The following is a 55426-nucleotide window of genomic DNA, read 5'->3' as shown; positions in this document are numbered from 1 at the left end:
CGGCGAGTGGCCGCCGGGGGGCTCCCCCCGGCGGCCACTCGCCGTTCCAGCAGGTTCGGGTCAGGCCTTGTCGGCCGAGGCCGCGGCGGACCCGGCCGACTTGTCGGGGTCCGGCCCGGCGGCCGGCTTCGCCTCCGCGTCCGCGCCCTCGTCGGAGGCGTCCGCGCTCTCTCCGTCGGTACCGTCAGCTCCGTCAGCTCCGTCGGAGCCCGGCTGTCCGGGCTCCACGATCTCCTCGCGGCCCGGCCGCAGCCGCGCCGAGACGACGATGTACACCACGGCGAGCACGAACACCACGATCGAGGTCCACACATTGAGCCGCAGCCCGAGGATCTCGTGGGCCTCGTCGACGCGCATGTACTCGATCCAGCCGCGGCCCGCGCAGTACCCGGCGACATACAGGGCGAAGGCCCGGCCGTGGCCCATCCGGAAGCGGCGGTCGGCCCAGATCACCAGCAGCGCGACGCCGACACACCAGAGGGACTCGTAGAGGAAGGTGGGGTGGTAGAGCCCCGCCTCCCGGTTCGGCCCCTCACTGATCTCCAGCGCCCAGGGCAGATCCGTCGGCCTGCCGTACAGCTCCTGGTTGAACCAGTTGCCCCAGCGGCCGATCGCCTGGGCGAAGGCGATGGCGGGCGCGAGGGCGTCCGCCCAGGCCGGGAGCGGGATGCCCCGGCGGCGGCAGCCGATCCAGGCGCCGACCGCGCCGAAGGAGATCGCCCCCCAGATACCGAGGCCGCCCTCCCAGATCTTGAAGGCGTCCACCCAGTCCTGACCCTCGCTGAAGTACAGCTGATAGTCAGTGATCACGTGGTAGAGCCGGCCGCCGATCAGGCCGAAGGGCACGGCCCAGACGGCGATGTCGGCCACCGTGCCGGCCTTGCCGCCCCGGGCGATCCATCGCTTGTTGCCGTACCAGACGGCCACGAAGACGCCGATGATGATGCAGAGCGCGTAGCCGCGCAGCGGAAGCGGTCCGAGTTGGATCGCGCCGCTCGACGGGCTGGGAATGTAGGCAAGTTCCATGGCAGGTCCGACGCTACCCTGCCCGGCGCCGGACACGGCAACCCACCCGGGCAACGTCTGGATAACGGGCCGGGGCGGCACGCGGCCGGGAGCGGCGCGCCGACCGCCCCCGGCCCCGTCGTCCGGGCCCCTTCGATCAGGGAGTCGTCGCGGCCGGTGTCGCCGACGGAGAGCCCGTGGAAGGAGTGGCGGACGCGGACGGCGTCGGGGTCAGGGTCCCGGGCCGCTTGCCCTTGTTCGCCTCGGCGACCCACTTCTCCAGATTGGCCGCAGAGATCTGGAGCCCGGCCTTGTCCGGGAAGATCGACTCCCCGTTCAGCAGCACCGTCGGGGTGCCCCGGAAGCCGCCCTCGGCGAAGGCCTTGTTCGATTTGGCGACCCAGGAGTCGTGCGCGCCGTCCTGCACACAGCTGCGGAAGGCGGGGGTGTCCAGGCCCTCGACCTTGCCCGCCAGCTCGATCAGCCTGCTGTTCTTGCCGAAGGCGTCGTCGGCCTCCTGCGGCTGGTTCCGGAAGAGCACGTCGTGGTACTCGGAGAACTTGCCGGCGTCCTGGGCGCAGGCCGCCGCGTTGGCGGCGCGCAGGGAGCCGGTGCCGCCCATGTTGCCGTCGATGATGGTGGCGAGGTTGTACTCGACCTTCAGCTGGCCGGACTTCTCCAGCTCCTGGATGGAGTCCCTCATGACGTTCTCGAACTGCGCGCAGACCGGGCAGCGGAAGTCCTCCCACACCGTGAGCGTGGACGGGGCGTCGCTCGCGCCGGCCGGGAAGGACAGCTGGTCCTTGCCCTCCACGCCCGAGGGCGCCAGCAGCGGACCGGCCTGGGACCCGCCGTCCTTGCCGGAGCCCGCGGTCGCCGCGATCACCCCGACCACGGCGGCCAGTCCGAGGACCGCCACCACCGCCGCGGAGACGATCAGTGTCCGCCGCCGCTTCTCCCGGGCCTTCTCCCGCTCGCGTTCCCTCTGGAGGCGCTCTCGCGCGGTCCCCTGCCGTTCCTGATTGTTGTCGCTCACACCCCGCAAACGAACCGGGGAGGCGCCTGCGCGCCTCCCCGGTTACACAACCACCCGTACGAGCGATCATGTACGAGCGGCGCGTCCTACGCTTCGGCGCGCCCCCGTCGTACGCCCTCGGCCAGCTCGCCCGCCAGCTCGCGCACGGCGAGCAGGCCCGAGGGGCCGTCCGGGGCGTCCAGCAGCCGCTTGACGAAGGCCGATCCGACGATCACTCCGTCGGCGAAGGCGGCGACCTCGGTGGCCTGCTCGGCGTTGGAGACTCCGAGGCCCACACAGACGGGAAGGTCGGTGGTGGCGCGGGTGCGCTCCACCAGGTCCTGGGCCTGGGCGCCCACCGAGGCGCGGGTGCCCGTGACGCCCATCAGCGACGCCGCGTAGACGAAACCCGAACCGGCCTCGACGATCCGGGCGATCCGGGCGTCCTTGCTGCTCGGCGCGACGACGAAGACGGTGGCCAGGGAGTGCTTCTCGGCGTGCTCGCGCCACACCCCCGCCTCCTCGACCGGCAGGTCGGGCAGGATGCAGCCCGCGCCGCCCGCCTCGGCCAGCTCGGCGGTGAACCGCTCCACGCCGTAGCGGTCGATCGGATTCCAGTACGTCATCACCAGCACCGGCTTCCCCGAGGCGGCGTGCGCCTCGCGGACCGTGCGCAGCACATCGGCGATCTTGACGCCGCCGCGCAGGGCGATGTCGTCGGCGGTCTGGATGACCGGGCCGTCCAGGACGGGGTCGCTGTGCGGCAGCCCCACCTCCACCACGTCCGCGCCGGCGTCCAGGACGGCCTTGACCGCCTCGATGCCGCCGTCGACGGTCGGGAATCCGGCCGGGAGATAGGCGATGAGCGCCGCCCGGTTCTCCGCCTTCGCCGCCGCGAGCGTGTCGTTCAGCAGCCGTACCTGTCCGGTCACTTCGCTTCCTCCCCGTCGTACAGCCCGAAGTAGCGGGCGGCGGTGTCCATGTCCTTGTCGCCGCGCCCGGAGAGGTTGACGACCATCAGCCCCTCCTCGCCCAGCTCGCGGCCGACCTCCAGCGCTCCGGCGAGCGCGTGGGCGGACTCGATGGCCGGGATGATGCCCTCGGTGCGGGAGAGCAGGCGCAGCGCCTGCATCGCCTGGTCGTCGGTGACCGCGCGGTACTCGGCGCGGCCCGCGTCCTTGAGGTAGGAGTGCTCGGGGCCGATGCCCGGGTAGTCCAGTCCGGCGGAGATCGAGTAGGGCTCGGTGATCTGGCCCTCCTCGTCCTGGAGGACGTACGAGCGGGAGCCGTGCAGGATGCCCGGCTCGCCCGCGGTCAGGGTGGCCGCGTGCTCGCCGCTCTCGATGCCGTGGCCCGCGGGCTCGCAGCCGACGAGCCGGACGCCGGAGTCCGGGAGGAAGGCGTGGAAGAGCCCGATGGCGTTGGAACCGCCGCCGACGCAGGCGACGGCCGCGTCGGGGAGGCGTCCGGCGCGCTCCAGGATCTGGCGGCGGGCCTCGACGCCGATCACCCGGTGGAAGTCGCGGACCATGGCCGGGAAGGGGTGCGGTCCGGCGACCGTGCCGAAGAGGTAGTGGGTGTGGTCCACATTGGCGACCCAGTCGCGGAAGGCCTCGTTGATGGCGTCCTTGAGGGTCCTGCTGCCGGACTTCACTGGGATGACCTCGGTGCCGAGCATCCGCATCCGGGCGACGTTGAGCGCCTGGCGCTCGGTGTCGATCTCGCCCATGTAGATGGTGCATTCCAGGCCGAAGAGGGCGCAGGCGGTCGCGGTGGCGACGCCGTGCTGGCCCGCTCCGGTCTCGGCGATGACTCTGGTCTTGCCCATGCGCCGGGTGAGCAGCGCCTGGCCCAGAACGTTGTTGATCTTGTGGGAGCCGGTGTGGTTGAGGTCCTCCCGCTTGAGGAAGACCCGGCCGCCGCCCGCGTGCTCGGCGAACCGGGGCACCTCGGTGAGGGGGCTCGGTCGGCCCGCGTAGTTGACCATGAGGTCGTTCAGCTCGGCGGCGAAGGCGGGGTCGGCCTTGGCCTTCTCGTACTCGACGGCGACCTCGTCGACGGCGGCGACGAGGGCCTCGGGGATGAACTTGCCCCCGAAGTCGCCGAAGTAGCCGGCGGGGGTGGGGACCTGACCGTCAGGGTCCGGAATGAAGAAGTCAGAAGACATCCGACGTACTCCTCGGGCGGGGCGCGAAGCCCCTGAAGTCTGAAAGGTGCAAGGGACACGGTGTGCGCACGAATGACATGGTCCCGCCGGACGGCCGGATGTCCGGGAACGACCGGAGGGGCCGGCCGGGTGTCGCCCTCGCGAAGGCTCCGGCGCGCGCGGGCGTGCCGCGTGCGGGCCGGAAGCGGGGAGGGCTCCCCGGGTGGAATCGGTGTCAGTGGTGCGCGGTGGCCGCGTGTCGCCATCGCATGCCGTTGACCTGGCCGGGCTCCGAGCCGATCACATAGCGGACCCGGCGGCCGTGCACCCGCCTGGCCGGCGCGCGGCAGCCCCGGGGGCGGCAGCCGCGCGCGAGGCGCGCGTACCCCTCACCCGGGACGGGTCGCGGACGGCTCAGGACGGCGGGCACGGCGGCGGCTCAGCTCCGGCCGTGGCGCAGGGCCGGGTGGGCTCCGGCGGCGACCAGGTCGGCGACGGCCCCCTTGGGGTCACGCCCGGTGACCAGGGACTCGCCGACGAGTACGGCGTCGGCTCCGGCGTTGGCGTAGGCGATCAGGTCGTGCGGACCGCGCACCCCGGACTCGGCCACCTTGACGATGTGGGCCGGGATGTCCTCGGCGACGCGCTCAAAGGTCGAGCGGTCGACCTTGAGGGTCTTCAGATCGCGCGCGTTGACGCCGATGATCTTCGCTCCGGCGGCGACCGCCCGCTCGATCTCGTCCTCGTCGTGGACCTCGACCAGCGGGGTCAGCCCGATCGACTCGGCGCGCTCGATCAGCGAGACCAGGGCCTCCTGCTCCAGCGCGGCCACGATCAGCAGCACCAGATCGGCCCCGTAGGCGCGGGCCTCCCAGAGCTGGTAGGCGGTGACGATGAAGTCCTTGCGCAGCACGGGGATGTCCACCCGGGCGCGCACGGCCTCCAGGTCGGCGAGGGAGCCGCCGAAGCGGCGCTCCTCGGTCAGCACGGAGATGACGGCCGCGCCGCCCGCCTCGTAGTCGGCGGCGAGTGCGGCCGGGTCGGCGATCGCGGCGAGCGCGCCCTTGGAGGGGCTGGAGCGCTTCACCTCGCAGATGACCTGGACGCCTTCGCCGCGCAGCGCGGCGACGCCGTCCCGGGCCTCGGGAGCCTGGGACGCGCGCTCCTTGAGCTCGTCGAGGCTCACGCGCGCCTGCCGTTCCGCGAGGTCGGCGCGTACGCCTTCGATGATCTCGTCGAGCACACTCACCCGAGCGGCCCCCTTCCGGAACGATTGATGGTTAAGGATCAGCCATGTCGATGGTATCCGCAGCGGGGCCCCGGCCTCGCATCCGGTTGACGGCTGTCCCACTGGGTGGGACCGGAGGCGGTTCACCCCTTGAGACGTCAGGGGGCCAGGGCAGAGCCGAAGGGGAGGTTCCGCACCACGCTGAACAGCAGTGCGGCCACGCCGAGCGACCACCACCAGGCCGGTGCGAGGGAGAGCCGCAGGGGGCGGGCCCGTACGGCGTGAATCAGCCAGATCACCCAGACAACGGCGAAGACGAGATAACCGGCGACGGCGACCGCGTTGGCTCCCAGGGCCGCGGCCCAGTCGCCGGTGACGAAGGCGTGGGCGCTGCGCAGCCCGCCGCACCCGGGGCAGTAGAGACCGGTGAGGCTGAGCAGCGGGCAGACCGGGTAGTGGCCGGGCTCATTGGGGTCGACCGCGCCGACGTAGGCGAAGGCCGCGACGACCGGGGCCAGCACGGCCAGCGGCGGGGCGAGCCTGCGGGCGAGCGGGGCGGGGCCGGGCGGCGGCCCGGGGGCGACGGATGAGGTCATGGCTTTCACCCCGTGATTGTCTCCGCGACCGCGGCCGGCGGCCCGTGCGGCGCGAACGGGCAAACGGGGACGCGGACCGGCCGGGCCGGTCCGCGTCTCCGCTCCCCGGGGGCTCAGACGGAGGCGCGCCCGTGGGCGCGGGCCGCCAGGGTGGCCTGCTCGCGGGCTTCGAGCTGCTCGGCGGACTTCTTGGGCATGCCGAGGCCGGTGCGGCTCATCGCCAGGCCGACGACGCCGCCGACGAGAACGATCACGATGCCGCCCCAGAAGCCGAGGGGGTTGGCGGCGACCATGAAGACACCGGAGACGCAGAAGCCGATGAACGAGATGATGACGCCGGTCCAGGCGGCCGGGGTGTGTCCGTGGGCGGTGGCCGACATGAATTGCTCCTCGTGTGAAGTCCGTGGCGGCGCGGTGCCGGTGCTCCCCTGGGGGGGCCGGTTCCGTGCCGTTGAGCCGCTGCCCGGGACGCTCCGGGCTCGCGGCCTCATTCTCCCGCACGCCGTGCGTCGGCACGCGCCCGGGGGCGGGTGCGGCGGGGCGCGGGGATCACCGTACGGCGGCGGGGCGGCGCGCCGGTCAGCCGGTGGGGTCCTCGCCCCGGTCCAGCGCCTTCCACAGGTCCTCGGGGCGGTCGGGGTCGACGGCGGCCGGGGCGGCGGCGGCGCGGGGCGATCCGTCGCGCTCGTACCGGCCCGACATGGCGGGCCAGCGGGCGCCGTAGCGGAGCGCGAGAAGGCCCGCGAGGAGGATCAGCACGGCTCCGACGGCGGTCGCGTAGGGCCAGGCCGTATGGGTGAGGGCCTCCACCGTGGCGGAGGAGTGGCCGACGGTCTTCGCCGCCTCCAGCTCCAGGGTCTCGCGGTCGAAGGCCCCGGCGTACGCGGCGGCCGCCGCGCCCGCGCCGCTCAGCGCGAGCAGGGCCGACACCAGGAGGCGGCTTCTGCCGCGCACGGCGAAGACGGCGACGAGGGCGGCCAGGCCGACGATCGCGAGGGCGGTGGGCACACCGGTGACCTCGCTGCCGCTGGCGTCCAGCGGCAGGGCTCCGCCTGCCACGGCGGCCCGGCCCTCGGCCCAGATCTGACCGGAGGCGAGAAGGACGACGGTCGCGCCGACGGCTCCGAGGAGCAGCGCCGCGGCGAGGCTTCGGCGGTCGCCGTTCGCGGCGGCCGATGCGGCGGCGGCGCGGGGCTGGGGTACGGGAACAGCACTCACCCGCCCCACTATCCCTTATGGCCCCGGGCGTTCGTCGGCCGGTTGGGGCTACCGGCCGGTATGGCTCTGGAGGCGGTTGGCGGTGTGGACGGCACGGAGTACGGCCGCCGCCTTGTTGCGGCATTCGGTGTCCTCGCCGACCGGGTCGGAGTCGGCCACCACACCGGCTCCGGCCTGCACGAACGCGGTTCCGTCGCGCAGTAGGGCGGTACGGATGGCGATCGCGGTGTCGGAGTCCCCGGCGAAGTCCAGATAGCCGACGCAGCCGCCGTACAGTCCGCGTCTGGCCGGTTCCAGCTCGTCGATGATCTGCATGGCGCGGGGCTTGGGAGCGCCGGAGAGGGTGCCCGCCGGGAAGCAGGCGGTGAGTACGTCGAAGGCGGTGCGGCCCTCGGCGACCTTTCCGGTGACGGTGGAGACGATGTGCATCACATGGGAGTAGCGCTCGATGGACATGAAGTCGACCACCTCGACGCTGCCCGGCGCGCAGACCCGGCCCAGGTCGTTGCGGCCGAGGTCGACGAGCATCAGATGCTCGGCGCGCTCCTTGGGGTCGGCCATCAGCTCGTCGGCGAGGGCCTGGTCCTCCTGCGGGGTCGCGCCCCGGGGGCGGGTGCCCGCGATGGGGTGGACCATGGCGTGCCCGTCCTCGACCTTGACCAGGGCCTCGGGGCTGGAGCCGACGACGTCGAAGCCGTCGAAGCGGAAGAGGTACATGTACGGGCTGGGGTTGGTGGCCCGCAGCACCCGGTAGACGTCCAGCGCGCTCGCGGTGCACTCGGTCTCGAACCGCTGGGAGGGCACCACCTGGAACGCCTCGCCGGCCCGGATGCGCTCCTTGATGTCCTCGACGGCGTCCTGGTACTGCTCGCCGCCCCACTTCGCGGAGAACTCGGGGAGTTCGGAGGGGGGCAGTACGGCCGGTACGGAGACCAGCGGACGGGCGAGGTCGCGCTCCATGGCGTCCAGCCGGGCGACGGCGTCCGCGTGGGCCTCGTCGAGTCCGGTGTCGAGATCGTTGTGGTTGATCGCGTTGGCGATCAGCAGGACCGTGCCGTCCCAGTGGTCGAGTACGGCGAGATCGGAGGTGAGCAGCATGGTCAGCTCGGGGAGCCGGAGGTCGTCGTGCTCGCCGGGGCCGATCTTCTCCAGCCTGCGGACGATGTCGTAGCCGAGGTAGCCGACCATGCCGCCGGTGAAGGGCGGCATGCCGGAGGCCAGGTCACGGGGGGTGTGCAGGGCCTCGACGGTGGCGCGCAGGGCGGCCAGCGGGTCGCCGTCCAGCGGGACGCCGACGGGCGGGGTGCCCAGCCAGTGGGCCTGACCGTCACGCTCGGTGAGCGTGCCGGCGCTGCGGACGCCCACGAAGGAGTACCGGGACCAGGACCTGCCGTTCTCGGCGGATTCCAGGAGGAAGGTGCCGGGGCGCTCGGCCGCGAGCTTGCGGTAGAGCCCCACCGGGGTGTCTCCGTCCGCGAGCAGTCGGCGGCTGACGGGGATGACACGCCGGTCGACGGCGAGCTTGCGGAAGGTCTCCAGGTCCATGGCGGTTGACCCTACTAGCCCAGCGGGATCGGGCCCGCGTCGAAGCAGGTGCGGTCCCCGGTGTGGCAGGCCGCGCCGACCTGGTCGACCTTGACGAGGAGGGTGTCGCCGTCGCAGTCGAGGGCGACGGACTTGACGTGCTGGACATGGCCGGAGGTGTCGCCCTTGACCCAGTACTCCTGGCGGCTGCGGGACCAGTAGGTGCAGCGGCCGGTGGTGAGGGTGCGGTGGAGGGCCTCGTCGTCCATCCAGCCGAGCATGAGCACCTCGCCGGTGTCGTACTGCTGGGCGATCGCGGGGACGAGACCGCCGGTGTCGCGCTTGAGGCGGGCGGCGACGGCGGGGTCCAGGGAGCTGGCGGGGACACTGCTGGTCATGGCATCCATTGTGCCGCGCCCCGGCGGCCGGGCGGGCCCGGCGTCCACAAGGCGGACGGGGCCGGGCGGGGCCGGACGAGGCCGTACGGCACTGGGCGGGGTCCGGGAGGTCCGGCCCGGGGGTGAACAGGACGTATCCGCTGGGCGGAGCGGTGGCGGTCGCCGTACGCTGGCTGTATGTCGACCCATGCCAAACGTGAACGGCTTCTGCTCGCCGATCTGTTGGAAGCGGCGGGCCCAGACGCCCCGACCCTGTGCGAGGGCTGGACGACCCGGGATCTCGCGGCCCATGTGGTGGTCCGCGAGCGCCGCGCCGACGCCGCGGCCGGACTCCTGCTCTCCGCGCTGCGCGACCGTCTCGAACGGGTGCAGGCGGAGTTCGCCGCCAAGCCGTACGAGGAGCTGATCCAGCTGATCCGCACCGGGCCGCCGAGGCTCTCCCCGTACGCCCTCAAGCAGGTGGACGAGGCGGCGAACACGGTGGAGTTCTTCGTCCACGCGGAGGATGTGCGCCGGGCGCAGCCGGACTGGACGGCGCGGCCGCTGGACAAGGTGTTCCAGGACGCGCTGTGGGCGCGGCTGGAGAAGGCGGCGCGGCTGCTGGGCCGGAAGTCGCCGGTGGGGCTGGTGCTGCGCCGTCCGGACGGTCAGACGGCAGTGTCGCACCGGGGGACGCCGGTGGTGACGGTGACCGGTGAGCCGGGTGAGCTGACGGTCTTCGCCTTCGGGCGGCAGGACGCGGCCCAGGTGGATCTGGCGGGCGAGGCGGAGGCGGTGGAGCGGGTCGTCAAGGCCCCGCTGGGCATGCCGCTCTGACCGGGCGGCTCCCCCGGGTGGTGCCCGCCCGGCGGGACCGGGCGGGCACCATGGGCGCTCACCAGCGGACGGGCAGCTCCCGCACGCCTCGTATCAGCATCCCCGGCAGCCAGGAGAGGGCCGCCTCGTCGGTGTCCGGGGCGAGGTCGGGGAAGCGGTCCAGCAGGCCCCGGATCGCGATGCGGCCCTCCAGCCGGGCCAGTGGCGCGCCCAGACAGTGGTGCAGTCCGTGGCCGAAGGCGAGATGCCCCCGGGCGTCCCGGTGGATGTCGAACCGGTCGGGGTCCTTGAAGCGCGCCGGGTCCCGGTTTCCGTCGGCGATGCCGATGAGCACGGTGGCGCCGGCCGGGATGGTCTCGCCGCCGATCTCCACGTCCTCCAGGGCGAGGCGCATGGTGCTGTTCTCCAGCGGGCCGTCGTAGCGGAGCATCTCCTCGACGGCCCCTTCGAGGAGTCCCGGGTCGGCCCGCAGCTCGGCGAATTGTCCGGGGTGGGCGAAGAGCGCGCGGACGCCGTTGCCGATCAGATTGACCGTGGTCTCGTGCCCGGCGACCAGGATCAGGAAGGCCATCCCGATCAGCTCGTCGGGGGAGAGCCGGTCGCCGCCTTCGTCGACGGTGTGGATCAGGCTGCTCAGCAGGTCCTCGGCGGGGCTGGCGCGTTTGGCGACGACCAGCTCCCGGAGGTACGCCGCCATCTCGCGGAACGCGTTCGCCTGGATCTCGGGGTCGGTGGGCGCGACAACCTCGTTGGACCAGGCGCGGAAGGCGACGCGGTCGAGCTCGGGCACGCCGAGCAGTTCGCAGATGACCGTCATCGGCAGCGGGAAGGCGAAGGACATGACCAGATCCGCCCGGCGCTCCGGCTGCGCCGCCATCGCGTCGAGCAGCTCGTCGGCTATTCGCTGGACCCGCTCGGTCATCTCCTCGACCCGGCGCGGGGTGAACCCCCTGGCGACCAGCCGGCGCAGCCGGGTGTGGTCGGGCGGGTCGGACATCAGCATGTTGGCGAGGGCGGGCAGATCGTCTCCGACGCCCATGGCCTCATTGACGGCTCCCGGTCTGAGCCAGTCCCGGCTGAGCCGGGGGTCGGTGAACGCGGTGCGGCAGGCCTCGTGTCCGACGACGAGCCACATCTCCAGATCGGCCGGGGTGCGTACGTGGTGGACGGGGCCGCGCGCGCGGAGCGCGGCGTAGACGGGGTAGGGGTCGCGGAAGAAGTCCGGACTGAGTTCCAAGAGATCGGCGATGGGCCGGGCCGCCATGCTGCTCCTCGCTGTTCACGCGCGCTGACTGCGCACGTGGGATCCAGCAGCACGCTAGTCCGGGCCCGGAGCTCGAAGAACATCACTTTCGGCCTTGTGGCCACGGCGTTCGGACAGTTCGGACGGTTCGGTGGCTCGATGCGGGCGTCCGGCCCGCGCGGGCTCCCCGGGCCGGGCTGAGCCGGGCCCGGGGAGTCTTCGGGAGTCAGCGGACCGGGTGTCCGGCCTCGCGGAGCGCGTCCTTGACCTGACCGATCCGGAGGTCGCCGAAGTGGAACACGGAGGCGGCCAGCACCGCGTCCGCGCCCGCCGCGACCGCGGGGGCGAAGTCGGCCAGCCGGCCCGCGCCGCCGCTGGCGATCACGGGGACGGTGACGTGCCGGCGGACCGCGGCGATCATCTCGGTGTCGTAGCCGTCCTTGGTGCCGTCGGCGTCCATCGAGTTGAGCAGGATCTCGCCCGCGCCCAGTTCGGCGGCGCGGTGCGCCCATTCGACGGCGTCGATCCCGGTGCCCCGGCGACCGCCGTGGGTGGTGACCTCGAAGGTGCCCTCCGGGGTGCGCCGGGCGTCGACGGAGAGCACCAGCACCTGGCGGCCGAAGCGCTCGGCGATCTCCTGGATCAGCTCGGGGCGGACGATGGCCGCCGTGTTGACGCCGACCTTGTCCGCGCCCGCCCTCAGCAGCCGGTCGACATCGTCGGCGGAGCGGACCCCGCCGCCGACGGTGAGCGGGATGAAGACCTGCTCGGCGGTGCGGCGCACCACGTCGTAGGTGGTCTCGCGGTTGCCGGAGGAGGCGGTGATGTCGAGGAAGGTCAGCTCGTCCGCGCCCTCGGCGTCGTAGAGCTTGGCCATCTCGACGGGGTCGCCGGCGTCGCGCAGATTCTGGAAGTTGACGCCCTTGACGACCCGGCCCGCGTCGACGTCGAGACAGGGGATGACCCTGACGGCGAGCGTCATACGGAATCACCCCGGTGGGCCTCGACCTCGACCTCGACCACGAGCCGGGGGTCGACGAAGCCGGAGACAATGATCATGGAGGCGACGGGGCGCACCTCGTCGAACAGCTCCTTGTGGGCGCGGCCGACCTCGTCCACGTCCCGGGCGTGGGTGAGGTACATCCGGGTCCGTACGACGTGGGAGGCGTCGAGGCCCAGCTCCTTCAGTGCGGCGATCGCCACATTGAAGGAGTTCACGGCCTGTTCGTAGGGGGTGCCGTCGGCGATCTCGCCGTCGATGACCGAGGTGCAGCCGGAGACCAGTACGAGGCCGCCGGGGAGTTCGACGGCCCGGGAGTAGCCGAACAGCTCCTCCCAGGGGGCGCCGGTGGAGACGCGTCGTACAGCGCTCACTCCGACACCGCCGCGAGTGCTTCCTCCAGGGTGAAGGCCTTCGCGTAGAGCGCCTTGCCGACGATCGCGCCCTCGACGCCGACGGCGACGAGGGAGGAGATGGCGCGGAGGTCGTCCAGGGAGGAGACGCCGCCGGAGGCGACGACGGGCTTGTCGGTGACGGCGCAGACGTTCTTCAGCAGCTCCAGGTTGGGGCCCTGGAGGGTGCCGTCCTTGGCGATGTCGGTGACGACGTAGCGGGCGCAGCCCTCGGAGTCGAGGCGGGCGAGGGTCTCGTAGAGGTCGCCGCCGTCGCGGGTCCAGCCCCGGCCGCGCAGGGTGGTGCCGCGTACGTCGAGGCCGACGGCGATCTTGTCGCCGTGTTCGGCGATGACCTTGGCGACCCACTCGGGGGTCTCCAGGGCCGCGGTGCCGAGGTTGACCCGGGTGCAGCCGGTGGCGAGGGCGGCGGCGAGCGAGGCGTCGTCGCGGATGCCGCCGGAGAGTTCGACCTTGATGTCCATCGCGCCGGCGACCTCGGCGATCAGCGCGCGGTTGTCGCCGGTGCCGAAGGCGGCGTCGAGGTCGACCAGGTGGAGCCACTCGGCGCCCGCGCGCTGCCAGGCGAGGGCGGCGTCGAGGGGGGAGCCGTAGGAGGTCTCCGTACCGGACTCCCCGTGCACGAGACGGACGGCCTGGCCGTCGCGGACATCGACGGCGGGGAGGAGTTCGAGCTTGGTCACAGTGTTCCGATCCAGTTGGTCAGCAGCTGGGCGCCGGCGTCGCCGGACTTCTCGGGGTGGAACTGCGTCGCCGTCAGCGCGCTGTTCTCCACGGCGGCGACGAAGCGCTCGCCGTGGGTGGCCCAGGTGACCCGGGGCGCGCGGATGGCGGGGTTGGTGACTTCCAGGTCCCAGTCGTGCGCCGCGTAGGAGTGCACGAAGTAGAAGCGGGAGTCGGGGTCGATCCCGGCGAAGAGGGTGCTGTCGGCGGGGGCGTCCACAGTGTTCCAGCCCATGTGGGGGACTACCGGGGCCTTCAGCGGGCCGACCGTGCCGGGCCACTCGTCGAGTCCCTCGGTCTCCACGCCGTGTTCGATGCCCCGGGAGAAGAGGATCTGCATGCCGACGCAGATGCCCATCACCGGCCGGCCGCCGGAGAGCCTGCGGCCGATGATCCATTCGCCGCGGGCGCGGCGCAGTCCGTCCATGCAGGCGGAGAACGCGCCGACGCCGGGGACGAGGAGTCCTTCGGCGTTCATGGCGGCGTCGAAGTCGCGGGTTATCTCGACGTCCGCGCCGACCCGGGCCAGGGCCCGCTCGGCGGAGCGGACATTGCCGAATCCGTAGTCGAGGACGACGACTTTCTTGGCCGCGCTCATGACCACACGCTCAATCGGAGGACTCCGGCGACCAGACACATCGACGCGCCGATGGAGAGCAGCACGATGACACCCCTGGGCAGCCCCTGCTTGACGAAGGAGTAGACGCCGCCGAGGAGGAAGAGTCCGAGGACGATCAGGATGGTGGAGAGGCCGCCGCTCACAGCGCACCCTTCGTGGAGGGGAGGATTCCGGCGGCGCGGGGGTCGCGCTCGGCGGCGTACCGCAGGGCCCGGGCGAGCGCCTTGAACTGGCACTCCACGATGTGGTGCGCGTTGCGCCCGTACGGGACGTGGACGTGCAGCGCGATCTGGGCCTGGGCGACGAAGGACTCCAGGATGTGCCGGGTCATGGTGGTGTCGTACGAGCCGATCATCGGCGCCATGTTCTCGGGCTCGGTGTGCACGAGGTAGGGGCGGCCGGAGAGATCGACGGTGACCTGGGCGAGGGACTCGTCCAGCGGCACGGTGCAGTTGCCGAAGCGGTAGATGCCGACCTTGTCGCCGAGGGCCTGCTTGAAGGCGGCGCCGAGGGCGAGGGCGGTGTCCTCGATGGTGTGGTGCGAGTCGATGTGGAGGTCGCCCTCGGTCTTCACCGTGAGGTTGAAGAGGCCGTGGCGGCCGAGCTGGTCGAGCATGTGGTCGTAGAAGCCGACCCCGGTCGACACATCGACTTTTCCGGTGCCGTCGAGATCGATCTCGACGACGACGGACGTCTCCTTGGTGGTGCGCTCCACCCTGCCCACGCGGTTCATGCGCTCTGCTCCTTCTTCAACTCACGGACCGCGTCGAGGAACGCGTCGTTTTCTGCGGGGGTGCCCGCGGTGACCCGCAGCCGGCCGGGCACTCCGTTGTCCCGGACCAGGACGCCCCGGTCGAGGAGGTACTGCCAGGCCCGGTGCGCGTCGGGGAACCGTCCGAACTGCACGAAGTTGGCGTCGGAGTCGGTGACCTCGTACCCGATGGCGCGCAGCTCGGCGACCAGGCGGTCGCGCTCGGTCTTCAGCTGCTCGACATAGCCGAGCAGGGTGTCGGTGTGCTCCAGCGCGGCGAGCGCGGTGGCCTGGGTGACGGCGGAGAGGTGGTACGGCAGGCGCACCAGCTGTACGGCGTCGACCACGGCGGGGCAGGCCGCGAGATAGCCCAGGCGCAGTCCGGCCGCGCCGAACGCCTTGGACATCGTGCGGGAGATCACCAGATGGGGGCGGCCCTGAAGCAGCGGCAGCAGCGAGGGCCGGTGGCTGAACTCGACGTAAGCCTCGTCGACCACGACCATCGAGGGACCGGCGGCCTGGGCCGCCTCGTACAGCTCGATCACGGTCTCGGCGGCGACGGCGGTGCCGGTGGGGTTGTTGGGGGAGGTGATGAAGACGACCTCGGGCCGGTTCTCGGCGATGGCCCGGACGGCGGCGGCCGTGTCGATGGTGAAGTCGTCATTGCGCGGGCCGGAGATCCAGCCGGTGCCGGTCCCCCGGGAGATCAGCGCGTGCATCGAGTACGAGGGCTCGAAGCCGATCGCGGTGCGCCCCGGGCCGCCGAAGGTCTGGAGAAGCTGCTGGAGCACCTCGTTGGACCCGTTGGCGGCCCAGATGTTCTCGGTGGCGACCCGGTGCCCGGCGGTACGGGTGAGATAGCGGGCCAGCTCGGTGCGGAGCGCGACGGCGTCCCGGTCGGGGTAGCGGTTGAGGCCGCGCGCGGCCTCGGTGACCCGCTCGGCGATCCGCGCCACCAGCGCCTCGGGCAGCGGGTAGGGGTTCTCATTGGTGTTCAGCTGTACGGGGACGTCCAGCTGGGGGGCGCCGTACGGGGACTTGCCGCGCAGCTCCTCGCGGACGGGCAGGTCGTCGATGCCCAGGGGTCCGGTCTCCACCGGGTCGGTCCTCGTCGAGTCGGTGGTCACTGGCCGGGCACCTTCCACGAGAAACGGGCCTTCATCGCCGCGCCGTGCGCGGGCAGGTCCTCCGCCTCGGCCAGGGTGACGACGTGGTGGGTCACCTCGGCGAGGGCGTCGCGCGTGTAGTCCACGATGTGGATGCCGCGCAGGAAGGACTGGACGGAGAGTCCCGACGAGTGGCAGGCGCAGCCGCCGGTCGGCAGGACGTGGTTGGAGCCGGCGCAGTAGTCGCCGAGGGAGACCGGCGACCAGGGGCCGACGAAGATCGCTCCGGCGTTGCGCACCCGGGCGGCGACGGCGGCGGCGTCGGCGGTCTGGATCTCCAGGTGCTCCGCGCCGTACGCGTTGACGACGCGCAGGCCCTCTTCGACGCCGTCGACCAGGACGATCGCGGACTGCCGGCCGGAGAGGGCGGGCAGGATCCGGTCCTCGACGTGCTTGGTGGCCGCGAGCTGGGGCGTCAGCTCCCGCTCGACCGCGTCGGCGAGTTCGACGGAGTCGGTGACCAGGACGGCGGCGGCCAGCGGGTCGTGCTCGGCCTGGCTGATCAGGTCGGCGGCGACGTGCACCGGGTCGGCGCTCTCGTCGGCGAGGACCGCGATCTCGGTCGGACCGGCCTCGGTGTCGATGCCGATCCGGCCGGTGAAGTAGCGCTTGGCGGCCGCGACCCAGATATTGCCGGGGCCGGTGACCATGTTCGCCGGGGCGCAGCCGTCGGGGCCCTCGGTGCCGTACGCGAACATCGCGACGGCCTGCGCGCCGCCGACGGCGTAGACCTCGTCGACGCCGAGGAGGGCGCAGGCGGCGAGGATGGTCGGGTGGGGCAGGCCGCCGTGCTCCTTCTGCGGCGGGGAGGCGAGCGCGATGGACTCGACGCCGGCCTCCTGCGCGGGGACCGCGTTCATGATCACGGAGGAGGGGTAGACGGAGCGGCCGCCGGGGGCGTAGAGCCCGACCCTCTCGACCGGGACCCATTTCTCGGTGACCGTGCCGCCGGGCACGACCTGGGTGGTGTGCTCGCCGCGGCGCTGGGCGCGGTGGACGATCCTGGCCCGCCGGATGGACTCCTCCAGGGCGGCCCTGACCTCGGGGTCGAGCCCCGCCAGCGCGTCGGCGAGCGCGGCGGCGGGCACCCGGACCCGCTCCAGGGTGACGCCGTCGAACTTCCGCGCGTACTCGATCAGCGCCTCCGTACCGCGATGATGCACGTCCTCGCAGATGGGCCGCACCTTCTCCAGGGCGGCTTCCACGTCGAACTCGGCACGGGGCAGCAGGGCGCGCAGGGCGGCCCCCTCGGGGAGGGCGTCGCCGCGCAGATCGATTCGGGAGATCACAGGGTCAATTCTCGCAGACCGGATTCGGCTGCCGTTCCCCGTATCACTGGCTGATACACGCTGACGGACTCTTACCAAGATCGGAAGGCTACTGGCGTTCACCCGGCCACCCAGCGGGAAGAACGACGACAGAACACGCTGCGCGACGAGAAGTGCACAGAGAGAGAAAGCGGAGGAAACATCCTTGACCGAGCCGCCGGACGACGGGCCCCCGGACGGGCTGAGCCCGACCGAGCAGCGGATGTGGAACGCGTTCCGGAACGGGAGCACCTACGACCTGAGCGATCCCGATCCGCTGCTGAACGATCCCTTCTCCCCCCGGCCCTGGGGCCCCGAGCGGAGTGTGCGCGCCACGATCGTGGCGCGGCTGCTGCTGAGCGGGCCCTCGCCGCACCCCGGGCGGGTCGCGGCGCTCAAGCTGCGCGGGGCCGCGATCACCGGCACCCTCAAGCTCGCGGGCGGCAGCGTCTCGCCCTACGTCGAGCTGTACGGCTGCCGCTTCGAGAGCGAGGTGTGGCTGCCCGAGGCGCATTTCACCACCGTGCGGATGGTGGGCTGCGCCATTCCCCGGCTGGAGGCGGCCCGGCTGCGGACCGAGGGGGATCTGCATCTGCCGCGCTGCCGGGTGGAGCACGGCATCCGCCTCACCGACGCCCAGATAGGCACGGATCTGCTGATCAACCAGATCCATGTGCGGCCGGACCGGCGGGGCCGGGCGATCACCGCCGACGGGCTCTCGGTGGCGCAGGACCTCCAGGCCGAGCTGATCGAGACCTATGGCGAGGTGAGTCTGCGCGGGGCGAAGGTCGGGGTCTCGCTGAGCCTGCGCGGCAGCCGGCTGCGCGCCGCCGCCGAGCGCCGCGCGCTCAACGCCCCCCAGCTCACCGTGGAGCGGACGCTGTACATGACCGGCGCGTGGGTGAGCGAGACCACGGGCGACCCGGGCGCCACTCCCCCGTTCGGGATCGGCCTGGACGAGGCGCACCGGCGCAACACCCGGCTCCAGTCCTTCGAGTGCTACGGCGGGGTGCGCCTGGACGACGGCCGGTTCGGCGACGCGATCGATCTGCACCGGGCCCGTTTTGTGATGAGCCAGGGCGAGGAGCTGTCGCTGCGCCGGATCGTCAGCCCGGAGCTGCGGTTCAACGCCCAGCGCCCCGAGGAGGGGCGGGTGGTGCTGAACGGCGCGAAGGTGATCACCCTGGTCGACAAGGCGGCGAGCTGGCCGGGGCCCGGCGGTCTCGCGATGGGCGGGTTCGTCTACGAGAACCTGGTGCCGTACGAGGAGTTCCCGCTGGCCCGCAGGCTGGAGTGGGTGGCGTCGGCGACCCCCGAGTACTCGCCGGAGCCGTACGAACGGCTGGCGACCGTGCTCCGCAACAGCGGGGAGGACGCGGACGCCCGTGAGGTGCTGCTGGCCAAGCAGCGCCGCCGCCGCGAGACGCTGCCGCTCGCGGCCAAGCTGTGGGGGTTCCTCCAGGACTGGACGGTGGCGTACGGCTACCGCCCCGGGCGGGCGGCGCTGTGGATGGGGGTGCTGTGGGCGGCGGGGGCGCTGGCCTTCTCCCAGGTGGACCCGGATCCGATCAAGAAGGACGAGCACCCCCAGTGGAACGCGGCGCTGTACGCGCTCGATCTGCTGATCCCGGTGATCAATCTCGGGCAGGACGGGTTCTGGCGGCTGGAGGGCAACTGGCAGTGGGCGGGGGCGGTGCTGGTGATGCTGGGATGGATCCTGGCGACGACCGTGGCGGCGGGGGCGACACGGCTGCTGAGCCGGGGGTGAGTGGCGGGGGCCTTTCAGCAGCGGGCCCCCGCGCGTTTCTTTACAGTCTCTTGGCCTTTGCCAGGACAACCTTTACGCCGCCACCAAAGCTTCACAGCAGCCCTCTGGCGCGGCCCTCACCTGCGGTTTTCAATGGTCCGCACCATGTCATTGCTTCGAGCTCTGCTGCGCACCGCTCGCATGATCCGCCATACGCCCCGGCTCGCCGACGGTCTGCCGCCCGATGAGGCGGTGCTACTCGACGCGCCCGACGAACGCGTCGGCCCGACGCTGGTCGCGGCGGCGGTCGGGGAGTTCGAACCGGCCGCCGAACTGCTCGCGGCCACCCGGGAGGCGGCCCAGTGGGAGAGCCGCGACCGCTATGTGACACGGCTGGCCGTCTTCGCCCACTCCCGGGGCGATTGGCTCTCCTCCTGGCTGGCCGCCGTGCCGCGCGACCCGGACGCGCTGATCGTCAAGACGGAGCTGGCGATCCGCCGGGCCTGGGACTCCCCCGCCCGGGCCGAACGGCTCCGGGAGCTCGGCCCGCTGATCGACGCGGCGGCCGACGCGGCCCCCCGCGACCCGGTGCCCTGGCGGATCGCGCTGGACCACGCGCGGGGCGTGCACGCCCCGCACACGGCGTTCGAGGCGCTGTGGGAGCAGGCCGTGCGCCGCTCCCCGCACCACTACGGGTGCCATGTGGCCGCCCTGCGCTATCTCTCGGCGCAGTGGTACGGCTCGCACCGCGAGTGCTTCGACTTCGCGGAGAAGGCCGCCGCCGACGCCCTGCCGGGCTCGCTGATACGGGCGCTGCCGGTGCGGGCCGCGTTCGCGCGGATGGAGTACGAGACCCCCCGCGACGGCGCCGGGCCGGTGCGGCTCGCCCACTCCGTGGAGGCCGAGCGCGTCGACGCGGCCGCAGATCTGGCGATCGCGCTCTCCGCCGGACATCCGGCGGCGGATCCCTGGCCCGCCGAGGTGCGGAACCTCACCGCGTACGTCCTGGCGCGCCGAGGCCGCTGGCAGCCGGCGCTCGAACAGTTCCGGCTGGTCGGGCCGTACGCCACCTCGTTCCCGTGGAACCGTTTCTCCGACGATCCGCTCGGCCGGTTCCTCGACACACGGGACGGTGTGCGGATCCAGGTGGCGTCGGCGACCCCGCTTCGGTCACGGACCGGGCGCGGCGGGTTCGCGGGCCATTAGGCTAGTCGGTTGTGACCACCGCACGACTGCCGCTCTTTCCGCTGAACTCGGTGCTGTTCCCCGGGCTCGTACTCCCCCTCAATGTCTTCGAGGAGCGTTATCGCGCCATGATGCGCGAACTGCTGAAGACGGACGACTCGGAGCCCCGGCTCTTCGCGGTGGTCGCCATCCGCGACGGCCGCGAGGTCGCGGCGACCGGGCCGGGCATGCCGGACCCCGCCGCCCTCCTGGAACCGGGCCCGGCCGCGGGCTTCGGCGACGATCCGCTCCGGGCGTTCCACCCGGTGGGGTGCGTCGCGGACGCGGCGACCGTACGGGAGCGCGCGGACGGCAGCTTCGAGGTGCTCGCCACCGGGACGACCCGGGTGCGGCTGCTCTCCGTCGACGCCAGCGGGCCGTTTCTGACCGCCGAGGTGGAGGAGATCCCGGAGGAGACCGGGGAGGACGCGGGGGCGCTCGCCGAAGGGGTGCTGCGGGCCTTCAGGAGCTATCAGAAGCGGCTGGCCGGGGCCCGGGAGCGGACCCTGACCACCGGCACGGACCTGCCGGACGACCCGTCGGTGGTGTCCTACCTGGTCGCGGCGGCGGCGGTGCTGGACGTCCCGGTGAAGCAGCGGCTGCTGGAGGCTCCGGACACGGCCGCCCGGCTGCGCGAGGAGCTGGGGCTGCTGCGCTCGGAGACGGCGGTCATCCGCCATCTCCCGTCGCTGCCCGCGGTGAATCTGACGCAGGAGCCGACCAACCCCAACTGACCCGATCGACCGAACCTGACTGAATCCGACCGAACAGGAGCCGGTGAAGTGGCGAAGAAGGCCAGGAATGCCGGCGGCACACCGGCGACGGTGGCACTGACCTCGGCGGGCGCGGAGTTCACCGTCCACGCCTACGAGCACGACCCCGCCTCCGCCTCGTACGGCGAGGAGGCCGCCCAGGCTCTCGGGGTCTCTCCCGAGCGGGTCTTCAAGACCCTGGTCGCCGAGGTGGACGGCGAACTGACGGTCGCGGTGGTCCCGGTCGCGGGACAGCTCGACCTCAAGGCGCTGGCGGCCGCGGTCGGCGGCAAGCGGGCGGTGATGGCGGACCCGGCGGCCGCGGAGCGCACCACGGGGTACGTCCGGGGCGGTATCTCGCCACTGGGGCAGCGCAAGCGGCTGCGGACGGTGCTGGACGAGTCCGCCTCCGCGCACCCCACGATCTGTGTCTCGGCGGGACGGCGGGGCCTGGAGGTCGAGCTGTCGCCCGGCGATCTCGCGGGGCTGACCGGCGCGGTACTGGCGCGGATCGGCCGCGTCTGAGGGCTCGACGGGGGCCCGCTTCTCGGGTAAGTCCCTAACAGAGGACCTGTCCGAGGAGGGGCCCGTGTCGAAGCGCACCCGCAAGCGGAAGTGGCGTACCCGTAAGGCGAACCACGGGCGGCGGCCCGCGTAGCCGCCGCCGGGAGGACCGGGACGGCCGGAGCGGCCGGGGTCAGCGCGCCGCAGGCCCCGGGGGAAGCCACTCCTGCGGCGGGGAGGGCTCGGGGTCCCTGGGGGTGAAGAGGCCCGTGAGGCAGAGATGGGTGAGCATGGCGGTGAGGGGCCAGGCCAGGAGCATGCCCTTCGCGCCGAGCTTGAGGGGCGCGTCGAAGGTGACGCCCCGGCCCACCTCCTTGGCGTGGGCCGCCACATCGGCCGTCGGGCCGAGCCACACCCCCAGCCGCCAGGCGAGCACGGAGGCCAGCACCCCGCCGAGCGCCAGCGCGATCACCAGGGGGATCCCGCCGCACCGGCGGAAGAGATAGACGGCCGCGCCGCTCAGCACCCCGAGGGCCGCCGCCAGCAGCGCGAACACACCGTCCGCGCCCACCGCGCTCTCGCTCTCGGTGTTCTTGAGGAACACCGCCTCCCCGTCGGAGATCAGCGGCACCCGGGGGGCGAGCCAGAGCCACAGCAGCCCCAGCGCCACGCCCAGCACCGTCACGACGAGCGCCACCAGAGCGGCGTCCCGCAGCTCGGCGCGCGGGCCCCCGGGGTAGCCGGGGACCTCGGCCGCCGGAACGGGCGGCGGGGCCGCCCAGGGGTTGTCGTTCGGCGGCGGCGGCGTCAGAGGTGCGGTCACCCGGCCATCGTGCCAGGCGAGCGCCGACCGCGCCTCACCGGACCGGGCTACCGGACCGGCTACCGGACCGCGACCGGCGAACCGCGTTCTAGCGGACCGCGGCCCGCCGGTACGCCCAGGTCGCGGCCGCCAGCGAGACCACGCCGACCAGCGCGCACACCGCGAGGTCGCGCGCGACCGCCGTCCAGTCCGGGTTGGCGTAGAAGGTCCTGGCCAGGGCCTCGACACCATAGGTGGACGGCAGCAGATCACGGGCGTACGAGATCACCCCGGGCATCCGGTCGGCGGGCAGCACCCCCAGCAGCAGCGCGGCCGACATGCCGAGCTGGCCGAGGAGAGTGGCCAGTTCCTGACGGGGCGCGAGCAGTCCGAGCGCCGCGCCGAGTCCGGCGAGCGCGGCCCCGGCGAGCGGGATCACCGCCACCAGGACCCACAGATGCGTCATCGGCAGCGAGAAGAGCACACTGCCCGTCACCGCCGTGACGATCGTGCCGGGCACGGTGAAGGAGGCGTACGCCCCCGCCGTGCCGAGCACCACCGCGGCGGGCGGCACCGGCAGGGTCGCGTAGTGGTCGAGCCCGCCGTTGGCGCGCAGCTGTCCGAAGTACTGGGCGAGCAGATTGAGCGCGACGAAGGCGACCACCAGCACGGAGGAACCGGCCACCACGGCCCGGGCCTCCGCGCCGCCGTCGACGACGCCCCGCATCAGGACCATGATCCCGACGGACTGGAAGGTCGCCACGAAGAGCAGCGGGATGCGGGCCACCCGGGCCCGCGAGAGCTGGGCGCGGTAGATCGCGCCCATCGCGGGCAGCAGCCGGGCCCGGGGCGCGAGCGGCGTCGGCGCGGGCGCCGCCTCCGTGTCCCGGCCCCTGCTCCGCGTCCGTCCGGACACCGCTTCCATGGGCACGATGCTCACGCCTTGACCAGCCCCTTCGTCGCATTCCCCCCGAGCGCCAAATACACGTCCTCCAGGCTGGGTGTCGCGAGGGTGAAGTCGTCGAGCGCGGCGAAGGCCGCGCCGCCCGTCACCGCGGCGACCGCCGCGCGCGCCTCGTCCGGCGCCAGCCTGAGAACCCAGCGGCGGCCCGACTCCTGCGCCGAGTCGCGCAGGGCCGCCACCTCCGGCACCTCCAGCGGTGCCCGTTCCCGCCACACCAGTTCCACCCGCACCTCGCCCGCGACCCGTTCCTTCAGTCCGCCGGGGGTGTCGCAGGCGATCACCCGTCCCCGGTCCAGCACCGCGACCCGGTCCAGCACGGTCTCGGCCTCGATCACATTGTGGGTCACCAGCAGGACGGTCGTGCCGTGTTCGGCCCTTCGCCGGTCCACCGCGGCCCACACCGCCCGCCGGGCCACCGGGTCCATGCCCGCCGTGGGCTCGTCCAGGACGAGCAGCGGACGCTCCCCCACCAGCGTGGCGGCGAAACAGGCGAGCCGCCGCTGGCCCCCGGAGAGCTTCTTCAGCGGGCGGCCGGCCAGCTCGGTCAGCCCCAGCTCGTCGAGGACCGCGTCGCGCTCGGCGCGGGCGTCCTTGATGGTGAGCCCGCGCAGCCTGCCGGTGGTCTCGGCGGCGAGCGCCACCGTCAGCTCGTCGAGTGCGGTGGACTCCTGGCCGAGATAGCCGATCAGCCGCGCGGCCCGCTCGGGGTGGCGCACCAGGTCGTGACCGAGCACTTCGACGCCGCCCGAGTCGGGGCGCATCAGACCGGTGAGCTGGCGCACGAGAGTGGACTTGCCGGCTCCGTTGGGGCCGAGCAGTCCGAAGATCTCACCGCCCAGCACTTCCAGGCTGATGCCGTCCGTGGCCCGCACCTCGGGCGTCGCCGGAACCCCTCGGCGGGCGCGCGCGGCAGGGTACGTCTTGACCAGTCGCCGCACCACGCACACCGTACTCACGAGGTACGAGAGTACGGGGTCCTCAGCTCTGCTCGCTTACGGGGGCGTGCTCAGCCGCCGCCCTCACATCGATCTCCCGCCAGAACCCCGCTCTGATCGCGTAGCGGTCGTGCTCGTCGATCTGATCGTCCTTGTGGGCGAGGAGACCGAAGCGGGCCGCGTACCGCAGGAGTTCGCCGTCGATCCGGTGCGGAATCCTCGGGTACATGGTGGACAGCTTCTGCACATGCCCGTTCTCGCCGAGGCGTTCCATCCAGCGGCGGGCGAACACCTGGCCCACCTCGAAGGGGTCACCGCCGACGGTGGTGATGTCCTCCTCCCGGTCGGCCCAGCGCTGCTCGGCGCTGGTGAGCTGGGCGAGGGTGGGCAGGGAGGCGGTCTCGGGCGGCTCCCCCAGCGGGCCGCCGGGCCGCTCCACCCAGCCCTTGTCGGAGGACCAGCGCAGGGTGGCGCTGGGCAGGGGCTGCGGGGCGTGCGCCCCCGGCGCGCGCAGGCTGGCGAGATCCTTGGGGGTGGGCACCCCCTTGGCCGCGGCGGGGGCCGGGCCCTGCTCCACACCGCCCGCGGCGGCGGGCCGCGAGCCGTTGCGCACCGCGTCCGGGGCGGCCGCCTGGGCGGCGGCGAGGGCCGACTCGGGCAGCGGGGCGGAGAGGATGGCCGCGATCTCGGGCCGGGGCACCGGCGGCGGCGCGCAGACCGCGCCCAGCTCCTTCGCCCGTACGGCGGTGGTGATCCACGCCCGGTCCAGCACCCGGCGCTCATCGGCCTCGGCGACCAGGTCCTCGGACTGGTTGTAGTCGCCGTCGGCGGCCTGCACCGCCCAGAGGTGCACGGCGACGCCGTGTTCCTTCGCGGACATCAGACCGGGCAGCAGATCGCCGTCCCCGGTCACCAGCACCACGTCCGAACAGGCGCGGTTTCTGGCGAGTTCGGTCAGCTCGGCGTGCATCGCCGCGTCCACCCCCTTCTGCGCCCAGCGGCCGTCGCTGCGGGTCAGCGCGCCGAGGCGGACCGTCACCCGGGGCATCACCCGCAGCCGCCGGTGCTCCGGCTGGGGTACGCGGTCGGGGGCGCCGTCGAACCAGTAGATGCGCAGCAGGGGGCGTTCCGTGTCGGCCTCGGCGAGCTCGCGCAGGCCCTGGATGAGGGCGGCGTGATCGACGGTGATCCGGGAACGCGTCGGCTCCCCGGCGAGCAGGCTCGCGGCGGCCCCGAGCAGATAGCCGGCGTCCACCAGCACAACGCAGCGGTCCACGCGCTCCACCCTCTTTCGGGTACATAGAGGTCTTGGGGACTGAGATATCGGAATGCTTGCGGATCTTGAAAAGGCTGATCTTGAAGAGTTGTGAAAAGAAGCGGCGGAAACAGCGGAAACGGTCGTGATCGGCCGAGCGGTCCGGCGGAGCCGGGAATCGGGGAGACGTGCGCTCCCCGGTGTCGGTTCCGGACCGGGGATTGTTCCGGGTTTCCGTCGAGTCTGCCCGACCGCGTCAGGGTTGACGGCCGGAACTCGATCATCGGCGTGGCGGAAGTTTTCTCGGGGCTCATAACAAGGGCCCCTTACCCAGGGCAATGATCCAAAATGCGACTCAACGCCCTATATGTGAGTCTGGTCGCGGTTCCAGCCCCGAGAACTCTGATGGAGGCACACCATGGCCAAGAACAAGAATCGCAAGGGCAGTCATCAGCAGGACCGGTCGTCCGCCGCGGAGCGCGGCAAGGAGCAGGCGAAGTCCACCGCCTACGAGTCGCAGACGCAGAACCCGCCCCCCTCGCCGGCGCAGGGCAGCCCGGCGGACGTCGCCCGTAAGCACCAGCGTCGATTCGGGCACAACTGACCGACCCCGCGGCGCGGCCGCGGCACCTGGAAGGGGCGCGCCCGTCGATACGGGCGCGCCCCTTCCGCGCGCGGTTCCCGGCGGTGCGCCGGGCCGGTTCCCCGGTGCCGGTCAGCCCGCCAGGCAGGCCGGGCCGAGGAGCACCTTCAGATCGCCGAAGAGTGCGGGATCGGGCTGCACCCGGTGCCGGTCGAGCCGGAGCACCGTGGTCGAGCGGGGGCCCTGGAGCTTGATCCGGACCTCGGTGTTGCCCTTGTGGTGGCTGAGGATCTCACCGAGCCTGGTGACCATGGGCGGGGTCACCTTCACGGTGGGGATGGTGACGACGACCGGGGCGTTGGCGCCCGCGTTGGAGAGGTCGGGGACCATCAGCTCCATGGCGACGAGCCGGGGCACGTCCTCGCGCTTGTCGAGGCGTCCCTTGACGAAGACGACGGTGTCCTCGACCAGCTGGGTGGAGACCAGCTGGTAGGTGGCGGGGAAGAACATGCACTCAAGGGAGCCGGCCAGGTCCTCCACGGTCGCGATGGCCCAGGCATTGCCCTGCTTGGTCATCTTGCGCTGGAGGCCGGAGATGATGCCGCCGATGGTCACCACCGCGCCGTCGGCGTGCTCACCGCCGGTGAGCTGGGAGATCGAGGCGTCCGACTTGTCGGAGAGGATGTGCTCGATGCCGAAGAGGGGGTGGTCGGAGACATAGAGCCCGAGCATCTCCCGCTCCTGGGCGAGCAGATAGGACTTCTCCCACTCCACGTCGGAGAACTCGACGTCGAGCCCGAAGCCCGGCTCGTCCCCCGCGTCCTCGTCGCCCATGCCGCCGAAGAGGTCGAACTGTCCCTCGGCCTCCTTGCGCTTGACCGCGACCACGTTGTCGATCATGGGTTCGTGGTGGGCGACCAGCCCCTTGCGGGTGTGGCCCATCTCGTCGAAGGCGCCCGCCTTGATCAGGGACTCCACGGTCCGCTTGTTGCAGACCACCGCCTCGACCTTGTCGAGGAAGTCGGGGAAGGAGGAGTACTTCCCCTTGGACTTGCGGGAGCGGATGATCGAGTCGACCACATTGGTTCCGACATTGCGGACCGCGGTGAGGCCGAAGAGGATCACGTCGTCGCCCTGGGCGGCGAAGTTCGACTCCGACTCGTTGACATTCGGCGGGAGCACCTTGATGCCCATGCGGCGGCACTCGTTGAGATAGACCGCCGACTTGTCCTTGTCGTCCTTGACCGAGGTCAGCAGCGCCGCCATGTACTCGGCGGGGTAGTTCGCCTTGAGATAGGCGGTCCAGTAGGTGACCAGTCCGTACGCGGAGGAGTGGGCCTTGTTGAAGGCGTATCCGGCGAACGGGACCAGCACGTCCCACAGGGCCTGGATCGCCTCGTCGGAGTAGTTGTTCTTCCGCGCGCCGGCCTGGAAGATCGTGAAGTTCTTCGCCAGCTCCTCGGGCTTCTTCTTGCCCATCACCCGGCGGAGGATGTCGGCCTCGCCGAGCGAGTACCCGGCGATGATCTGGGCGGCCTTCTGGACCTGCTCCTGGTAGACGATCAGGCCGTGGGTGATGTCGAGGACCTCCCGGAGCGGCTCTTCCAGCTCCGGGTGGATCGGGGTGATCTCCTGCTGCTTGTTCTTGCGCAGCGCGTAGTTCGTGTGGGAGTTCATTCCCATCGGGCCCGGCCGGTACAGGGCCGAGACGGCGGAGATGTCCTCGAAGTTGTCGGGCTTCATCAGCCGCAGCAGCGAGCGCATGGGGCCGCCGTCGAACTGGAAGACGCCGAGGGTGTCACCGCGGCAGAGCAGTTCGAAGGTGGGGGCGTCGTTCAGCGGGAGGGCGAGCATCTCCAGCTCGACGCCCTTGTTCGCCTTCACCATCTTGACGGCGTCGTCCATGATGGTGAGGTTGCGCAGGCCCAGGAAGTCCATCTTCAGCAGGCCGAGCGACTCGCACTGCGGATAGTCCCACTGGGTGATGGTGACGCCGTCGGTGTGGCGGACCCAGACCGGCGCGTGGTCGGTGATGGTCTCGCTGGACATGATCACGCCGGCGGCGTGCACGCCCATCTGGCGGACCAGGCCCTCGACGCCCTTGGCGGTGTCGATGACCTTCTTCACATCCGGTTCGTTCTCGTACATCCCCCGGATCTCGCCCGCCTCGCTGTAGCGCGGGTGGGAGGGGTCGGTGATGCCGGAGAGGTCGATTCCCTTGCCGAGGACGTCGGCGGGCATGGCCTTGGTCAGCCGGTCGCCCATCGCGTACGGGTAGCCGAGCACCCGCGCGGAGTCCTTGATGGCGTTCTTCGCCTTGATCTTTCCGTAGGTGCCGATCATGGCGACCTTGTCGGCGCCGTACTTCTCGGTCACATAGCGGATCACTTCGACGCGCCTGCGCTCGTCGAAGTCGATGTCGACATCGGGCATGGAGACGCGCTCGGGGTTGAGGAAGCGCTCGAAGATCAGTCCGTGCTCGATCGGGTCGAGGTCGGTGATGCCCATCGCGTACGAGACGATCGAGCCGGCCGCCGAGCCGCGGCCGGGGCCGACCGCGATGCCCTGGTTCTTGGCCCACATGATGAAGTCGGCGACCACGAGGAAGTACCCCGGGAACCCCATCTCGATGATGACGTCCATCTCGTACTCCGCCTGGCGCTGGCGGTCCTCGGGGACGCCGCCGGGGAAGCGGCGGGCCATGCCGACCCGGACCTCCTCGCGGAACCAGGTGGTCTCGGTGTAGCCCTCGGGGATGTCGAACTTCGGCATCAGGTTCCGGGCCTGGAACATGCCCTCGGTGTTGATCTGCTCGGCGACCAGCAGGGTGTTGCGGCACCCCTCCTGCCAGGCGTCCGAGGAGTCCACCGCGTACATCTCTTCGGTGGTCTTCAGGTAGTAGCCGGTGCCGTCGAAGCGGAAGCGGTCCGGGTCGGAGAGGTTCTTGCCGGTCTGGATGCAGAGCAGCGCGTCGTGCGCGGTCGCCTCGCCGGCGTAGGTGTAGTGGGAGTCATTGGTGACCAGCGGCGGGATGTCGAGCTTCTTCCCGATCTCCAGCAGGCCGTCCCGCACCCGGCGCTCGATCTCGATGCCGTGGTCCATCAGCTCCAGGAAGTAGCGCTCCTTGCCGAAGATGTCCTGGTACTCCGAGGCCGCCTTCAGGGCCTCGTCGAACTGGCCCAGCCGCAGCCGGGTCTGGAGCTCGCCCGAGGGGCAGCCGGTCGAGGCGATCAGCCCCTCCGACCACTGGGAGATGGTCTCCTTGTCCATCCGGGGCCACTTCTGGAGCCAGCCCTCCTTGTAGGCGTCCGAGGAGAGCCGGAAGAGATTGTGCAGACCCGTCTGGTTCGCCGCCCAGATCGTCTTATGGGTATAACCACCGGAACCGGACACATCGTCGCGCTTCTGGTGCGGCTGTCCCCACTGGATCTTCCGCTTGGTCCGCCGGGACTCCGGGGCCACATAGGCCTCGATCCCGATGATCGGCGTCACCCCCGCCTTCTTCGCCTGGTGGAAGAAGTCGTACGCACCGTGCAGATTGCCGTGGTCCGTCATCGCGATGTGGGACATGCCCATCTCATTGCACGCGTCGAACATGTCCTTCAACCGCGCCGCGCCGTCCAGCAGCGAGTACTGGGTGTGCACATGCAGATGCGTAAACGGCGGTTTGGTCACGACAGGGGCCTCCAGAGGAGCGGGCGACGGCAGGCGGCGGGAGTGTCTGGGGAGACAGCTCGGAAGTCTACGACTCCCGACCGACAACCGCGGCGCTCCGCGAAGGTCCGCGAGACCGTCCGCACAGATGCCCGAAGAGGGGGCACTCCCGGCCGCCGCCGAGCGTTGGAGAGGGGTGGAACGCCTTGTCTCCCGGGCCCGGCCCGGGATCCTCTCGTACTGCCCCAGGAGGCACACAGCGATGTCGGTACCGCACCCCGCCGAGGTCACGGCCGAAGAGCGCGGTGAGCAGATTCTCACCGTGATCGGGACCGCCTTCGGCGAGCTCCTGGCCGCCGACCCGGCCGCCTTCCGGATCAAATTCCGGAAGATGGCCGCCTCGGCGTTCGCCTTCTACCGGGGCACCGCAGGGCTGTTCTACAGCGATCTGGAGCGGGAGCACACCGCCCGCGGCGACGAGGGGATCCACCAGGGCCCCTATCTGGACGAGCGCACCAGCCGGGTCTGGATCCACGGTGATCTCCACGCGGAGAATTTCGGCACCTACATGGACTCCAACGGCCGGCTGATCTTCAACGTCAACGATTTCGACGAGGCCTATGTCGGGCCTTTCACCTGGGACCTGAAGCGGCTGGCCGCCTCGCTGGCGCTGATCGGCTACACCAAGGCCTTCAGCGACGACCAGATCACCGAGCTGGTGCGGACCTACGCCGCCGCCTACCGCGAGCGGATCCACGCCCTGGCGAGCGGCGCGAAGGACGACGATGTGCCGTCCTTCACCCTGGACACCGCGGAGGGCCCCCTGCTGGCCGCCCTGCGGCACGCCCGCGCGCGCACCCGGTTCTCGCTGCTGGACTCGATGACCGAGATCCGGGACTTCGAGCGGCGCTTCGCCGCCGGCGGCAGCGCGATCGAGCTGGACGCCGCCACCCGGTACAAGGTGCTCGCGGCCTTCGACGGCTATCTGGAGACCCTCCCCGAGTCCAGCCTCGCCCGGCCCGACTCCTACCGGGTGAAGGACGTCGTCGGCAGACGCGGCGTGGGCATCGGCTCCGCCGGTCTGCCCTCGTACAACATCCTGCTGGAGGGCAACAGCGACGCCCTGGAGAACGACGTCGTGATCTATCTCAAGCAGGCGCAGACCCCGGCGGTCTCCCGGCACATCGACGATCCCGCCGTGCGCGGATACTTCCGGCACGAGGGCCACCGCACCGTGATCTCCCAGCGGGCCCTCCAGGACCACGCCGACCCCTGGCTGGGCTGGACCGAGCTGGACGGCGCGGGCCAGCTGGTCGCCGAGGTCTCCCCGTACGCGGTCGACCTGGACTGGTCGGACATCGACGACCCCGCCGAGATCGCCGCCGTCGTCGCGGACCTCGGCCGGGCCACGGCCACCATGCACGGCGCGGCGGACGACGGCAGCGGCCACTCTCTGGTGCCGTTCTCCACCGAGCGCGCCATCGACGCGGCGATCGCCGCCGACGAGGAGGGCTTCGCCGCGCTGCTGGTGGACTTCGCCCACGGCTACGGAGCGCGGGCCCGGGCCGATCACCAGATCTTCGTCGACCTCTTCCGCAACGGCCGGATACCGGGGCTGTGAGCGGCCCCCACAAAGCGGAAGGATGTCTGGGGAGTGTCTTCGAAGTAGCGTCATCCTCCCGTAGGGAGGGTCTGGCGGGGTCTGGCGCGTGCGATCGCAAGGCGGAGGAGGGAGTCGACGCGGAGCGTCGGCGACCGACGACAACGCCGCGAGCGTGCGTGCCAGGGCACGACAGGCAGACGGGACTTCGAAGACACGACCTTAAGCCCCCTCTCACGGAGGCATGACACACTCGGATGGCGATGGACGTATCGGGAGCACAGCTCAGGGTGGTGCGGGCGGCGATCTTCACGGCACTGGTCGTGACGCTGTCCGCGGCCTCGCATGTGCTGCTCTCGGGCGTCCCGCTGCCGTGGACCACGGTCGCCGGTCTGTCGGCGGGTGTCTTCGCCCTGGTGTACGCGCTGTCGGGCCGTGAGCGCGGGTTCTGGCGGATCGCGAGCCTGCTCGTGCCGCTGGAGCTGGCCGCCGACACGATCTTCACCAGCGGTCAGGATCTCTGTTACGGCCCCGGCGGCGGACCGGTCGCCGGCTCGCTGCGGGCGCTGGGCTTCGACGTTCTCTGCGGCGGCGTCGGCGGCGGACTGCCGGGGGTGAGCGCGGCGCAGCCCGGCGCGGCGGCCCTGGCGGCTCCCCACGATCCGGCGCTGCCCTGGCTGCTGCTGGCGGCCCATGTCGGTGTCGGGCTGCTCGCCTCGGCCTGGCTGTGGCACGGCGAGGCCGCGCTCGGGGCGCTGCTGCGGACGGTGGGCGCGCTCGCCTTCCGGCCGCTGCTGATCGCGGTCGCCGTGGCGGCGGCGGCGCATCCCGCGGTGCGCCGCCGGGTGCGGGCCCTGACCCGGCCCGCCGTCTCCCGCACCCGCGCGCTGGTGCACTCCGTCGGGCGGCGGGGCCCTCCCCCGCGCCCGGCCGCGGCCCTCGGCTGAGCCGAGCCGGTCCGCCACGGCTCCCCGACCGGAGCCGTGCCCCCTTCGCGTATCCCTGCCCGGTCCCGTGCCGCCCTTCGGCACCCTCTCGCGGGCCAGGCGGTTCGCGCGGTCCCCCATTCTTTCTTCCGTATCCCCTGATACGTCGTCTTTCCGGAGTGAATCACCATGAGTGCACGCAACAGCAAGGCCAACAAGGCGGCAGCCCGTGAGCGGCTGCGCGAGGAGCGCGAGCGGGTGGCCAAGAAGGAGCGGGCGCGCCGGCAGCTGATCGTGGCCGGCACCACGGTCGCGGTCCTCGCCCTCGCGGGCGGCATCGGCTACGCCGTGATGCAGGCGAACGAGCCCACCGCCTGGGACGCGGCGAAGGACGCCAAGAACGTCACCGCGCCGAAGAACACCAGCGGCAAGGACGGCACCGAGGTCGTCATCGGCAAGGCGAGCGCCAAGAAGACGCTCGGGGTGTACGAGGACTCCCGCTGCCCCTCCTGTGCCAACTTCGAGCAGGCCGTCGGCGAGGAGCTGAAGAAGGACGTCGCCGCCGGCAAGTACAAGATGAAGTACGTCGGCGCGACCTTCCTCGACAACGGGGACGACGGCGAGGGCTCCAAGAACGCGCTCAGCGCGCTGGGCGCGGCGCTCAATGTCGGACCCGAGGCGTTCATGGAGTACAAGGCGGCGCTGTACTCGAAGGAGTTCTTCCCCGCCGAGAGCAAGGACGTGTTCGCCGAGGACTCCTATCTGCTGAAGGCCGCCGACTCGGTCCCGGCGCTGAAGGACAACGCCGCCTTCGAGAAGGACGTCAAGAGCGGGAAGTTCGACGCCTGGGCGATGAAGATGTCGAAGGCGTTCGACGACAGCGGCGTCCAGGGCACCCCGACACTGATGATGGACGGCAAGAAGATCAACGGCGCGGGCACCGACCAGACCCCGATGACCGCGGAGTCCTTCCGGACCGCCGTCGACAAGGCCCTCAAGGCCTGACGCCACATGGGCGGGGGGACCCGGCCGGGTCCCCCCGCTCACGCCTCAGGAATCCAGCGTCTCCAGGAAGCCGAGCGACACCCGCCAGGCCGTCTCCGCGGCCTCCTCGTCGTAGTCGGGCAGCTCCGGGTCGGTGAAGAGATGCCCCGCGCCCGGGTAGCGGTAGACCTCCGCGTCGGCCCCCGCCCGGCCCATGCCCAGGTACCAGGCGGTCAGCCAGTCGTGCGGCTCGAAGGGGTCGGGGTCGGCGATGTGCAGCTGTACGGGAAGCTCGTCCACCGACGCGCTCTCGGCGATGTCCGAGGTGCCGTGCATCAGCAGCAGCCCCCGGGCCTTCTCGTCGCCGAGCGCCAGGGTCTGCGCGATCGAGGCCCCCAGTGAGAACCCCGCGTAGACCACGCCCCGGTCGGAGTAGGGCGCGGCGGCGAGGACCGCCCGCTTCAGCAGTTCGTCCTTGCCCAGCCCGTCCTTGAAGGCCATACCGTCCTCGACGGTGTCGAAGGTGCGGCCCTCGAAGAGGTCGGGCGTCCACACCTGGTGCCCCGCCGCCCGCAGCCGCTCGGCGGCCGAGCGCACAGCGGGACGGAGACCGTATGTGGAATGAAAAAGCATGATGTGCATGCGGTCAGGTTACGTTCGAAACATGGAGAACGTACTGCGCCCTGTGATCGTCATCGGCGGTTCGGTCGTCCTCACGCTGTTCGTGGGATGGCTGGTCGACCTGCTGCTCCGCCGGGCCGACGCCCGGCACCCGGAGACCCCGCTGTGGGGTCTGCTGCGCCGCTGCCGCGTCCCGCTGCGGGTGGTGCTGCTCACGGCGCTGCTCAGAGGGAGCTACCAGCGGGCGGAGATCGCCGCTCTCGTCCCGTACCGCGGCGGCATCGGACAGCTGCTGACCCTGGTGCTGATCGGGGCCTCCGCCTGGCTGGTCGTCAGGATCGCCACCGCCGTGGTGGAGTCGGTCTACAGCCGGTACGCCGCCGCCACCCGCGATCCCGCCCGGCTGCGCCGGGTCCGTACCCAGGTCACCCTGATCCAGCGGGTGGTCATCGCGGTGGTGGGGGTGGTGGCGGTCTCCGCGATGCTGCTGACCTTCCCCGCGATGCGGACCGTCGGCACATCGATGCTGGCGTCGGCCGGTGTGCTGGGCATCGTCGCGGGCATCGCGGCGCAGTCGACGCTGGGGAATCTCTTCGCCGGGCTCCAGATCGCCTTCGGCGACATGGTGCGGATCGGGGACACCGTGGTGGTCGACGGGGAGTGGGGCACGGTCGAGGAGATCACCCTCACCTTTCTCGCCGTGCGGACCTGGGACGAGCGGCGGATCACCATGCCGGTGTCGTACTTCACCAGCAAGCCGTTCGAGAACTGGTCGCGCGGCGGGGTGCAGATGACGGGGACGGTCTTCTTCCATCTGGACCACTCCGCCCCGGTGCCGCTGATGCGGGAGAGGCTCCACCGGATCGTCGAGGAGTGTCCCGCGTGGGACGGCCGTGACTGGTCGCTCGCCGTGACGGACACCACGCCGACCACGATCCAGGTGCGGGCCGTGGTGACCGCCAAGGACGCCGACGACATCTGGACCGTGCGGTGCGCGGTGCGCGAGCAGCTGGTGGCCTGGCTGCACGAGCACCATCCGTACGCGCTGCCGAAGGTGGCGACGGGACCGGCGGTGGAGCCCGCCGGGCGGCGGGCGAAGGAGGGCCTTCCGGCGGCGGAGGAGCCGCGCACCGGGCGGGGCTGACGGGCGGGGAGGAAGCCGGGGGCGGTCTCAGCGGAGGCTGTGGACGTCCAGCCGCCGCAGCACCCGGTCCACCACCTCGGGGTCGGCCCCCGGTTCGCTGCGGGCCGCCAGCACCTCGTGGCGGGCGGCCGACAGCATCTCCCGCTGGATCCGGCGGACCGTCCTGGCCCGCTCGACCCGTTTGGCGTACCAGTCCCGGCGATCCTCGTCGACGATGTCCGGGCTGATCCTCGCCCCCACCTCGTACGCACCGCGCAGCAGCCGTTCGCTGACGTCCTCGGGCAGCTCCTCGACCTCCTCGATCTCCCGCAGCCGGTGCCGGGCGGCGCGGGCGGCCCGTACGGCCAGGGTGTGCTCCAGCTCGCGTTCGGCCCCGGCGTCGGCGCGGACCCCCAGCCTGCGCACCAGCCAGGGCAGGGTGAGGCCCTGGATCACCAGGGTGGCGAGGATCACCACGAAGGCGATGAAGACGATCTCCGAGCGGGCCGGGAAGGGCCCGCCGCCGTCGATCGTCAGCGGGATGGCGAGCGCGAGCGCGACCGAGGCGACGCCGCGCATGCCGGACCACCACATCACCACGGTCTCGCGCCAGCTGACGGGGATGTCCTCGTCGTAGTCGCGTCGGTGGTGCAGCCGTTTGGCGAGCCAGGTGGCGGGGAGCAGCCACAGCAGCCGTACGCCGACGACGGTGGCGGTGACGATCGCGCCCCAGCCGAGCAGCTCGGACAGCCGGCCGTCGACGGTGCCGAAGACCGTGTGGAGTTCGAGGCCGATCAGCCCGAAGGCGACGCCGGTGACCAGGGTGTCGATGATCTCCCAGAAGGTTCTCCCGGCCAGCCGTCCCAGGACGTCGTCGGCGTCGGCCGCGTGCTCCGCGAGGAAGAGGGCGGTGGTGAGGACGGCGAGCACCCCGGAGCCGTGCAGCTCCTCGGCGAGCACATAGCTGACGAAGGGCACCATCAGCGAGAGCCCGACCTGGAGGGTGGCGTCGCCGAGTCGGCCCATCAGCTTGTTGGAGAGCCAGCCGAGGGCGAGTCCGACGGCGACGGCGACCACGGCGGAGAGCACGAGCTGCGCCCCGGCGGCGGGCCAGGAGAAGGTGCCGCTGACCACGGCGGCGATCGCCACGTGGTAGAGCACGATCGCGGTGACGTCGTTGAAGAGCCCCTCGCCCTCCAGGATGGAGACCAGCCGGCGGGGCAGCCCCAGCCGGCCGGCGACGGCGGTGGCGGCGACCGGGTCGGGGGGTGCGACCAGCGCGCCGAGCGCGACGGCGGCGGCGAGCGGCAGACCGGGCACCAGGGCCTGGAGGACGGCGGCGACGGCGGCCGTGGTGACGAAGACCAGGGCGACGGCGAGCAGCAGGATGGGCCGTACATTGGCGGTGAACTGCCGCCAGGAGGTCCGCTGGACCGCCGCGTACAGCAGGGGCGGCAGCACCAGCGGCAGGATGAATTCGGGCGGGACCTCGACGGTCGGCACGAAGGGCAGAAAGGCCACCCCGGCCCCGGCGAGGGTCATCAGCACCGGCGCGGGAAGGTCGAGCCGCTCCCCCAGCGGCACGGTCACCACGGCTCCGAGCAGCAGCGCCAGCAGCAGTGCGACTTGGTCCACGGGGACGCCCTCCGGGGAATGAATCACCACAATCAGGACATCAGACTGCCATGTGATGCATTCGATTCACCCGAAATGCGGCTTTGCCACCCGGTGGGGCAGCTTCAGAGCGCCCGGCGCTTCCCCCGGTGGCCGATGCCGCCCTCGGGGGAGCTCCCCGCCGTACGGGAGACGCCCGGTGTCAGGCGCTCTCCGCCGCGATGATCTCCAGCGCCCTGCGGAGGTCCTCGGGGTAGCCGCTCTCGAACTCCACCCACTGGCCGTCGGCCGGGTGCTCGAAGCCGAGGCGCACCGCGTGCAGCCACTGCCGGGTCAGGCCCAGCCGCTTCGCCAGCGTCGGGTCCGCGCCATAGGTGAGGTCGCCCACACAGGGGTGGTGATGGGCGGACATGTGGACCCGGATCTGGTGGGTGCGCCCGGTCTCCAGCTTGATGTCGAGCAGGGAGGCGGCGCGGAACGCCTCCTGGAGGTCGTAGTGCGTCACCGAGGGCTTGCCCTCGGCGGTCACGGCCCACTTGTAGTCGTGGCGGGGGTGGCGGCCGATGGGGGCGTCGATCGTCCCGCTCATCGGGTCCGGGTGGCCCTGCACCAGCGCGTGGTAGCGCTTGTCGACGGTGCGCTCCCGGAACTGCTGCTTGAGCAGGGTGTAGGCGCGCTCGGACTTGGCCACGACCATCAGCCCCGAGGTGCCGACGTCCAGCCGGTGCACGATGCCCTGGCGCTCGGCGGCGCCGGAGGTGGAGATCCGGTACCCCGCGGCGGCGAGACCGCCGATCACCGTGGTCCCGGTCCAGCCGGGGCTGGGGTGGGCGGCGACGCCCACCGGCTTCATGATCACGACGATGTCGTCGTCGTCGTGGACGATCTCCATGCCCTCGACCGGCTCGGCCACGAGCTGGACGGGCGCGGGGGCCTGAGGCATCTCGACCTCCAGCCACGCGCCGCCGTGCACTCGCTCGGACTTCCCGACGGCAGCGCCGTCGACCAGCACTTTCCCGGCGGCGGCCAGCTCGGCCGCCTTGGTGCGGGAGAACCCGAAAATACGGGAGATGACGGCGTCGACACGCTCGCCCTCAAGGCCATCGGGTACGGGCAGGGTGCGGATCTCGGGAAGGGTACTCACCCGTCGAGTATGCCTTGTCCCGGCACCCGCCCGGCTCAACCCTTCTCCGTCCTTCTCAGTCCTTGTGGACGGTGCCGTCCGGGTCGAGGCCCTTGAAGGAGAGGATCACGATGAGAATGCCGCCGCAGACGATGGCGGTGTCCGCGAGATTGAAGACGGCGAAGTGCGCGGGGGCGATGAAATCGACGACCGCGCCCTCGAAGACCCCGGGCGCGCGGAAAATCCGGTCGGTGAGGTTGCCGAGCGCCCCGCCGAGCAGCAGACCGAGCGCGATGGCCCAGGGCAGGCTGTAGAGCTTGCGCGCCAGCCGGATGATCACCACGATCACCGAGGCGGCGATGGCGGTGAAGATCACCGTGAACGCCTCGCCGATGCCGAAGGCGGCGCCCGCGTTCCGTACCGCCTCGAACCTCAGCCAGTCGCCGATGACCTCGATGGGGGCATGGTGCTCCAGCTTGGCCACCACCAGCATCTTGGTGCCGAGGTCGATCAGGTACGCCACGATCGCGATCGACACCAGGACGGCGACTCTGCGCCGTCCCTTGGGCTGCTCGGCGGGAGCCGCAGCCTCGTCGTCAACATCCGGCGTACCGATGGCGCGCTCCGCCTCTGTCACGTGAGTCCCTCAACCTAGGTGCCTGACTGACCACGAGGGTACGGCACACACGTACGGAGTCAGCCCCGGCGTTCCTGCTTCTGCTTGCACTCCACACAGAGTGTGGCGCGGGGGAATGCCTGCATACGGGCCTTGCCGATGGGTTTGCCACAGTTCTCGCAGACGCCGTAGGTGCCGGCGTCGAGGCGCAGCAGCGCGCGCTCGGTCTGCTCCAGCAGCTCCCGGGCGTTGGCCGCCAGCGACAGCTCGTGCTCCCGCGTGATGTTCTTGGTGCCGGTGTCGGCGTCGTCGCCGGTCGAGCCGCCGCCGGTGTCGCGCATCAGATTGGCGAGGGCCGCCTCGGAGGTGGTCAGCTCGGCGTTGAGCCGCAGGACCTCGCTCTCCAGCTCGGCACGGGCCTCGGCGACCTCCTCCGGGGTCCATGGGTCCTCGCCGGGGCGGATCGCCAGGTCGCCGGGGGCGCTCGCGGCGGCCGCGCGGGCCGGGGGCACCCCGGCGGGGCCGCCTCCGGCGATCGAGGTCTTCTTGGCTCGCACCGTACTGGCTCCTGTCTGCCGGGCCGACCCGGCCGCCTCAGCGGCCGCCGGTGCGGCCTTCTTCGCTGTCTTCCTGGCCGCCGCCCTCTTGGCCGCGGCCTTCTTCGCCGCCGGCGGCGGTTCGGCGTGCGCGACGGGCGGCGGGGCATCCGCGTCCTCCCGCGCCGCCGCCTTCTTCGCGGCGGCCTTCTTGGCCGGCGCCTTCTTGGCGGGGGCGGCCTTCTTCACGGCCTTCTTCACGGCCTTCTTCACGGCCTTCTTCACGGCTGTCTTCCTGGCCGCGGCCTTCTTCGCGGGAACCTTCTTCGCCGCCGGTGGCCGTTCGGCGTGCGCGACGGGCGGCGGGGCATCCGCCTCCTCCCGCGCCGCCGCCCCCTCCGCCCCGGTCTCCCCGGTCTCCTCGGCGGCAGCCGCCTCCCCCTCCCCGGCCGGAGCAGAGGCCGCGGTGGATCTCGTGGACGCCGGATCGCTCTCGGCGGTCTTCTTCGCCACCATGGCCGCGGCCCCTTCACATATTGTGATCTTGCACGCGAATCGTGCTGGGACGATAAATCGGCCCCGGAGCCGCGGCAAACGGAGCACGCCCTGCCGCCGCCCGCCGCAGGCCCGGCGAATCGGACTCGCAAGCCTTGTTCCCAGCTCCCCGCCCGGTAATCCGGCGCTCGACCCGCCCGGGGACTCCACCGGCGCGCGTCCGGCCGTTCGGGGCGCCCGCCCCTCCCCGTACGGCGTACGGCGCCCGCCCCCGCGCCCCGGCCCGCCGGGCCCCCGGCAGCCGCCGGGAAGAGTTCCCGAAGGCGTCCGTCCGCCGACCGGAAATATCCGGTCGGACGTCCGCCGCCGCGCCCCTTACACTGGGCGGAGCGAAAGGCTTGGATGGGGACGAGTAGCGTCGTACGCAGCCATGAGCGACCCGGGGACGGTGCGAGCCCGGGGGCGAGCGCGATGTGAAGAATCACCCCGGAGCCGCCGGAAGAAAACCGCGAGGTGAGTAGAGCCGGCGTCGCGACCCCAATGAGGGGGCGGTGCGCCTCGCGCGCCGCCAAGGAGGGTGGTACCGCGGGAGCAGATCCGGCTCTCGTCCCTCCGACGGAAGAGATCGCAGTCCGCCGGAGGAGCCTCGATGACACCCCCGCAGTATCAGTACCGCCAGGTGCCCGCCCAGGTGGACCTGCCCGCGCTGGAGCACGCCGTGCTCGACTTCTGGCGCGAGAGCAAGGTCTTCGCCAAGAGCCTCGCCCAGTCCGAGGGCCGCCCCGAGTGGGTCTTCTACGAGGGCCCGCCGACCGCCAACGGCATGCCCGGCGCCCATCACATCGAGGCCCGCGTCTTCAAGGACGTCTTCCCCCGGTTCCGCACCATGAACGGCTACCACGTCGCCCGCAAGGCCGGCTGGGACTGTCACGGGCTGCCGGTCGAGCTGGCCGTCGAGAAGGAGCTGGGCTTCTCCGGCAAGAAGGACATCGAGGCGTACGGCATCGCCGAGTTCAACGCCAAGTGCCGGGAGTCGGTGAGCCGTCACACGGACGCCTTCGCCGAGCTGACCGACCGCATGGGCTACTGGGTCGACATGGACGACGCCTACTGGACCATGAAGCCCGAGTACATCGACTCGGTGTGGTGGTCGCTGAAGGAGATCTTCGGCAAGGGCATGCTCGTCCAGGACCACCGGGTCGCCCCCTGGTGCCCCCGCTGCGGCACCGGTCTCTCCGACCACGAGCTGGCGCAGGGGTACGAGACGGTCGTGGACCCCTCGGTCTTCGTCCGCTTCCCGCTGACCTCGGGACCGCTGGCCGGCGAGGCCGCGCTGCTGGTGTGGACGACCACCCCGTGGACGCTGGTGTCGAACACCGCCGTCGCCGCGCACCCCGAGGTCGCCTATGTGGTGGCCACGGACGGCACGGAGAAGCTCGTCGTCGCCGAACCGCTGGTGGAGAAGGCGCTCGGCGAGGGCTGGGAGACCACGGGCCAGTCCTTCACCGGCGCCGAGATGGAGCGCTGGACGTACGAGCGCCCCTTCGACCTGGTCGAGTTCCCGGCAAAGGCGCACTACGTCGTCAACGCCGAGTACGTCACCACCTCCGACGGCACCGGTCTGGTCCACCAGTCCCCCGCCTTCGGCGAGGACGACCTCAAGGTCTGCCGCGCCTACGGCCTGCCGGTCGTGAACCCGGTCCGCCCTGACGGCACCTTCGAGGAGGATGTGCCGCTGGTCGGCGGGGTCTTCTTCAAGAAGGCCGACGAGCGGCTGACCGCCGACCTCCAGGAGCGCGGCCGGCTCTTCCGCCACATCCCGTACGAGCACAGCTACCCGCACTGCTGGCGCTGTCACACCGCGCTGCTCTACTACGCGCAGCCGTCCTGGTACATCCGCACCACCGCGGTCAAGGACCGGCTGATCGAGGAGAACGAGAACACCAACTGGTTCCCCGACACGGTCAAGCACGGCCGCTTCGGCGACTGGCTGAACAACAACATCGACTGGGCGCTCTCCCGCAACCGGTACTGGGGCACCCCGCTGCCGATCTGGCGCTGTGAGGAGAACCACCTCACCTGTGTGGGCTCGCGCGCCGAGCTGACCGAGCTGACCGGCTCCGACCAGTCCTCGCTCGACCCGCACCGGCCGTTCATCGACGAGGTGACCTTCGACTGCCCGCAGTGCTCCGGCACCGCGACCCGCGTCCCCGAGGTGATCGACGCCTGGTACGACGCCGGCGCGATGCCGTTCGCGCAGTGGGGATACCCGTACCAGAACAAGGACGTCTTCGAGAAGCGCTACCCGGCGCAGTTCATCTCGGAGGCCATCGACCAGACCCGCGGGTGGTTCTACACCCTGATGGCGGTCGGCACCCTGGTCTTCGACAAGTCCTCGTACGAGAACGTCGTCTGCCTCGGGCACATCCTCGCCGAGGACGGCCGGAAGATGTCCAAGCACCTGGGGAACATCCTTCAGCCGATCCCGCTGATGGACCAGCACGGCGCGGACGCGGTCCGCTGGTTCATGGCGGCCGGCGGCTCGCCGTGGTCCGCGCGCCGGGTCGGGCACAGCACGATCCAGGAGGTCGTGCGGAAGACCCTGCTGACGTACTGGAACACCGTGGCCTTCCAGGCGCTGTACGCGCGCACCTCCGGCTGGGCCCCCTCGGCCGCCGACCCGGCCCCGGCCGGGCGGACGGTGCTGGACCGCTGGCTGCTGAGCGAGCTGAACGCGCTGGTGGACCAGGTCACCCAGGCGATGGAGAGCTTCGACACCCAGCGGGCCGGAAAGCTGCTCTCCTCCTTCGTGGACGATCTGTCGAACTGGTACGTGCGCCGGTCGCGCCGCCGCTTCTGGCAGGGCGACCCGGCCGCGCTGCGCACGCTGCACGACGTCATCGAGACAGTCACCCGGCTGATGGCCCCGCTGACGCCCTTCATCACCGAGCGGGTCTGGCAGGACCTGGTGGTCCCGGTCACCCCGGACGCGCCGGAGTCGGTGCATCTGTCGACCTGGCCGGCGGCGGAGCTGGACGCGATCGACCCGGTGCTCTCCCGTCAGATGACGCTGGTGCGCAGGCTGGTCGAGCTGGGCCGGGCGACCCGCGCCGAGTCCGGGGTGAAGACGCGCCAGCCGCTGTCCCGCGCGCTGGTCGCGGCGACGGGCTTCGACGCGCTCCCGCCGGAGCTGCGCGCGCAGATCACGGAGGAGCTGAACGTCTCCTCGCTCGCCTCGCTCTCCGAGGTGGGCGGCTCCCTGGTCGACACGACGGCGAAGGCGAACTTCCGCGCGCTGGGCAAGCGTTTCGGCAAGGGCGTCCAGGCCGTGGCCAAGGCGGTCGCGGAGGCGGACGCCGCCGCGCTGTCGCTGGCGCTGCGCGAGGGCACGGCCTCCGTCGAGGTCGACGGCGAGAGCGTGACGCTCTCCCCGGACGAGGTCATCATCACCGAGACTCCCCGGGAGGGCTGGTCGGTGGCCTCGGACTCGGGCGCGACAGTGGCGCTGGATCTGGAGATCACTCCGGAACTGCGGCTGGCGGGGCTGGCCCGTGACGCGATCCGGCTGATCCAGGAGGCCCGCAAGAACAGCGGTCTCGATGTGGCCGACCGGATCTCGGTGGTGTGGACGTCCTCCGACGACTCCACCACCGAGGCGCTCACGGCGCACGCGCCCCTGATCGCGGACGAGGTGCTGGCGACGGACTTCACCCGATCGGCCCCGGGCGACGGCTTCGGCGAGGCCTTCACCGACGGGCCGCTGGCGCTCACCTTCCATCTGCGCAAGGTGTAGCTCCGAACAAGCGTGGGGGCCGGGATCCGAGAAGGGTCCCGGCCCCCACGCGTTTGCCCTGAACCGGAAGCCGTACGGCACACGACATGGGGCCGGGCCCAGGACATTCGTCCCGGGCCCGGCCCCATGTCTGCCGACGGCTACGCGCTCACTTCAGCGCGCGCGTACCGCTCAGTTGTCGTCCTCGTCGATCAGGAAACCGCGCATCGGCGCGGGCGCCTGCTGCATCGGCTGCGGAGCCTGCGGCCTGACCGGAGCCATCGGCTGGGTCATCGCCGGAGACATCTGCTGCTGGCCGCCGTACGAAGGACCGCCGCCCATCGGCGGGTTGCCGCCCATGGACTGGCCCATCGACGGAGCGCCGCCCATCGCGTGACCCATCGAGGGGGCGCCCGCGGACGCCATCGACGGGGACGGCGGCAGGGAGGCCGCCGACGGGGTGCGCGGCGGGGCCAGCGAGTCGTCGGCCTGAGTCTCCAGCTGACGCAGCTGGCTCTCCAGGTACGACTTCAGCCTGGTGCGGTACTCACGCTCGAAGCCCCGCAGGTCCTCGACCTTGCGCTCCAGCGTGGCGCGCGCGGACTCCAGGGAGCCCATCGCGACGCGGTGCTTCTCCTGCGCGTCCCGCTCCAGCGCGTCGGCCTTGGCGCGGGCGTCCCGCTCCAGGCCCTCGGCGCGCGAACGAGCCTCGCCGACGATCTTGTTGGCCTCGGAACGGGCCTCCGCGATCGCCTGGTCGGCGGTCTGCTGAGCCAGCGAGAGGACTCGGGCGGCGCTGTCGCCGCCGGGGCCCTGAGCGGGCTGCTGCATCTGCTGACCGTGGCCGCCCATCGGGCCGCCCTGCATGTTGCCGCCCTGCATCGGGCCGCCCATGGGACCGCCCTGCATGTTGCCGCCCTGCATGGGACCGCCCATGGGGCCGCCCTGCATGTTGCCGCCCTGCATCGGACCGCCCTGCATGTTGCCACCGGGGCCGCCCATGGGGTTGCCGTGGCTGGGACCCGCCGGCAGCTGAGGAGCTCCACCGGGCAGCTGGGGGGGACCCATCTGCGGGGGCTGCTGCTGCTGGACGGGGGGGCCCGATATGGCGGCGGGCACCGGTGCGCCCGGTCCCCCGCGGCCGTCCTGCGGCTCCGGGGGTTTGCGCATGCCCTGCTGTTGCTGGTTCTGCGCGGCCGCACGAGTAGCGGCGGCCAACTTGGCCCGCAGATCCTCGTTCTCGCGGAGCAAACGGGTCAATTCAGACTCGACCTCGTCGAGGAAGGCATCGACCTCGTCCTCGTCATAGCCTTCTCGGAGGCGGACGGTCGTGAACTGCTTGTTCCGCACGTCCTCAGGAGTCAGCGGCATCTCTTCTTCACCTCTACGTAGTCGTCGGCAGTCGGCAAGACCGTATCGTCCACAGTTCCCTCCCTCATCTCGCGAAGCGACCCACGATATTGAGCAGGATGTAGACGATGATCATCAGAACGAAGAAGGACAGGTCGAGTGCCACGCCCCCGAGACGCAACGGCGGGATGAACCGCCGAAGAAGCTTGAGCGGTGGATCGGTGACAGTGTAGGTGGCCTCAAGGACGACCACCATCGCCTTACCGGGTTGCCATGAACGGGCGAACTGGAAGACATAGTCCATGACCAGCCGGAAAATCAGCACGACGAGGAAACACAACAGCGCGATGTAGACCACCTGTAGTGCGACGCCCATCCCGCGCTTCTCCCCTGTGCTCTCGTGGTCCGGCCGTGCGGCCGGGTCGTCCCGGTGTGATGCTTCTCAGCTCTGGTTGAAGAAACCGCCCTCTGCGATACGGGCCTTGTCCTCCGCCGTGACATCGACGTTAGCAGGCGACAACAGGAACACCTTCTGTGTCACCCGCTCAATGCTGCCATGCAGACCGAAGACAAGTCCCGCGGCAAAGTCGACAAGTCGCTTTGCGTCGGTGTCGTCCATCTCGGTCAGATTCATGATCACCGGAGTCCCCTCGCGGAAGTGTTCCCCGATGGTACGGGCCTCGTTGTAGGTCCGGGGGTGCAATGTGGTGATGCGGTAGGGCTCCCGCTCGGACACGACCTTGGGCATGATCACCGGCGCGTTCTTCTCCAGGCTCGGACGTTCAGGTGTGATGGACGCCACGGGGGCGATTCGCGCCGGACGTCCGTTTTCTGCGGGTAGCGAAGCGGGAACGGACATCGGCTCGCGCTGCGGCGGCGGCTGCACCGCCCGTACCGGTTCCTCACGTTCGACCTGATGCGGGGGCTGGTGCCGGCGGTGTTCCCGCTCGGGCTCCGGCTCGGGTTCGAAGTCGTCGTCGGGGTCAAAACCCCGGCCGTCGTACCCATCGTCCTCCACGAGGCCGAGGTAGACCGCCATCTTGCGCATCGCGCCGGCCATGCTCTGAGTCCTCCGCTCTGTGGTGGATCGGCCTTTGTCACCAAGTGCCCGCGATCCACTGGGTCTGCCCGCTTTGCTGCGGTAATGACCATATTTTCTGCTGTGGTCCGACTTCTTGGCGACGTTACCCGAGCCGGGGACGGACTCCGAGTACCGCAGTGCCGACGCGCACATGTGTCGCCCCCGCCGCCACGGCTTCCTCAAGGTCCGAGCTCATCCCCGCCGAGACCATGTTGGCAGCAGGATGCCCGACGCGCAGGCCGGATGAGAATTCCATCAGCCGCTCGAACGCGTCCCGTTGCCGTCCCGCGTACGCTCCGGCGAGGGGCGCGACGGTCATCAGCCCGTCGAGACGCAGCCCTGACGCGGCGTCAATCGCGGCGGCCAGTTCACCGATTCCGTCCGGTGCGACCCCGCCGCGCTCCCCGCGTGCGCCGGCGTCCGCGTCCAGCGCGACCTGGATCAGGCAGCCCAGCTCCCGGCCGGCGCGGACGGCCGCGGCGGAGAGTGCCGTGACAAGTTTCATCCGATCGATCGACTGCACCACATCGGCATAACCAACCACGGAACGGACTTTATTGGTCTGAAGCTGACCGACAAAGTGCCATTTCAGATCGAGATCGGCGCATTCGGCGGCCTTCGGAGCGGCGTCCTGGTCGCGGTTCTCGGCGACATTCCTCACACCGAGTTCATGCAGAAGGCGGACGTCGCTCGCGGGGTAGGTCTTGGTGACGACGATGAGCGTCACCTCTTCGCGCGCGCGGCCGGAGGCGGCGCAGGCGGAGGCGATACGTTCCTCCACGAGCGCCAGATTCGCGGCCAGTTCGGCGCGCCGGGCCGCGAGGTCGCCGGCGTTCCGATCGTCGGCATTCCGACCGGCGGCGTTCCGACCGGTGGCGTCGTGCTCCGTCATGCTGCGCTCTCTTCTGCGGGGGAAGGGGCTTCCGTCTCCCCGGAGAGCGGTGCCAGCCAGACATATCCGGCGAGCCGCCCGGTGGTGCGGTCGCGGCGGTACGAGTAGTGGTCCTTGGATTCCAGGGTGCAGAACCGGGAGGCCCTCCGGTCGCGCACCCCGGCGGCGGCGAGCTGGGCGTGGACCCCGGCGACGACGTCGACCGCCGGGGTGCCCCAACTGGTCTCGGACCAGGCGGCCGGTTCGACCGCGGCCACCTCCGCCCGCATCTTCTCGGGGACTTCGTAGCACCGGCCGCAGACCGCGGGGCCGGTGCGGGCCATGATCCGGTCCGGCCGGGCGCCGGCCGAGACCATCGCGGCGACCGTCTCCGGGACGATTCCGGCGGCCATGCCGGGCCGGCCCGCGTGGGCGGCGGCCACCACTCCGGCGACCGGATCGGCCAGCAGGACCGGGACGCAGTCGGCGGTCAGCACCGCGAGGGCGAGCCCGCGCCGGGCGGTGACCAGCGCGTCCACCGAGGGAACGGCCGCTTCTCCCCAGGGTCCTTCGACCCGGGCGACATCCTTGCCGTGGACCTGGTTCATCCAGACCACCAGCTCCGGGTCGATGCCCAGCGCCCGGGCGGCGATCGCCCGGTTGGCGCGTACGGCCCCGGGCTCGTCGCCGACCGCGCCGCCGAGATTCAGCTCCTCGTACGGAACGGCGCTCACCCCGCCCCACCGGTCGGTGAAGGCGAAGTGCGCGCCGTTCGCGTGTATCGCGTCGTGCCCCACGGTCACTTCAAGAAGTCCGGTACATCCAGCTCTTCGACCGAGGTGTCCGCGTAGGGACGGGCCGGGGGAACCTGGGCGGACGAGGAGTGGTCGTTCGAGAGCGGGGCGGGCTCGGGCTTGGGCTCCTCGCGGACCGGCACCGTGCCGAGGCCGCCGGTCTGGCGCGGGCTCTCGGCGCGGGCGGGCGGAGCCTGCGGCTCCTCGCGCTTGCCGGAGGCCGAGCCGAGGACGGTGTCCCGGCGGGCCGGCGGCTGTCCGCCGTCGAACCCGGCCGCGATGACCGTGACCCTGACCTCGTCGCCGAGGGCGTCGTCGATGACGGCACCGAAGATGATGTTGGCCTCGGGGTGCGCCGCCTCGCTGACCAGCTGGGCCGCCTCATTGATCTCGAAGAGCCCCAGGTCGGAGCCGCCCGAGATGGAGAGCAGCACTCCGCGCGCCCCGTCGATGGACGCCTCCAGCAGCGGCGAGGAGATCGCCATCTCGGCGGCGGCCACCGCGCGGTCGTCGCCGCGGGCCGAGCCGATGCCCATGAGAGCGGATCCGGCCTCGGACATCACGGACTTGACGTCGGCGAAGTCGAGGTTGATCAGACCCGGTGTGGTGATCAGATCGGTGATGCCCTGGACGCCCGAGAGCAGCACCTGGTCGGCGGACTTGAACGCGTCCAGCACGCTGACCTGGCGGTCCGAGATGGACAGCAGTCGGTCGTTGGGGATGACGATGAGGGTGTCGACCTCTTCGCGGAGCTCGGCGATGCCGTCCTCCGCCTGGTTGGCGCGACGGCGGCCCTCGAAGGTGAACGGGCGGGTGACCACGCCGATCGTCAGCGCGCCCAGCGAGCGGGCGATGTTGGCCACGACGGGCGCGCCGCCGGTGCCGGTGCCGCCGCCCTCTCCGGCGGTGACGAAGACCATGTCGGCCCCCTTGAGGACCTCCTCGATCTCCTCACGGTGGTCCTCTGCCGCCTTGCGGCCGACGGCCGGGTTGGCTCCGGCGCCGAGGCCCCTGGTGAGTTCCCTGCCGACGTCGAGCTTGACGTCGGCGTCGCTCATCAACAGTGCCTGAGCATCGGTGTTGATGGCGATGAACTCGACGCCCTTGAGGCCGACCTCGATCATTCGGTTGATGGCATTGACACCACCGCCGCCGACACCGATGACCTTGATGACTGCGAGGTAGTTCTGCGGTGCTGCCACGTCGAAGGCCTCTCGCCTCGAGATACGTGTCGTCACCGCGCGGTCTGCGCGCCATGACGACGGATGCCGATGGGACGGTCCGAAACGCCGACCCGAACCCTAACGTTGAAGTTTAGGGTTACCAGTGTGTCTGTTCGTTGGACTCTCCGGACAGGACACTAAGTCGGCAAGTGGCGCGTGTTCAACGAACACGCCGAACCTCCCGTTTTTCTTTTCACCCTATGTGATCAGCCATTGCGCTGACCAGCCAGGGCCCCGGCCAGGGCATTCGCGAGTCAACTCGCGGACGCCGCAGGGGCGGTGGGTGCGCTCACATCGAAGTGCCGGGCCTTCGGCGCGGCTTTCATCAGCGCGGTGAGCGCCCGGGACTTGGCCTCGCCGTCCTCGGGGCTGCCCCAGAGAACGGTTCGCCTCCCGGTCAACTCCACCACAATGTAGTCGTATGAACGGACCGCGACGGTACGCGCGTCCGCCGCGACCTTCGCGGGCAGCTCGCTCCGGACGCGTACCGCCTCCTCGGTCAGCCGGTCCAGGTCGAACCGGCGCAGACTCGGGGAGTCGTCCACCTCCAGTTCGAGCAGCGGGATGCCTTTGGGTGCTTTGTCCACCGTGGCGAACCGATGGCCCCCGGCGTCCACTTCGATGAACCGCTCGCCCTTCCCCAGGAGCAGCACGGGCTTTCGCTCGGTCACCCGCAGGGTGACGCCGCTCGGCCAGGACCGCGACACCTCCACCGAGTCGACGCGGGGCAGCCGGGTGCGCAGCCGGTCCTCGATGCCGTCCGTGTCGACGGAGACCACCGGCGCGCCCATGGGCACCCCGGCGGCCCCGGTCACCTGCCGGTGCGTCAGGACGTCCGTGCCGGTGACCCGCACCCGCTCCACGCGCAGCCAGGAGGACCCGTAGAGGGCCCAGAGCGCGCCCCCCAGGAGCGCCGCGACCGCCAGGGCGATCAGCAGGACGCGACGGCCGGGAAGGCGCGGGAAGCGGCGTCCGTCCGATGCGCCGGAGGGCGGACCGGAGGCCCCTCGCGGACGGCGTGAGGGGGTGCGCGCCCCGCGTTCGGCGGTGGTGGGTCCGGCCACGCTCCGGTCTCCTTCCGTCAGCGGCGCCCCGCGGTCCGGGACTCCCCCGGACCGCGCCGCCTCACGCCTGCCGGCGTGCCGCGATCGCCTCGTACACCATGCCGACCAGCAGGTCGTCGGCGTCCCTGCGGCCGAATTCGGCGGCCGCGCGGGACATCTCGTACAGCCTGTGCGGATCGGCGAGCACCGGCAGGACATTGGCCTGGACCCACTGGGGCGTCAGTTCGGCGTCGTCGACCAGCAGTCCGCCGCCGGCCTTGACCACCGGCTGGGCGTTGAGCCGCTGTTCGCCGTTGCCGATGGGCAGCGGGACATAGGCGGCGGGCAGCCCGACGGCGGAGAGTTCGGCGACGGTCATCGCGCCCGCGCGGCAGAGCATCATGTCGGCGGCCGCGTAGGCGAGGTCCATCCGGTCCACATACGGTACCGGGATGTACGGCGGCATTCCGGGCATGTTGTCCACATGCGGCAGTTCGTTCTTGGGGCCGACCGCGTGCAGGATCTGGATGCCGGAGCGCTGGAGCGCGGGCGCGGCCTGCTGGACGACCTCATTGAGCCGGCGCGCTCCCTGGGAGCCGCCGGAGACCAGCAGGGTGGGCAGATTGGGGTCGAGCCCGAACGCGGCGCGCGCCTCGGGGCGCACTCGGGCGCGGTCGAGGGTGGCGATGGTGTAGCGCAGCGGGATGCCGATGTAGCGGGAGTTGCGCAGCTTGCTGTCGGGGGTGGCGACGGCCACTCCGGCGGCGTACCGGGATCCGATCTTGTTGGCGAGCCCGGGGCGGGCGTTGGCCTCGTGGACCACGATCGGCACTCCGCGCCGCTTGGCGGCGAGATAGCCGGGCAGGGCCACATAGCCGCCGAAGCCGACGACGCAGTCCGCCTTGGTGCGCTCCAGGATCTGCTCGGCGGCCTTGATGGTGCCGCGCAGCCGTCCCGGGACGGTGATCAGCTCCGGGGTCGGCTTGCGGGGCAGTGGGACGGCGGGGATGAGGGCCAGCTCGTAGCCGCGTTCGGGGACGAGTCTGGTCTCCAGTCCGCGTTCCGTGCCGAGGGCCGTGATCCCCACGGTGGGGTCCTGCCTGCGCAGGGCGTCCGCGAGGGCGAGCGCGGGCTCGATGTGGCCGGCGGTCCCCCCACCGGCGAGTACGACATGCACCGAAATTCACCGCTCTCCGGACGGACGCTTCTTGACGCGCCGTCTCATCGTCTTCCATCTCACCCCTGGCCTCCGCATGGCCAGGGCCGCCTTCGCGGCGGGATCCTCTCGCGCGAAGGCGATCAGCAGTCCGATCGCGAACATGGACGGCAGCAGGGCCGACCCTCCGTAGGAGAACAGCGGGAGCGGCACACCGGCGATCGGCAGCAGACCGAGCACCGCACCGATGTTGACCATGGCCTGGGCCATGATCCAGGTGGTCACACCTCCCGCCGCGTACCTCACGAAGGGGTCCTCCGTGCGTCCGGCCACGCGGATACCCGCATAGCCTAGAGCCGCGAAGAGGGCGAGCACCGACAGCGTCCCCGCCAACCCCAGTTCCTCACCGGCGATGGCGAAGATGAAATCGGTGTGGGGTTCGGGGAGTTGACCCCATTTTTCCACACTGGCACCCAGTCCGGATCCAAACCATCCGCCGGAGGCCAGAGCGTAGATTCCATGGACGGCCTGCCAGCATTCGCCCTTGGGACCGAGATCGATGGCTCCGACGCACATCAGCCGTGACATCCGGTTCTCGCTGGTCCTGATGAGCATGAAGCCCACCAGCGCAGCGACGGAGAGCACCCCGGCGAAGAGCCGGGTGGGGGCTCCGGCGAGCCAGAGCAGTCCGAAGAGGATGGCCGTGAGGATGATCGCGGTGCCCATGTCGCCGCCGAGCATGATCAGGCCGAGGAGCATGAAGGCGACCGGGACGAGCGGGACCAGCATGTGTTTCCACTGGTTCAGCAGTCTTCTGTCCTGTTTGCGGGCGAGCAGGTCCGCCCCCCACAGGATCAGGGCGAGTTTGCCGAACTCGCTGGGCTGGAGCTGGAAGGGGCCGCCGAGGGAGAGCCAGTTCTGGTTGCCGCCGACCGATTCCCCTATCCCGGGGATCTGGACGAGGATCATCAGGAAGACGGTCACCGTCAGCAGCGGATAGGCCAGGGCGCGGTGCAGCCGGGAGGGCAGCCGGGAGGCGAGCAGCAGCAGTCCGGTGCCGATGACGGCGGCGAGGAACTGCTTGCGGAAGAAGTAGGAGCCGGGGAGGGAGAGCGACAGCGCCTTGATCATCGAGGCGGAGTAGACCATCACCAGCCCGAGCACGGTGATCAGCATCGCGCTGCCGAGGATGACGTAGTACGCGGTCAGCGGGCGGTCCCAGGCCCTGCGGACCCGTTCGTACGCCCGGCGCAGACCGCGGCCGCGCGGCGGTCCTGAGGAGGCGGGGGCGCGGCCCGTGCCCCGGGCCGGGGCCCGGCCGCCGCGCGCCGGGCCCGCCGCGCGCAGAGCGAGTCCGGGGCGGTGCGCCGGGGCCGGGGCCATGCCCGCGAGGGCGGGAGCCGGGACGAGGGCCCGGGCCCGCCCGGCGAGGTGTTCGGCCAGCTCCCGCGCGGTACGGGCGGGTGTCCGTGCCGTACGGGCGGGTGTCCGTACGGTGTTGTCGGCGCGGGCAGCCGGGAACGCGGACCGGGTACGGCCCTCTCCCGTGGCGGCGGTGGTGTCATCGGCCGGCATGGACGCTGTCCCCTCCAGTCGTGCCCGAGGTGTGCCGGGGTCCCGGGGCCGTTCCCCGGGCGCCCGGCACGGCGTGGCGGACGGGGCCGGTCAGGCGCGCTCGTCGGCGAGTGCGCGAACGGCCTCCGCGAACGCCTCGCCCCGCTTGTTGTAATTGACGAACATGTCCATCGAGGCGCAGGCCGGGGCCAGCAGGACCGTGTCCCCGGGCCGGGCGAGCCGGGCCGCCTCCGCGACCGCCGCCGGCATCGCCCCAGTGTCGGTCCGGTCGAGGTCCACGACCGGGACCTGCGGGGCGTGTCGCGCGAGCGCTTCCCTGATCAGCGCACGGTCCGCGCCGATCAGCACGGCCCCGCGGAGCCGCTTCGCCGACTTCCGCACCAGCTCGTCGAAGGACGCGCCCTTGGCGAGTCCGCCCGCGATCCACACGATGGGGTCGTAGGCGGCGAGGGAGGCCTCGGCGGCGTGGGTGTTGGTGGCCTTGGAGTCGTCGACGTAGGCGACCTCGGCGATGTCGGCGACCTTCTCGATCCGGTGCGGATCGGGCCGGAAGGCGCGCAGCCCGTCGCGGACCGCCGCGGCGGGGACGCCGTAGGCGCGGGCCAGGGCCGCCGCCGCGAGGGCGTTGGCGATGTTGTGCGGGGCCGGCGGGTCGACGTCCGCGACCTCGGCCAGCTCCTGGGCGTGCTCCCGGCGGTTCTCGACGAAGGCGCGGTCGACCAGGATGCCGTCCACGACGCCGAGCTGAGAGGGGCCGGGGGTGCCGAGGGTGAAGCCGATCGCCCGGCAGCCCTCCTCGACGTCGGCCTCGCGCACCAGGTCCTCGGTGGCGGGGTCGGCGGCGTTGTAGACGCAGGCGACGGTGTTGCCCTCGTAGACCCGGCCCTTGTCGGCGGTGTAGGCCGCCATGGAGCCGTGCCAGTCGATGTGGTCCGGCGCGAGGTTGAGCACGGCGGCGGAGTGGGCGCGGAGCGAGGGCGACCAGTGGAGCTGGTAGCTGGAGAGTTCGACGGCAAGTACGTCGTACTCCTCGTCGCCGAGTACGGCGTCCAGCAGCGAGACGCCGATGTTGCCGACGGCGGCCGTGCGCAGGCCCGCCGCTTGAAGGATCGCGGCGAGCATGCGCACGGTGGTGGTCTTGCCGTTGGTGCCGGTGACCGCGAGCCAGGGGGCCGGGGTCCGGCCGGGGCGGCTCTCACGGAGCCGCCAGGCCAGCTCCACATCGCCCCAGACCTCCACGCCCGCCTCGGCGGCGGCCTTGAAGAGGGGCTTGTCCGGCTGCCAGCCGGGGGTGGTGACGACGAGTTCGGCGCCCTCGGGCAGGGTGGCCCCGTCGCCGAGGCGCACCGTGACGCCCAGCGCCCGCAGCTCGGCCGCCTGGGTCCGGGAGCGCTCGTCGTCGCCGTCGTTGACGACGGTGACCAGCGCGCCCAGACCGTGCAGAACCTTCGCCGCGGGGATCCCGGAGACTCCGAGACCGGCCACGGTGACCCGCTTGCCCCGCCACTGCTCCGTACTCACTCGCACCGCTCCGTACTCACTCGTCGCTCACTTCCCGCTTACTTGGCCGCGGCCCAGCCCGCGTAGAAGAGCCCCAGGCCCACGATGACGCACATGCCCTGGATGATCCAGAACCGGACCACCACAAGGACTTCGGACCACCCCTTGAGTTCGAAGTGGTGCTGGAGCGGCGCCATGCGGAAGACCCGCTTGCCGGTCATCTTGAAGGAGCCGACCTGGATCACGACGGACATGGTGATGAGGACGAAGAGTCCGCCGAGGAGCGCCAGCAGCAGTTCGGTGCGGGAGCAGATGGCCAGACCGGCGAGCGCGCCGCCGAGGGCGAGCGAGCCGGTGTCGCCCATGAAGATCTTGGCGGGCGAGGTGTTCCACCAGAGGAAGCCGAAGCAGGCTCCCATGAGGGCGGAGGCCACCACCGCGAGGTCGAGGGGGTCCCGTACCTCGAAACAGGCCGCCGGGTTGGTCAGCTGGGCGGCGCTGGCGCAGGACTCCTGGAACTGCCAGAGGCCGATGAAGGTGTACGCGCCGAAGACCATCACCGACGCGCCGGTGGCGAGGCCGTCCAGACCGTCTGTCAGATTCACGCCGTTGGACATGGCGAGAATCATGAAGAGCGCCCAGATCACGAAGAGCACCGGGCCGATCGACCAGCCGAAGTCCGTGATGAACGACAGTTTGGTGGAGGCCGGAGTGAGGTCCCTCTGATCGGCGAACTGGAGGGACAGCACCGCGAAGGCGATGCCGACGATGAGCTGTCCCGCCATCTTCGCCTTGGCCCGCAGACCGAGCGAACGCTGCTTGACGATCTTGATGTAGTCGTCCAGGAAGCCGACCACACCCATGCCGGCCATCAGGAAGAGGACCAGGAGCCCCGAGATGGTCGGCTTCTCGCCAGTGATCACCTTGGCGAGCGCGTAGGCGATCAGGGTGGCGAGGATGAAGGAGATGCCGCCCATGGTGGGCGTGCCCTTCTTACTGCCGTGGGTGCGCGGGCCGTCGTCCCGGATGAACTGCCCGTATCCCTTGCGGGCCAGGAGTTTGATCAGCAGCGGCGTGCCAATGAGCGTCAGGAAGAGCCCGATGGCTCCCGCGAAGAGGATCTGCCTCATCGGCCGGCACCCCGCCCATCCGAAGGCGCGCTCGTGTCGTCGAGCAGGGCCTGCGCGACCTGTTCGAGCCCCACCGATCTCGAAGCCTTCACCAGCACGACGTCTCCCGGACGCAGTTCACTGCGCAACAGGTCGATCGCCGCCCGTGCGTCGGACACGTGCACCGACTCCTCACCCCACGAACCCTCGTTATATGCGCCCAGTCGCAGCCAGGACGCTTCCCTGCCCCCGACTGCGACGAGCTTGCTGACGTTGAGCCGGACGGCGAGCCGTCCGACGGCGTCGTGCTCGGCGAGCGCTTCGTCACCGAGCTCGGCCATCAGGCCGAGCACCGCCCACGTTCGTCCCCCCCGGGACTGCGCTCCCTGGCCCATGGCGGCCAGCGCGCGCAGCGCCGCCCTCATGGACTCGGGGTTCGCGTTGTAGGCGTCGTTGACGATCGTCACGCCGTCCGAACGCTCGGTGACCTCCATGCGCCAGCGGGAGAGGGTGCCGGCCTCGGAGAGCGCCAGGGCGATCTCGTCGGCGGACATGCCCAGCTCATGGGCGACGGCGGTCGCGGCGAGCGCGTTCGACACGTGATGCTCACCGTACAGCCGCATGGTCACATCGCCGCACCCGGTAGGGGTGTGAAGCGTGAAGGCGGGCTGACCTTGCTGGGTGAGCCGGACATTCTCGGCACGGATGTCGGCGTCCGGGGACTCG

The 55426-nt window shown here is 71.3% G+C and carries 53 protein-coding genes (1 of these 53 only partly in view); 11 read left to right on the top strand and 42 right to left on the bottom strand.

Going from position 1 to position 55426, the window contains the following annotated elements:
- Positions 1-60: 60 nt before the first annotated feature.
- The 11 genes from lgt to hisI form a co-directional block, all read right to left on the bottom strand.
- Positions 61-1026 carry a prolipoprotein diacylglyceryl transferase gene (lgt, locus tag IE247_RS27655; protein WP_190126028.1) on the bottom strand — a complete coding sequence of 322 codons (966 nt, stop codon included), beginning with the start codon at positions 1024-1026 and terminating at the stop codon, positions 61-63.
- A gap of 136 nt (positions 1027-1162) precedes the next feature.
- Positions 1163-2041, bottom strand: coding sequence for a DsbA family protein (locus IE247_RS27650; protein WP_190126027.1), 879 nt, complete (start codon positions 2039-2041; stop codon positions 1163-1165).
- A gap of 86 nt (positions 2042-2127) precedes the next feature.
- On the bottom strand, positions 2128-2952 hold the full coding sequence (gene trpA, locus IE247_RS27645) for a tryptophan synthase subunit alpha (protein ID WP_190126026.1): 825 nt from the start codon (positions 2950-2952) through the stop codon (positions 2128-2130).
- Positions 2949-4187, bottom strand: coding sequence for a tryptophan synthase subunit beta (gene trpB / locus IE247_RS27640; protein ID WP_190126025.1), 1239 nt, complete (start codon positions 4185-4187; stop codon positions 2949-2951). The genes trpA and trpB overlap by 4 nt, the downstream gene beginning before the upstream one ends.
- Before the next feature lie 214 nt (positions 4188-4401).
- Positions 4402-4596: a tryptophan biosynthesis modulator TrpM gene (gene trpM, locus IE247_RS27635; protein WP_229869383.1), complete on the bottom strand. Its 195-nt coding sequence runs from the start codon at positions 4594-4596 to the stop codon at positions 4402-4404.
- 9 nt (positions 4597-4605) lie between these two features.
- A complete protein-coding gene (gene trpC, locus IE247_RS27630; protein ID WP_190126024.1) occupies positions 4606-5415 on the bottom strand; it encodes an indole-3-glycerol phosphate synthase TrpC in 810 nt (269 codons plus the stop codon).
- Positions 5416-5552: 137 nt separating this feature from the next.
- Positions 5553-5990 carry a DUF2752 domain-containing protein gene (locus IE247_RS27625; protein WP_190126023.1) on the bottom strand — a complete coding sequence of 146 codons (438 nt, stop codon included), beginning with the start codon at positions 5988-5990 and terminating at the stop codon, positions 5553-5555.
- Positions 5991-6103: 113 nt separating this feature from the next.
- Positions 6104-6370, bottom strand: coding sequence for an HGxxPAAW family protein (locus tag IE247_RS27620; protein WP_190126022.1), 267 nt, complete (start codon positions 6368-6370; stop codon positions 6104-6106).
- A gap of 199 nt (positions 6371-6569) precedes the next feature.
- Positions 6570-7217: a TIGR02234 family membrane protein gene (locus IE247_RS27615; protein WP_190126021.1), complete on the bottom strand. Its 648-nt coding sequence runs from the start codon at positions 7215-7217 to the stop codon at positions 6570-6572.
- A gap of 39 nt (positions 7218-7256) precedes the next feature.
- A complete protein-coding gene (locus tag IE247_RS27610; RefSeq protein WP_190126020.1) occupies positions 7257-8753 on the bottom strand; it encodes an anthranilate synthase component I in 1497 nt (498 codons plus the stop codon).
- A 14-nt stretch (positions 8754-8767) separates the two neighbouring features.
- The gene (gene hisI, locus IE247_RS27605; RefSeq protein ID WP_373305615.1) at positions 8768-9139 is read right to left on the bottom strand and encodes a phosphoribosyl-AMP cyclohydrolase; all 372 of its coding nucleotides are present in this window, start codon (positions 9137-9139) and stop codon (positions 8768-8770) included.
- Between the two features lie 168 nt (positions 9140-9307).
- Between hisI and IE247_RS27600 the strand changes: the two genes are divergently transcribed.
- Positions 9308-9946: a TIGR03085 family metal-binding protein gene (locus IE247_RS27600; RefSeq protein WP_190126018.1), complete on the top strand. Its 639-nt coding sequence runs from the start codon at positions 9308-9310 to the stop codon at positions 9944-9946.
- A gap of 58 nt (positions 9947-10004) precedes the next feature.
- Here IE247_RS27600 and IE247_RS27595 read toward each other — a convergent pair whose 3' ends face one another.
- The 9 genes from IE247_RS27595 to hisD all read right to left on the bottom strand — a co-directional run bounded on the left by IE247_RS27595 (position 10005) and on the right by hisD (position 17150).
- The gene (locus IE247_RS27595; RefSeq protein WP_190126017.1) at positions 10005-11210 is read right to left on the bottom strand and encodes a cytochrome P450 family protein; all 1206 of its coding nucleotides are present in this window, start codon (positions 11208-11210) and stop codon (positions 10005-10007) included.
- A gap of 205 nt (positions 11211-11415) precedes the next feature.
- Positions 11416-12171, bottom strand: coding sequence for an imidazole glycerol phosphate synthase subunit HisF (gene hisF / locus IE247_RS27590; RefSeq protein ID WP_190126016.1), 756 nt, complete (start codon positions 12169-12171; stop codon positions 11416-11418).
- The gene (locus IE247_RS27585) at positions 12168-12563 is read right to left on the bottom strand and encodes a RidA family protein (RefSeq protein WP_190126015.1); all 396 of its coding nucleotides are present in this window, start codon (positions 12561-12563) and stop codon (positions 12168-12170) included. Before IE247_RS27585 ends, hisF begins: the two co-directional genes overlap by 4 nt.
- Positions 12560-13285, bottom strand: coding sequence for a bifunctional 1-(5-phosphoribosyl)-5-((5-phosphoribosylamino)methylideneamino)imidazole-4-carboxamide isomerase/phosphoribosylanthranilate isomerase PriA (priA, locus tag IE247_RS27580; protein WP_190126014.1), 726 nt, complete (start codon positions 13283-13285; stop codon positions 12560-12562). The genes IE247_RS27585 and priA overlap by 4 nt, the downstream gene beginning before the upstream one ends.
- Positions 13282-13923 carry an imidazole glycerol phosphate synthase subunit HisH gene (gene hisH / locus IE247_RS27575; RefSeq protein WP_190126013.1) on the bottom strand — a complete coding sequence of 214 codons (642 nt, stop codon included), beginning with the start codon at positions 13921-13923 and terminating at the stop codon, positions 13282-13284. The genes priA and hisH overlap by 4 nt, the downstream gene beginning before the upstream one ends.
- On the bottom strand, positions 13920-14087 hold the full coding sequence (locus IE247_RS27570; RefSeq protein WP_190126012.1) for a CG2302 family histidine operon protein: 168 nt from the start codon (positions 14085-14087) through the stop codon (positions 13920-13922). Before IE247_RS27570 ends, hisH begins: the two co-directional genes overlap by 4 nt.
- Positions 14084-14677 (bottom strand): imidazoleglycerol-phosphate dehydratase HisB, encoded by a 594-nt coding sequence (gene hisB, locus IE247_RS27565; RefSeq protein ID WP_190126011.1) that lies wholly within the window; start codon positions 14675-14677, stop codon positions 14084-14086. The genes IE247_RS27570 and hisB overlap by 4 nt, the downstream gene beginning before the upstream one ends.
- Complete coding sequence (locus tag IE247_RS27560) at positions 14674-15822, bottom strand: histidinol-phosphate transaminase (RefSeq protein WP_229869382.1); 1149 nt, start codon at positions 15820-15822, stop codon at positions 14674-14676. Before IE247_RS27560 ends, hisB begins: the two co-directional genes overlap by 4 nt.
- Positions 15819-17150 (bottom strand): histidinol dehydrogenase, encoded by a 1332-nt coding sequence (gene hisD / locus IE247_RS27555; RefSeq protein WP_190126010.1) that lies wholly within the window; start codon positions 17148-17150, stop codon positions 15819-15821. The genes IE247_RS27560 and hisD overlap by 4 nt, the downstream gene beginning before the upstream one ends.
- 184 nt (positions 17151-17334) lie before the next feature.
- Between hisD and IE247_RS27550 the strand changes: the two genes are divergently transcribed.
- From IE247_RS27550 to ybaK, 4 genes are all read left to right on the top strand, one after another.
- The gene (locus IE247_RS27550; protein WP_190126009.1) at positions 17335-18936 is read left to right on the top strand and encodes an oxidoreductase; all 1602 of its coding nucleotides are present in this window, start codon (positions 17335-17337) and stop codon (positions 18934-18936) included.
- 132 nt (positions 18937-19068) lie between these two features.
- Positions 19069-20121, top strand: coding sequence for a hypothetical protein (locus IE247_RS27545; protein ID WP_190126008.1), 1053 nt, complete (start codon positions 19069-19071; stop codon positions 20119-20121).
- Positions 20122-20132: 11 nt separating this feature from the next.
- The gene (locus tag IE247_RS27540; protein ID WP_190126007.1) at positions 20133-20873 is read left to right on the top strand and encodes an LON peptidase substrate-binding domain-containing protein; all 741 of its coding nucleotides are present in this window, start codon (positions 20133-20135) and stop codon (positions 20871-20873) included.
- Positions 20874-20921: 48 nt separating this feature from the next.
- A complete protein-coding gene (gene ybaK / locus IE247_RS27535; RefSeq protein WP_190126006.1) occupies positions 20922-21416 on the top strand; it encodes a Cys-tRNA(Pro) deacylase in 495 nt (164 codons plus the stop codon).
- Between the two features lie 172 nt (positions 21417-21588).
- Here the strand turns inward: ybaK and IE247_RS27530 are convergent, their stop codons facing one another.
- From IE247_RS27530 to IE247_RS27515, 4 genes are all read right to left on the bottom strand, one after another.
- Complete coding sequence (locus tag IE247_RS27530) at positions 21589-22218, bottom strand: DUF2567 domain-containing protein (RefSeq protein WP_190126005.1); 630 nt, start codon at positions 22216-22218, stop codon at positions 21589-21591.
- A gap of 88 nt (positions 22219-22306) precedes the next feature.
- Positions 22307-23137: an ABC transporter permease gene (locus tag IE247_RS27525; RefSeq protein ID WP_229869381.1), complete on the bottom strand. Its 831-nt coding sequence runs from the start codon at positions 23135-23137 to the stop codon at positions 22307-22309.
- Complete coding sequence (locus IE247_RS27520) at positions 23134-24108, bottom strand: ABC transporter ATP-binding protein (protein ID WP_190126062.1); 975 nt, start codon at positions 24106-24108, stop codon at positions 23134-23136. Before IE247_RS27520 ends, IE247_RS27525 begins: the two co-directional genes overlap by 4 nt.
- Positions 24109-24139: 31 nt before the next feature.
- Complete coding sequence (locus IE247_RS27515; protein WP_190126004.1) at positions 24140-25381, bottom strand: NYN domain-containing protein; 1242 nt, start codon at positions 25379-25381, stop codon at positions 24140-24142.
- A 388-nt stretch (positions 25382-25769) separates the two neighbouring features.
- Between IE247_RS27515 and IE247_RS27510 the strand changes: the two genes are divergently transcribed.
- Complete coding sequence (locus IE247_RS27510) at positions 25770-25955, top strand: hypothetical protein (protein WP_190126003.1); 186 nt, start codon at positions 25770-25772, stop codon at positions 25953-25955.
- Positions 25956-26066: 111 nt separating this feature from the next.
- Here IE247_RS27510 and dnaE read toward each other — a convergent pair whose 3' ends face one another.
- Positions 26067-29609: a DNA polymerase III subunit alpha gene (dnaE, locus tag IE247_RS27505; protein WP_190126002.1), complete on the bottom strand. Its 3543-nt coding sequence runs from the start codon at positions 29607-29609 to the stop codon at positions 26067-26069.
- 241 nt (positions 29610-29850) lie between these two features.
- On the opposite strand from dnaE, the gene IE247_RS27500 reads away from it, so the two are divergent.
- The 3 genes from IE247_RS27500 to IE247_RS27490 all read left to right on the top strand — a co-directional run bounded on the left by IE247_RS27500 (position 29851) and on the right by IE247_RS27490 (position 33119).
- Complete coding sequence (locus IE247_RS27500) at positions 29851-31209, top strand: DUF2252 domain-containing protein (protein ID WP_190126001.1); 1359 nt, start codon at positions 29851-29853, stop codon at positions 31207-31209.
- A 242-nt stretch (positions 31210-31451) separates the two neighbouring features.
- Positions 31452-32135 carry a hypothetical protein gene (locus IE247_RS27495; protein WP_190126000.1) on the top strand — a complete coding sequence of 228 codons (684 nt, stop codon included), beginning with the start codon at positions 31452-31454 and terminating at the stop codon, positions 32133-32135.
- Between the two features lie 168 nt (positions 32136-32303).
- Positions 32304-33119: a DsbA family protein gene (locus IE247_RS27490; RefSeq protein WP_190125999.1), complete on the top strand. Its 816-nt coding sequence runs from the start codon at positions 32304-32306 to the stop codon at positions 33117-33119.
- Positions 33120-33164: 45 nt separating this feature from the next.
- On the opposite strand, the gene IE247_RS27485 is transcribed toward IE247_RS27490, so the two are convergent.
- A complete protein-coding gene (locus IE247_RS27485; protein ID WP_190125998.1) occupies positions 33165-33740 on the bottom strand; it encodes a dienelactone hydrolase family protein in 576 nt (191 codons plus the stop codon).
- Positions 33741-33762: 22 nt separating this feature from the next.
- Here IE247_RS27485 and IE247_RS27480 point away from each other — a divergent pair, with 22 nt between their 5' ends.
- Entirely contained in the window at positions 33763-34863 is a 1101-nt protein-coding gene (locus tag IE247_RS27480) for a mechanosensitive ion channel family protein (protein WP_190125997.1), read from the top strand.
- 27 nt (positions 34864-34890) lie between these two features.
- On the opposite strand, the gene IE247_RS27475 is transcribed toward IE247_RS27480, so the two are convergent.
- From IE247_RS27475 to IE247_RS27460, 4 genes are all read right to left on the bottom strand, one after another.
- The gene (locus IE247_RS27475) at positions 34891-36477 is read right to left on the bottom strand and encodes a Na+/H+ antiporter (RefSeq protein WP_190125996.1); all 1587 of its coding nucleotides are present in this window, start codon (positions 36475-36477) and stop codon (positions 34891-34893) included.
- A 181-nt stretch (positions 36478-36658) separates the two neighbouring features.
- On the bottom strand, positions 36659-37600 hold the full coding sequence (locus tag IE247_RS27470; protein WP_190125995.1) for an RluA family pseudouridine synthase: 942 nt from the start codon (positions 37598-37600) through the stop codon (positions 36659-36661).
- Positions 37601-37655: 55 nt separating this feature from the next.
- On the bottom strand, positions 37656-38216 hold the full coding sequence (gene lspA, locus IE247_RS27465; RefSeq protein WP_190125994.1) for a signal peptidase II: 561 nt from the start codon (positions 38214-38216) through the stop codon (positions 37656-37658).
- A gap of 59 nt (positions 38217-38275) precedes the next feature.
- Complete coding sequence (locus IE247_RS27460; RefSeq protein WP_190125993.1) at positions 38276-39247, bottom strand: TraR/DksA family transcriptional regulator; 972 nt, start codon at positions 39245-39247, stop codon at positions 38276-38278.
- Between the two features lie 628 nt (positions 39248-39875).
- On the opposite strand from IE247_RS27460, the gene ileS reads away from it, so the two are divergent.
- Positions 39876-43019, top strand: coding sequence for an isoleucine--tRNA ligase (ileS, locus tag IE247_RS27455; RefSeq protein ID WP_190125992.1), 3144 nt, complete (start codon positions 39876-39878; stop codon positions 43017-43019).
- A 171-nt stretch (positions 43020-43190) separates the two neighbouring features.
- Here ileS and IE247_RS27450 read toward each other — a convergent pair whose 3' ends face one another.
- The 12 genes from IE247_RS27450 to IE247_RS27395 all read right to left on the bottom strand — a co-directional run.
- Complete coding sequence (locus IE247_RS27450) at positions 43191-44369, bottom strand: DivIVA domain-containing protein (RefSeq protein ID WP_190125991.1); 1179 nt, start codon at positions 44367-44369, stop codon at positions 43191-43193.
- Between the two features lie 64 nt (positions 44370-44433).
- Positions 44434-44724, bottom strand: coding sequence for a YggT family protein (locus IE247_RS27445; RefSeq protein ID WP_190125990.1), 291 nt, complete (start codon positions 44722-44724; stop codon positions 44434-44436).
- 66 nt (positions 44725-44790) lie between these two features.
- Positions 44791-45408 carry a cell division protein SepF gene (locus IE247_RS27440; RefSeq protein WP_190125989.1) on the bottom strand — a complete coding sequence of 206 codons (618 nt, stop codon included), beginning with the start codon at positions 45406-45408 and terminating at the stop codon, positions 44791-44793.
- A gap of 124 nt (positions 45409-45532) precedes the next feature.
- Positions 45533-46210, bottom strand: coding sequence for a YggS family pyridoxal phosphate-dependent enzyme (locus tag IE247_RS27435; protein ID WP_229869387.1), 678 nt, complete (start codon positions 46208-46210; stop codon positions 45533-45535).
- Positions 46211-46317: 107 nt separating this feature from the next.
- A complete protein-coding gene (gene pgeF, locus IE247_RS27430; RefSeq protein ID WP_190125987.1) occupies positions 46318-47103 on the bottom strand; it encodes a peptidoglycan editing factor PgeF in 786 nt (261 codons plus the stop codon).
- A complete protein-coding gene (gene ftsZ, locus IE247_RS27425; RefSeq protein WP_190125986.1) occupies positions 47100-48296 on the bottom strand; it encodes a cell division protein FtsZ in 1197 nt (398 codons plus the stop codon). The genes pgeF and ftsZ overlap by 4 nt, the downstream gene beginning before the upstream one ends.
- Positions 48297-48571: 275 nt before the next feature.
- The gene (locus IE247_RS27420; protein ID WP_190125985.1) at positions 48572-49381 is read right to left on the bottom strand and encodes a cell division protein FtsQ/DivIB; all 810 of its coding nucleotides are present in this window, start codon (positions 49379-49381) and stop codon (positions 48572-48574) included.
- Between the two features lie 61 nt (positions 49382-49442).
- Positions 49443-50537: an undecaprenyldiphospho-muramoylpentapeptide beta-N-acetylglucosaminyltransferase gene (murG, locus tag IE247_RS27415; RefSeq protein WP_190125984.1), complete on the bottom strand. Its 1095-nt coding sequence runs from the start codon at positions 50535-50537 to the stop codon at positions 49443-49445.
- Between the two features lie 6 nt (positions 50538-50543).
- The gene (gene ftsW, locus IE247_RS27410) at positions 50544-51899 is read right to left on the bottom strand and encodes a putative lipid II flippase FtsW (protein ID WP_190126060.1); all 1356 of its coding nucleotides are present in this window, start codon (positions 51897-51899) and stop codon (positions 50544-50546) included.
- 282 nt (positions 51900-52181) lie between these two features.
- Complete coding sequence (gene murD, locus IE247_RS27405) at positions 52182-53612, bottom strand: UDP-N-acetylmuramoyl-L-alanine--D-glutamate ligase (protein WP_190125983.1); 1431 nt, start codon at positions 53610-53612, stop codon at positions 52182-52184.
- 38 nt (positions 53613-53650) lie between these two features.
- Positions 53651-54721: a phospho-N-acetylmuramoyl-pentapeptide-transferase gene (gene mraY / locus IE247_RS27400; RefSeq protein ID WP_190125982.1), complete on the bottom strand. Its 1071-nt coding sequence runs from the start codon at positions 54719-54721 to the stop codon at positions 53651-53653.
- Positions 54718-55426 carry the 3' end of a UDP-N-acetylmuramoyl-tripeptide--D-alanyl-D-alanine ligase gene (locus IE247_RS27395; protein WP_190125981.1) on the bottom strand. Its footprint extends 722 nt past the window's final position, so 709 of the gene's 1431 nt are visible here — the last part of the coding sequence; its start codon lies beyond the right edge, outside the window; its stop codon occupies positions 54718-54720. Before IE247_RS27395 ends, mraY begins: the two co-directional genes overlap by 4 nt.

It is taken from the genome of Streptomyces inusitatus (assembly GCF_014651115.1).
Lineage (GTDB): Bacteria > Actinomycetota > Actinomycetes > Streptomycetales > Streptomycetaceae > Streptomyces > Streptomyces amakusaensis.
This window is presented reverse-complemented; position numbering and strand designations above follow the sequence as displayed.

Coding starts and splice junctions, on each gene's coding strand:
- hisH (WP_190126013.1), bottom strand. CDS start 13,923: ATGAGCGCGGCCAAGAAAGTCGTCGTCCTCGACTACGGATTCGGCAAT.
- IE247_RS27545 (WP_190126008.1), top strand. CDS start 19,069: ATGGTCCGCACCATGTCATTGCTTCGAGCTCTGCTGCGCACCGCTCGC.
- mraY (WP_190125982.1), bottom strand. CDS start 54,721: ATGAGGCAGATCCTCTTCGCGGGAGCCATCGGGCTCTTCCTGACGCTC.
- IE247_RS27600 (WP_190126018.1), top strand. CDS start 9,308: ATGTCGACCCATGCCAAACGTGAACGGCTTCTGCTCGCCGATCTGTTG.
- lgt (WP_190126028.1), bottom strand. CDS start 1,026: ATGGAACTTGCCTACATTCCCAGCCCGTCGAGCGGCGCGATCCAACTC.
- IE247_RS27610 (WP_190126020.1), bottom strand. CDS start 8,753: ATGGACCTGGAGACCTTCCGCAAGCTCGCCGTCGACCGGCGTGTCATC.
- IE247_RS27500 (WP_190126001.1), top strand. CDS start 29,851: ATGTCGGTACCGCACCCCGCCGAGGTCACGGCCGAAGAGCGCGGTGAG.
- IE247_RS27620 (WP_190126022.1), bottom strand. CDS start 6,370: ATGTCGGCCACCGCCCACGGACACACCCCGGCCGCCTGGACCGGCGTC.
- hisB (WP_190126011.1), bottom strand. CDS start 14,677: ATGAACCGCGTGGGCAGGGTGGAGCGCACCACCAAGGAGACGTCCGTC.
- IE247_RS27445 (WP_190125990.1), bottom strand. CDS start 44,724: ATGGGCGTCGCACTACAGGTGGTCTACATCGCGCTGTTGTGTTTCCTC.
- IE247_RS27460 (WP_190125993.1), bottom strand. CDS start 39,247: ATGGTGGCGAAGAAGACCGCCGAGAGCGATCCGGCGTCCACGAGATCC.
- IE247_RS27485 (WP_190125998.1), bottom strand. CDS start 33,740: ATGCACATCATGCTTTTTCATTCCACATACGGTCTCCGTCCCGCTGTG.
- trpB (WP_190126025.1), bottom strand. CDS start 4,187: ATGTCTTCTGACTTCTTCATTCCGGACCCTGACGGTCAGGTCCCCACC.
- IE247_RS27510 (WP_190126003.1), top strand. CDS start 25,770: ATGGCCAAGAACAAGAATCGCAAGGGCAGTCATCAGCAGGACCGGTCG.
- IE247_RS27450 (WP_190125991.1), bottom strand. CDS start 44,369: ATGCCGCTGACTCCTGAGGACGTGCGGAACAAGCAGTTCACGACCGTC.
- hisI (WP_373305615.1), bottom strand. CDS start 9,139: ATGGATGCCATGACCAGCAGTGTCCCCGCCAGCTCCCTGGACCCCGCC.
- IE247_RS27490 (WP_190125999.1), top strand. CDS start 32,304: ATGAGTGCACGCAACAGCAAGGCCAACAAGGCGGCAGCCCGTGAGCGG.
- IE247_RS27495 (WP_190126000.1), top strand. CDS start 31,452: ATGGACGTATCGGGAGCACAGCTCAGGGTGGTGCGGGCGGCGATCTTC.
- IE247_RS27595 (WP_190126017.1), bottom strand. CDS start 11,210: ATGGCGGCCCGGCCCATCGCCGATCTCTTGGAACTCAGTCCGGACTTC.
- IE247_RS27625 (WP_190126023.1), bottom strand. CDS start 5,990: ATGACCTCATCCGTCGCCCCCGGGCCGCCGCCCGGCCCCGCCCCGCTC.
- ftsW (WP_190126060.1), bottom strand. CDS start 51,899: ATGGCCCCGGCCCCGGCGCACCGCCCCGGACTCGCTCTGCGCGCGGCG.
- IE247_RS27440 (WP_190125989.1), bottom strand. CDS start 45,408: ATGGCCGGCGCGATGCGCAAGATGGCGGTCTACCTCGGCCTCGTGGAG.
- ileS (WP_190125992.1), top strand. CDS start 39,876: ATGACACCCCCGCAGTATCAGTACCGCCAGGTGCCCGCCCAGGTGGAC.
- hisF (WP_190126016.1), bottom strand. CDS start 12,171: ATGACGCTCGCCGTCAGGGTCATCCCCTGTCTCGACGTCGACGCGGGC.
- IE247_RS27480 (WP_190125997.1), top strand. CDS start 33,763: ATGGAGAACGTACTGCGCCCTGTGATCGTCATCGGCGGTTCGGTCGTC.